The 57,671-nt window shown below is 47.0% G+C and carries 55 protein-coding genes (1 of these 55 only partly in view); 25 read left to right on the top strand and 30 right to left on the bottom strand.

Features of this window, described 5'->3' with window-relative positions; all coding sequences use genetic code 11:
* Positions 1 to 77: 77 nt before the first annotated feature.
* Positions 78 to 539: an Lrp/AsnC family transcriptional regulator gene (locus tag ACO0KY_RS11535; RefSeq protein ID WP_423046181.1), complete on the top strand. Its 462-nt coding sequence runs from the start codon at positions 78 to 80 to the stop codon at positions 537 to 539.
* A 15-nt stretch (positions 540 to 554) separates the two neighbouring features.
* On the opposite strand, the gene ACO0KY_RS11530 is transcribed toward ACO0KY_RS11535, so the two are convergent.
* Both ACO0KY_RS11530 and ACO0KY_RS11525 read right to left on the bottom strand, forming a co-directional pair.
* On the bottom strand, positions 555 to 1,355 hold the full coding sequence (locus ACO0KY_RS11530) for a substrate-binding periplasmic protein (protein WP_423046179.1): 801 nt from the start codon (positions 1,353 to 1,355) through the stop codon (positions 555 to 557).
* 140 nt (positions 1,356 to 1,495) lie between these two features.
* Entirely contained in the window at positions 1,496 to 2,263 is a 768-nt protein-coding gene (locus tag ACO0KY_RS11525; protein WP_423046177.1) for a substrate-binding periplasmic protein, read from the bottom strand.
* A 357-nt stretch (positions 2,264 to 2,620) separates the two neighbouring features.
* Between ACO0KY_RS11525 and ACO0KY_RS11520 the strand changes: the two genes are divergently transcribed.
* The 3 genes from ACO0KY_RS11520 to ACO0KY_RS11510 are packed head-to-tail and all read left to right on the top strand — an operon-like array spanning position 2,621 to position 4,826.
* Entirely contained in the window at positions 2,621 to 3,205 is a 585-nt protein-coding gene (locus ACO0KY_RS11520; RefSeq protein ID WP_186912287.1) for an HD domain-containing protein, read from the top strand.
* Positions 3,206 to 3,255: 50 nt separating this feature from the next.
* Entirely contained in the window at positions 3,256 to 4,011 is a 756-nt protein-coding gene (locus tag ACO0KY_RS11515) for a class II aldolase/adducin family protein (RefSeq protein WP_423046175.1), read from the top strand.
* The gene (locus tag ACO0KY_RS11510; protein WP_423046173.1) at positions 4,008 to 4,826 is read left to right on the top strand and encodes an SDR family oxidoreductase; all 819 of its coding nucleotides are present in this window, start codon (positions 4,008 to 4,010) and stop codon (positions 4,824 to 4,826) included. The genes ACO0KY_RS11515 and ACO0KY_RS11510 overlap by 4 nt, the downstream gene beginning before the upstream one ends.
* Before the next feature lie 25 nt (positions 4,827 to 4,851).
* On the opposite strand, the gene ACO0KY_RS11505 is transcribed toward ACO0KY_RS11510, so the two are convergent.
* Both ACO0KY_RS11505 and ACO0KY_RS11500 read right to left on the bottom strand, forming a co-directional pair.
* Complete coding sequence (locus ACO0KY_RS11505; protein WP_186912290.1) at positions 4,852 to 5,175, bottom strand: AzlD domain-containing protein; 324 nt, start codon at positions 5,173 to 5,175, stop codon at positions 4,852 to 4,854.
* On the bottom strand, positions 5,172 to 5,921 hold the full coding sequence (locus ACO0KY_RS11500; protein WP_422994656.1) for an AzlC family ABC transporter permease: 750 nt from the start codon (positions 5,919 to 5,921) through the stop codon (positions 5,172 to 5,174). The genes ACO0KY_RS11505 and ACO0KY_RS11500 overlap by 4 nt, the downstream gene beginning before the upstream one ends.
* A gap of 177 nt (positions 5,922 to 6,098) precedes the next feature.
* On the opposite strand from ACO0KY_RS11500, the gene ACO0KY_RS11495 reads away from it, so the two are divergent.
* Both ACO0KY_RS11495 and ACO0KY_RS11490 read left to right on the top strand, forming a co-directional pair.
* On the top strand, positions 6,099 to 6,395 hold the full coding sequence (locus ACO0KY_RS11495) for a YciI family protein (protein WP_423046170.1): 297 nt from the start codon (positions 6,099 to 6,101) through the stop codon (positions 6,393 to 6,395).
* A gap of 198 nt (positions 6,396 to 6,593) precedes the next feature.
* Positions 6,594 to 6,935 (top strand): zinc ribbon domain-containing protein YjdM, encoded by a 342-nt coding sequence (locus ACO0KY_RS11490; protein WP_423046168.1) that lies wholly within the window; start codon positions 6,594 to 6,596, stop codon positions 6,933 to 6,935.
* Between the two features lie 71 nt (positions 6,936 to 7,006).
* Here the strand turns inward: ACO0KY_RS11490 and ACO0KY_RS11485 are convergent, their stop codons facing one another.
* Positions 7,007 to 8,407: a tetratricopeptide repeat protein gene (locus tag ACO0KY_RS11485; RefSeq protein WP_423046166.1), complete on the bottom strand. Its 1,401-nt coding sequence runs from the start codon at positions 8,405 to 8,407 to the stop codon at positions 7,007 to 7,009.
* 111 nt (positions 8,408 to 8,518) lie between these two features.
* Here ACO0KY_RS11485 and ACO0KY_RS11480 point away from each other — a divergent pair, with 111 nt between their 5' ends.
* Entirely contained in the window at positions 8,519 to 8,983 is a 465-nt protein-coding gene (locus ACO0KY_RS11480) for a nuclear transport factor 2 family protein (protein WP_423046164.1), read from the top strand.
* Here the strand turns inward: ACO0KY_RS11480 and ACO0KY_RS11475 are convergent.
* Genes ACO0KY_RS11475 through ACO0KY_RS11455 form a run of 5 tightly spaced genes read right to left on the bottom strand, consistent with a single transcriptional unit; the run spans position 8,977 to position 13,540 of the window.
* Positions 8,977 to 10,476 carry a sulfite reductase subunit alpha gene (locus tag ACO0KY_RS11475; protein WP_423046162.1) on the bottom strand — a complete coding sequence of 500 codons (1,500 nt, stop codon included), beginning with the start codon at positions 10,474 to 10,476 and terminating at the stop codon, positions 8,977 to 8,979. The two genes, ACO0KY_RS11480 and ACO0KY_RS11475, sit on opposite strands and share 7 nt — an antisense overlap.
* Positions 10,477 to 10,479: 3 nt before the next feature.
* A complete protein-coding gene (locus ACO0KY_RS11470) occupies positions 10,480 to 11,487 on the bottom strand; it encodes an FAD:protein FMN transferase (RefSeq protein ID WP_423046160.1) in 1,008 nt (335 codons plus the stop codon).
* Positions 11,488 to 11,511: 24 nt separating this feature from the next.
* Entirely contained in the window at positions 11,512 to 12,336 is an 825-nt protein-coding gene (locus ACO0KY_RS11465) for a DUF4198 domain-containing protein (RefSeq protein WP_423046158.1), read from the bottom strand.
* 9 nt (positions 12,337 to 12,345) lie between these two features.
* Positions 12,346 to 12,864: a DUF2271 domain-containing protein gene (locus tag ACO0KY_RS11460; protein WP_423046156.1), complete on the bottom strand. Its 519-nt coding sequence runs from the start codon at positions 12,862 to 12,864 to the stop codon at positions 12,346 to 12,348.
* Between the two features lie 34 nt (positions 12,865 to 12,898).
* Entirely contained in the window at positions 12,899 to 13,540 is a 642-nt protein-coding gene (locus ACO0KY_RS11455; RefSeq protein ID WP_423046154.1) for a PepSY-associated TM helix domain-containing protein, read from the bottom strand.
* A gap of 197 nt (positions 13,541 to 13,737) precedes the next feature.
* Between ACO0KY_RS11455 and glmU the strand changes: the two genes are divergently transcribed.
* Positions 13,738 to 15,096 carry a bifunctional UDP-N-acetylglucosamine diphosphorylase/glucosamine-1-phosphate N-acetyltransferase GlmU gene (gene glmU, locus ACO0KY_RS11450; protein WP_186912300.1) on the top strand — a complete coding sequence of 453 codons (1,359 nt, stop codon included), beginning with the start codon at positions 13,738 to 13,740 and terminating at the stop codon, positions 15,094 to 15,096.
* A gap of 68 nt (positions 15,097 to 15,164) precedes the next feature.
* Here glmU and ACO0KY_RS11445 read toward each other — a convergent pair whose 3' ends face one another.
* The 14 genes from ACO0KY_RS11445 to ACO0KY_RS11380 all read right to left on the bottom strand — a co-directional run bounded on the left by ACO0KY_RS11445 (position 15,165) and on the right by ACO0KY_RS11380 (position 33,930).
* Positions 15,165 to 15,437, bottom strand: coding sequence for a DUF2164 domain-containing protein (locus ACO0KY_RS11445; protein WP_186912301.1), 273 nt, complete (start codon positions 15,435 to 15,437; stop codon positions 15,165 to 15,167).
* Between the two features lie 109 nt (positions 15,438 to 15,546).
* A complete protein-coding gene (locus tag ACO0KY_RS11440; protein ID WP_423046151.1) occupies positions 15,547 to 16,563 on the bottom strand; it encodes a DUF4062 domain-containing protein in 1,017 nt (338 codons plus the stop codon).
* A 239-nt stretch (positions 16,564 to 16,802) separates the two neighbouring features.
* Complete coding sequence (locus ACO0KY_RS11435) at positions 16,803 to 17,435, bottom strand: LysE family translocator (protein WP_423046149.1); 633 nt, start codon at positions 17,433 to 17,435, stop codon at positions 16,803 to 16,805.
* Between the two features lie 116 nt (positions 17,436 to 17,551).
* The gene (locus tag ACO0KY_RS11430; RefSeq protein WP_423046147.1) at positions 17,552 to 17,935 is read right to left on the bottom strand and encodes a VOC family protein; all 384 of its coding nucleotides are present in this window, start codon (positions 17,933 to 17,935) and stop codon (positions 17,552 to 17,554) included.
* A gap of 18 nt (positions 17,936 to 17,953) precedes the next feature.
* The gene (locus tag ACO0KY_RS11425) at positions 17,954 to 18,892 is read right to left on the bottom strand and encodes a carbohydrate kinase family protein (protein ID WP_423046145.1); all 939 of its coding nucleotides are present in this window, start codon (positions 18,890 to 18,892) and stop codon (positions 17,954 to 17,956) included.
* Positions 18,882 to 20,138, bottom strand: a complete 1,257-nt coding sequence (locus tag ACO0KY_RS11420; protein WP_423046143.1) for an AGE family epimerase/isomerase — start codon at positions 20,136 to 20,138, stop codon at positions 18,882 to 18,884. Before ACO0KY_RS11420 ends, ACO0KY_RS11425 begins: the two co-directional genes overlap by 11 nt.
* A gap of 32 nt (positions 20,139 to 20,170) precedes the next feature.
* Complete coding sequence (locus tag ACO0KY_RS11415) at positions 20,171 to 21,163, bottom strand: LacI family DNA-binding transcriptional regulator (protein WP_423046141.1); 993 nt, start codon at positions 21,161 to 21,163, stop codon at positions 20,171 to 20,173.
* Positions 21,164 to 21,485: 322 nt separating this feature from the next.
* The gene (locus ACO0KY_RS11410) at positions 21,486 to 21,932 is read right to left on the bottom strand and encodes a hypothetical protein (protein WP_423046140.1); all 447 of its coding nucleotides are present in this window, start codon (positions 21,930 to 21,932) and stop codon (positions 21,486 to 21,488) included.
* A 180-nt stretch (positions 21,933 to 22,112) separates the two neighbouring features.
* Entirely contained in the window at positions 22,113 to 22,361 is a 249-nt protein-coding gene (locus ACO0KY_RS11405; RefSeq protein ID WP_423046139.1) for an EamA family transporter, read from the bottom strand.
* A 382-nt stretch (positions 22,362 to 22,743) separates the two neighbouring features.
* Positions 22,744 to 26,034, bottom strand: coding sequence for a fused isobutyryl-CoA mutase/GTPase IcmF (gene icmF / locus ACO0KY_RS11400; protein ID WP_423046137.1), 3,291 nt, complete (start codon positions 26,032 to 26,034; stop codon positions 22,744 to 22,746).
* Between the two features lie 302 nt (positions 26,035 to 26,336).
* A complete protein-coding gene (locus tag ACO0KY_RS11395; RefSeq protein ID WP_423046135.1) occupies positions 26,337 to 29,921 on the bottom strand; it encodes an indolepyruvate ferredoxin oxidoreductase family protein in 3,585 nt (1,194 codons plus the stop codon).
* Positions 29,922 to 30,421: 500 nt separating this feature from the next.
* Positions 30,422 to 31,891, bottom strand: a complete 1,470-nt coding sequence (locus ACO0KY_RS11390) for a sensor histidine kinase (RefSeq protein ID WP_423046133.1) — start codon at positions 31,889 to 31,891, stop codon at positions 30,422 to 30,424.
* A complete protein-coding gene (locus ACO0KY_RS11385; RefSeq protein ID WP_186912314.1) occupies positions 31,884 to 32,597 on the bottom strand; it encodes a response regulator in 714 nt (237 codons plus the stop codon). Before ACO0KY_RS11385 ends, ACO0KY_RS11390 begins: the two co-directional genes overlap by 8 nt.
* Positions 32,598 to 32,607: 10 nt before the next feature.
* On the bottom strand, positions 32,608 to 33,930 hold the full coding sequence (locus tag ACO0KY_RS11380) for an ABC transporter substrate-binding protein (protein ID WP_423046131.1): 1,323 nt from the start codon (positions 33,928 to 33,930) through the stop codon (positions 32,608 to 32,610).
* Between the two features lie 425 nt (positions 33,931 to 34,355).
* Here ACO0KY_RS11380 and ACO0KY_RS11375 point away from each other — a divergent pair, with 425 nt between their 5' ends.
* From ACO0KY_RS11375 to ACO0KY_RS11350, 6 genes are all read left to right on the top strand, one after another.
* Positions 34,356 to 35,609 (top strand): maltoporin, encoded by a 1,254-nt coding sequence (locus ACO0KY_RS11375; protein WP_423046129.1) that lies wholly within the window; start codon positions 34,356 to 34,358, stop codon positions 35,607 to 35,609.
* Positions 35,610 to 35,731: 122 nt separating this feature from the next.
* Positions 35,732 to 36,985 carry an ABC transporter substrate-binding protein gene (locus ACO0KY_RS11370; RefSeq protein WP_423046127.1) on the top strand — a complete coding sequence of 418 codons (1,254 nt, stop codon included), beginning with the start codon at positions 35,732 to 35,734 and terminating at the stop codon, positions 36,983 to 36,985.
* Between the two features lie 164 nt (positions 36,986 to 37,149).
* Positions 37,150 to 38,040, top strand: coding sequence for a carbohydrate ABC transporter permease (locus ACO0KY_RS11365; protein ID WP_423046200.1), 891 nt, complete (start codon positions 37,150 to 37,152; stop codon positions 38,038 to 38,040).
* Positions 38,030 to 38,899: a carbohydrate ABC transporter permease gene (locus ACO0KY_RS11360; protein WP_423046125.1), complete on the top strand. Its 870-nt coding sequence runs from the start codon at positions 38,030 to 38,032 to the stop codon at positions 38,897 to 38,899. Before ACO0KY_RS11365 ends, ACO0KY_RS11360 begins: the two co-directional genes overlap by 11 nt.
* Before the next feature lie 110 nt (positions 38,900 to 39,009).
* Entirely contained in the window at positions 39,010 to 40,146 is a 1,137-nt protein-coding gene (locus ACO0KY_RS11355; RefSeq protein ID WP_423046123.1) for an ABC transporter ATP-binding protein, read from the top strand.
* 30 nt (positions 40,147 to 40,176) lie between these two features.
* Positions 40,177 to 41,160: a glucokinase gene (locus ACO0KY_RS11350; RefSeq protein ID WP_423046121.1), complete on the top strand. Its 984-nt coding sequence runs from the start codon at positions 40,177 to 40,179 to the stop codon at positions 41,158 to 41,160.
* A 37-nt stretch (positions 41,161 to 41,197) separates the two neighbouring features.
* Here the strand turns inward: ACO0KY_RS11350 and ACO0KY_RS11345 are convergent, their stop codons facing one another.
* Positions 41,198 to 42,154 carry a LysR substrate-binding domain-containing protein gene (locus ACO0KY_RS11345; RefSeq protein WP_422993090.1) on the bottom strand — a complete coding sequence of 319 codons (957 nt, stop codon included), beginning with the start codon at positions 42,152 to 42,154 and terminating at the stop codon, positions 41,198 to 41,200.
* Between the two features lie 3 nt (positions 42,155 to 42,157).
* Positions 42,158 to 42,604, bottom strand: a complete 447-nt coding sequence (locus tag ACO0KY_RS11340) for an Lrp/AsnC family transcriptional regulator (RefSeq protein ID WP_186912322.1) — start codon at positions 42,602 to 42,604, stop codon at positions 42,158 to 42,160.
* Between the two features lie 126 nt (positions 42,605 to 42,730).
* On the opposite strand from ACO0KY_RS11340, the gene yedA reads away from it, so the two are divergent.
* Complete coding sequence (gene yedA / locus ACO0KY_RS11335; protein WP_423046119.1) at positions 42,731 to 43,603, top strand: drug/metabolite exporter YedA; 873 nt, start codon at positions 42,731 to 42,733, stop codon at positions 43,601 to 43,603.
* Between the two features lie 8 nt (positions 43,604 to 43,611).
* Here yedA and ACO0KY_RS11330 read toward each other — a convergent pair whose 3' ends face one another.
* Positions 43,612 to 44,658 carry a GGDEF domain-containing protein gene (locus ACO0KY_RS11330; protein WP_423046117.1) on the bottom strand — a complete coding sequence of 349 codons (1,047 nt, stop codon included), beginning with the start codon at positions 44,656 to 44,658 and terminating at the stop codon, positions 43,612 to 43,614.
* Between the two features lie 256 nt (positions 44,659 to 44,914).
* Between ACO0KY_RS11330 and ACO0KY_RS11325 the strand changes: the two genes are divergently transcribed.
* The 3 genes from ACO0KY_RS11325 (at position 44,915) to ACO0KY_RS11315 (ending at position 48,010) form a co-directional block, all read left to right on the top strand.
* On the top strand, positions 44,915 to 45,130 hold the full coding sequence (locus tag ACO0KY_RS11325; protein ID WP_423046115.1) for a hypothetical protein: 216 nt from the start codon (positions 44,915 to 44,917) through the stop codon (positions 45,128 to 45,130).
* Positions 45,131 to 45,526 carry a methylamine utilization protein gene (locus ACO0KY_RS11320; RefSeq protein ID WP_423046113.1) on the top strand — a complete coding sequence of 132 codons (396 nt, stop codon included), beginning with the start codon at positions 45,131 to 45,133 and terminating at the stop codon, positions 45,524 to 45,526.
* Positions 45,527 to 45,652: 126 nt separating this feature from the next.
* Positions 45,653 to 48,010 carry an EAL domain-containing protein gene (locus tag ACO0KY_RS11315; RefSeq protein WP_423046111.1) on the top strand — a complete coding sequence of 786 codons (2,358 nt, stop codon included), beginning with the start codon at positions 45,653 to 45,655 and terminating at the stop codon, positions 48,008 to 48,010.
* On the opposite strand, the gene ACO0KY_RS11310 is transcribed toward ACO0KY_RS11315, so the two are convergent.
* Positions 47,998 to 49,710 carry a diguanylate cyclase gene (locus ACO0KY_RS11310; RefSeq protein WP_423046109.1) on the bottom strand — a complete coding sequence of 571 codons (1,713 nt, stop codon included), beginning with the start codon at positions 49,708 to 49,710 and terminating at the stop codon, positions 47,998 to 48,000. The genes ACO0KY_RS11315 and ACO0KY_RS11310 overlap by 13 nt on opposite strands.
* Positions 49,711 to 50,275: 565 nt before the next feature.
* On the opposite strand from ACO0KY_RS11310, the gene ACO0KY_RS11305 reads away from it, so the two are divergent.
* The 4 genes from ACO0KY_RS11305 to ACO0KY_RS11290 all read left to right on the top strand — a co-directional run bounded on the left by ACO0KY_RS11305 (position 50,276) and on the right by ACO0KY_RS11290 (position 53,225).
* Positions 50,276 to 51,178, top strand: a complete 903-nt coding sequence (locus tag ACO0KY_RS11305; RefSeq protein ID WP_423046107.1) for a DUF3034 family protein — start codon at positions 50,276 to 50,278, stop codon at positions 51,176 to 51,178.
* 19 nt (positions 51,179 to 51,197) lie between these two features.
* The gene (locus ACO0KY_RS11300) at positions 51,198 to 51,650 is read left to right on the top strand and encodes a group I truncated hemoglobin (RefSeq protein WP_423046105.1); all 453 of its coding nucleotides are present in this window, start codon (positions 51,198 to 51,200) and stop codon (positions 51,648 to 51,650) included.
* A 116-nt stretch (positions 51,651 to 51,766) separates the two neighbouring features.
* Positions 51,767 to 52,570: a class I SAM-dependent methyltransferase gene (locus tag ACO0KY_RS11295; RefSeq protein WP_423046103.1), complete on the top strand. Its 804-nt coding sequence runs from the start codon at positions 51,767 to 51,769 to the stop codon at positions 52,568 to 52,570.
* Positions 52,571 to 52,646: 76 nt separating this feature from the next.
* Positions 52,647 to 53,225 (top strand): YceI family protein, encoded by a 579-nt coding sequence (locus ACO0KY_RS11290; protein WP_423046101.1) that lies wholly within the window; start codon positions 52,647 to 52,649, stop codon positions 53,223 to 53,225.
* A gap of 134 nt (positions 53,226 to 53,359) precedes the next feature.
* Here the strand turns inward: ACO0KY_RS11290 and ACO0KY_RS11285 are convergent, their stop codons facing one another.
* Both ACO0KY_RS11285 and ACO0KY_RS11280 read right to left on the bottom strand, forming a co-directional pair.
* The gene (locus ACO0KY_RS11285; RefSeq protein WP_423046099.1) at positions 53,360 to 53,869 is read right to left on the bottom strand and encodes a DUF1993 domain-containing protein; all 510 of its coding nucleotides are present in this window, start codon (positions 53,867 to 53,869) and stop codon (positions 53,360 to 53,362) included.
* 202 nt (positions 53,870 to 54,071) lie between these two features.
* Positions 54,072 to 54,689: an OmpW/AlkL family protein gene (locus ACO0KY_RS11280; protein WP_423046097.1), complete on the bottom strand. Its 618-nt coding sequence runs from the start codon at positions 54,687 to 54,689 to the stop codon at positions 54,072 to 54,074.
* Between the two features lie 187 nt (positions 54,690 to 54,876).
* On the opposite strand from ACO0KY_RS11280, the gene ettA reads away from it, so the two are divergent.
* The 3 genes from ettA to ACO0KY_RS11265 all read left to right on the top strand — a co-directional run.
* Complete coding sequence (gene ettA, locus ACO0KY_RS11275; RefSeq protein WP_186912334.1) at positions 54,877 to 56,544, top strand: energy-dependent translational throttle protein EttA; 1,668 nt, start codon at positions 54,877 to 54,879, stop codon at positions 56,542 to 56,544.
* Positions 56,545 to 56,637: 93 nt separating this feature from the next.
* Positions 56,638 to 57,069 (top strand): flagellar basal body-associated FliL family protein, encoded by a 432-nt coding sequence (locus tag ACO0KY_RS11270; RefSeq protein ID WP_186912335.1) that lies wholly within the window; start codon positions 56,638 to 56,640, stop codon positions 57,067 to 57,069.
* 118 nt (positions 57,070 to 57,187) lie between these two features.
* A protein-coding gene (locus ACO0KY_RS11265; protein ID WP_423046094.1) for an IMPACT family protein crosses the window boundary here: on the top strand, positions 57,188 to 57,671 show its 5' portion. Its footprint extends 98 nt past the window's final position; only the first 484 of its 582 coding nucleotides appear in the window; the start codon lies at positions 57,188 to 57,190; its stop codon lies off the right edge, out of view.

Genomic DNA, 57,671 nt, shown 5'->3' with positions numbered 1-57,671 from the left:
TTGAAATAATTCATCGACATAAAAAAATGTGGGTGCTATATTTCATAAATTGTTATTATTTGAAATATTATTCCACTATGATAGCACTCGATGAATTAGATAAACGCATTTTGTTGCAACTACAACAAAATTCAGCATTGACTAATCATGAATTGGCGGCGCGCGTTCATGCTTCGCCGCCAACTTGCTTACGACGCGTGAAGCGCCTGACGGATGAAGGTGTCATCACCCGTCAGGTTGCTCTGTTAGCACCAGAGAAGCTGGGCTCAAGTCTTACTGCAATCGTCGAAATAACACTGGATCACCAGGCGACAGAAAAGCTGCTTGAGTTTGAACGGTTAGTAGCGAACGAAACCGCTGTGCAACAATGCTATCGCGTCTCACCAGGACCAGACTTCGTGTTGATTATTCAGGTCGCTGATATGCCTGCTTACCACTCTCTGGCGCACCGTTTATTTGCAACACAGAGCAATATCCGCAACGTGCGCAGTTTTTTTTCTATCGCCAGAAGTAAATTTGAAACGCGGGTAGAGTTATAGGACTTTTTATGAGAATCAAAGAGGACGTACGCCTTCGCGCAAAACTTCCTCTTTGTAATAGCGTTGGAAGCCTTTCCAAATCAAACCATTTCGTGCCGCGTTCTCAAACATCTCTTGTATAGCCGCGAGATCTTCTGGGTTTAATGATTTTCTGGAAAGGTAAACGCCACTTTCGCCCCAAGGCAACTCAGCCAGGGCCTCATAACGCAATTGATCAACAATATCTGCAACGCGCGAATCAGTCTGTGCAGTCCCAGCCAATATAGAAGGCGCCATCAAGGCATAATCAACTGTTCCCAATTTCAATAAACGAGCAACGGAAAGTGGGTCGACATCTAGTACTAGTCGTCCTTGCTTTTGTAAATCAATCAGTAAAGCCTGGTAACGTTCTCCATAATCGAAACCACGTACCACAGCAACTTTGGCTTTAGATTGATTCAGCAATTCCTGAAAATTTTTGACCGGTTGGCGATTAAATGCAGGCAGTGACATCAGCACGGCACGACTACGAATAAACGGAAAAAAGATGCCATGTTTATCGCGACGCGGAGTACGGGTCGAGGCAACCATAAAGTCAGCCTGACCATTTTCAAACATGAGCTCAAGGCGTGCGCGCGGCACTAAAGACATCACAAACTCACACCCTTCTTTTGCCGACAACGAGCGCAACAATTCAGGATAAATTCCACTGATAATGTCTCCCTGATCGATCACGCTAAACCCCGTCACTGCCATCGGAACATTAATAGGTCGAGAGCAATGGGCAAACGCTGATGAGCACAAACACACTGCCAACATTGCTGTAAGCAATCTCACCAGAAGCTTCGTTGGACAGAGATTTAACATATCAAGGCTCATAAGATACGTAACGCTCATAGTCTACCTGAAACGCCCATTTTTATAGCGAAAAGACTACCAAACTACAAAAAGTGTTGGGGAAAACGCAGAAGTGATGGTTAATAAGGACGAAGCCCAAGATTCAACACTTCAGGATCGTAGTAGTTTTGAAAATATTTCCAGACTAATGCTGAATTAGCGGTATTTTCAAACAATGCTTTCAAGTAATTTCTATCCTCATTATTTAACGACCTATGGGATAAATAGACGCCGCTTTCCATCCACGGAATTTCTGAAATCGTGTCGTAATGCAATTTACTGACCAAATCACTCACCCGGGGATCGTTTTTGATTTCTCCAAACAAAATGCAAGGCAGCATGAGCGCATATTGAGCAGCACCCGATTTCAAAGTGCGTGCTGCGGAAACTGGATCAGCCTCATATACCAGGCGGTTTTGCTTTTTAAGTTCCTGTAAAATTCGCACATACTCATCACCATAGTCGTAGCCACGAACTACCACGACGCGCATGGATTTTGCGTTTAATAGCTCTTGACTGTCTGAAATTGCCGGCCAATCGGAATGAATCGAAATCAAGGTTGCACGGCTATATACCAAGCGTACAAAAATTCCGCTGTCGTCACGTCTTGTTGTTCGGATGGCAGGAATCATCAGGTCAGTCTGACCATTTTTAAACATCAATTCCTGTCTCGCTCTTGGGACAACGGAAAAAACAAATTCACAACCGTCTTTACTCGATATCCGTTTTAACACATCAGGATAGACACCAACGAGAACTTGATCTTTAAGCGCGACTTGAAAACCGGATAAGGAAAAGGCAACGTTAACGGGACGCGAACACCGCGCAACAACATCCTGCGCAAACAAAATATTTAGTCCGAAGAATAAAAAAAAGAAGTGAAATCGGCGAAATAGCATCTTCAAGGCTCGTGGTTGTCAACATAGACACGCTATCAGAATAGACGAGGGATCAAGGTTCTACAAGAACCCCTCATTTGCTGATCGTTCTATGCAAACTACAATAAACCCCCATGGATCACGCCTGAGTAGTAAAAGTATGTGCGCTGACGAGAATCGACTGCTTTACCTCATTAGAAACAGAACTGACATTTTGTTACGATCATTCATACGTAATAAAGTGAAAATCAAATGTAGAATATTTGGCAGTATGCTGTTCTTCGTCGCTATACGCTGGTGTAAGAATATTCAACAGGAGTGAGACCAATGCTACATCGTGCCCATTTCGTCCGCATGGAGGACAGCACCCAGCAAGACTGGCAAATCATCGGTGGTGAATTCATGCAATTTACCAAAAAATTGCCCGACCGTATTATTAAACATTTGCAATTATTAGAAGGTGATTATGGCGGTTTTCCTATCGACCGCTATGCCCACTCTTTACAAACAGCAACTCGTGCATTGCGGGATGGCAAGAGTGAAGAATATGTTTGTTGCGCACTGCTACACGATATTGGCGATACCTTAGGCAGCTTCAATCATCCCGACATTGCCGCAGCGATTCTGAAACCCTTTGTCAGCGAGGAGCACCTGTGGATGGTGCAACATCACGGCATTTTTCAGGGGCATTATTTTTTCCATCACTTAGGAATGGATCGCGACATGCGAGAACAATTCCGCACGCATCCCCATTTTGAAAAAACAGCAGAATTCTGTGCACTCTACGACAACCCTTCCTTTGATCCACACGCAGAAACGTTTCCGATTATTGAATTCGAGCCGATGTTGAGACGCCTGTTTGCACAGCCTAAAAATACTATTTATCAGGCAGCTCTGACTGACAAAAATTAAATATCTCGTGATTTCTTTCAATCTAAAAAGTAAAAACAATTGGAGACAAAATGCTTATCCCTTCACTAAAAAATCAAGTCAGTCCAGAAGAATGGCAATTACGTGTTGATCTGGCCGCTTGCTACCGATTGGTCGCCTTATATGGCTGGAGCGATCTGGTATTCACCCACATCAGCGTGCGTATCCCCGGACCAGACCATCATTTTCTGATCAATCCTTATGGCTTGATGTTCGATGAAATTACTGCGTCATCCCTGATCAAAGTCGATCAGCAATGCAATAAAGTTATTGAGTCAGCATTCCCAGTGAATCCAGCTGGTTTTGTGATTCATAGTGCAGTCCATGCGGCGCGAGAGGACGTGCAATGCGTCATCCACACGCATACCCGCGCAGGTGTTGCTGTCAGTGCACAAAAATGTGGGATCCTGCCGATTTCGCAACAATCAACCTTTGTGCTGGCATCTGTGGCCTATCATGAATATGAGGGTGTCGCATTTCGCGATGATGAGAAACCACGTCTGCAAGCAGATATGGGCAAAGCAAATTTCATGATGCTGCGTAATCATGGTTTATTAACTGCAGGAAAATCTATTGCAGATGCCTTTTTATCGATGTACACCTTTGAATCCGCTTGTCAGATTCAATTATCAGCGCAAGCCGGAGGTGAATTGGTACAAGTACATCCCGAGATCGTCAAAGGCGTCGCCGAAGCTATGCGTGTGCAAACTGGCGGCCTTGGCGGCGCGTTTGTCTGGCCTTCGCTCATTCGGAAACTCAACCGTATCGATGAAAGCTATGCATCATGATAGAACGGCATAAAGTCATTATCATTACCGGCGCATCAGATGGGATAGGCGCGGAGATAGCACGCCAATTAGCACAAAAATATGGTGTCAAACTAGGGCTAGTGTTGGCAGCACGAAATCAGGATGCACTCTTGGAAGTATCTGCAGAATGCAAAGCATTTGGCAGTGCCTGCCTGATCGTCAAAACGGATGTTGGTTCAGAAGCAGAATGTCGTCGGCTAATACGCGCGACGATAGAAAACTTCGGCAGTATAGACGGTTTGATTAACAATGCCGGAAAATCTGCGCAGGCATTGTTTAGCGATGTTGAGAACCTTGGCTGGTATCAGGAACTGATGCGCATTAATTTCTGGGGTAGTGTCTGGTGCACGCACGCAGCACTGCCATTTTTAAAGCAAACGCGCGGCAATATTGTCGCCGTATCTTCACTCGCGGGCTTAGTTGGCGTACCAGGTCGTACCGCTTACAGCGCCAGCAAATTTGCCATGAACGGCTTTTTTGAAAGCCTGCGCAGCGAGATCAGTGAAACCGGCGTACACATTACCCTCGCCTACCCCGGCGTGGTTGCCACCCGCATCCGTTACCACGGTTACAACGCAGCCGGAAATCCTGCCGGTAGCAGTGGCTTAAAAGAAGACAATGCAATGCCCGTCGCCGAATGTGCTCGTTTAATTATTGAAGGCATGGAAAAAAACAAACGGGAAGTCGTCATGACTGGCAAAGGAAAATTAGCGCGCTGGTTAAAACTCATCGTACCTGGTCTGGTTGAAAAACTGGCAATGACTGCATTAAAAAAAGAAGTTCGCCCACATTGATGCCTGACATCGTGAGCGACAATTGTCACGTCGAAAAATACCATTGAAAAAAGAAGAAACTCAGCAAACCCACGGCAATAGTCAACAATTGTCGTCGGCTGATCAGACAAATAAGCACTGCAATTAATGACGCTAACAATTGTGGGTTGCGCAAATTCAGCTCTAAATCTTTCCCGTGCGGTGACAAAATCATTGGTGTAATAATTGCCGTCAACACCGTCACGGGCACAAAACTCAATGCCAGATTCAACCATGCAGGAAATACCAGCCTGTCGCCTAAGATAAAAAAAATCGCTTTGATCAATACGGTGATGATCGCCATGCCCAGTATCAGCAAAGTGAAATTCATGCTGTCTCCTTCCCGATTGCTGAAGAACGCGACAGCGCTACTCCAACCATCACTCCAACAAAAACTGCACTGAGCAAACCCAACTTATACGGCAGATTTTGCAAAAGATATGCAAAGCTACCCGCTGCGATCGCAGCCGCAAAATACGGTAAGCGATTTAACTGCGGTACGATGATCGCAATAAACGTCGCCACCATCGCATAATCGAGCCCCATGTTTTGCAGACCAGGAAACAAGGTACCAAACAACAAGCCGACCAGCGTCCACAACTGCCAATTGCTATACATCGCCAACCCCGAACCGAGAAAATACCAATGTGCGTAACGACGCTCATCGACGGTCAAAGCTTGTTGATGATGTCCGGCAACCACTGCAAAGGTTTCATCAGTCAATAAAAAGCCAAGTAACCAGCGCCAACGTGCTGACAAATGAGCGACGTGCGGCAGCAAAGTTGCCGCGTACAACATATGCCTGAGATTGACGATAAACGTTGTCAGCCAGATTACTAACATACCAGTATGGCTGGCAATGAGTCCGGTGGCAATGAACTGACTCGATCCCGCATACACTGACAAGGACATCAATTGCCCATGCCAAGGCATCATCGGGCTGGCAGAAACCAGGGTGCCAAAAATCATACCGAACGGCGCAGCGCCTACCAGCATGGGGATTGTATCTCGCGCTCCGCGCGCGAGATTGGCTCGTTTAAAATTGCCCGCTGGCAACAGCACTTTATCATTACTCATGTGGTCTCCTTTTGCAAAGAGTATACATGCCGTTGCTGATAGTTTAAGCATACTGAAAGGTGAAATTATTTTACGACGCAAGTAAGCGCGTGCTCTTAAAACGACCTTCAATGTAGTATTTTATAGCTTCATATCGAAGCTCAGATCACCATTAAACAGTCACAGGAAGAAACATCCATGTTATTTGCCGTCCTATTCGCCGACCAACCAGGAAAAGCCAATGTCCGCTTAGAGAATTTGAGTGCGCATATTGAGTGGCTGGAAATAAACAAGCACATCATTCCTATCGGTGGATCATTACGTGAAGAATTAGGGCAAGTGCCGAAAGGTGGACTCTGGATTGCAGAAGCGGATTCAAAAAATCAGATTGAAGAATTATTGAAGACCGATCCTTTTTATATTGCTGGTTTGCGACAAAGTTACGACATCCTGCACTGGTCAAAAGCGAATGAAGATCGCGAGGTATTGTTATAACGTATGCGGAGTGAATGGCAGGTGCAAACCGCCAATGGCAACCGGACTTTCGACTCTTAGCTAATGATGCTCGCGTTTTGAGATAGCTATTGCAACATCAATACATTGAACTAACACAAGCTCCTCGCCAAAAAATGGGAGGCAGATCGCGGGTCGAGTATACTGTCGGGTCCATTATGCAATTTTTAAGAGATCAACATGTCTAGCTTACCTGCGTGCCCACAATGCGGCATGGAAAACACCTACCCTGATGCCGACAATTACGTCTGCGCCGATTGTGGTCATGAATGGCCGCAAGTCGCCGCTGTCAACGCTGATGATAATGACGAACGCATCGTTAAAGATTCAAACGGCAATGTATTAGCTGATGGCGATGCGGTAGTGTTAATTAAGGACCTGAAAGTTAAAGGTTCATCGACGACCTTAAAGATGGGCACCAAAATCAAAAGTATACGCATTGTTGGTGGCGATCACGAGGTGGACTGCAAGATGGATGGCGGTAGTTTTATGCTCAAAGCTTGCTACCTTAAAAAGGTGTAAGAGCGAAGTTTGGTGTTGATCAGACTCTGATCTGATCAAAAAACCGGCGAAGTTATTTGCCTCGCCGGTTTTTATTTATTGAGATTCAAAAGTTGTTCTGCTTTCCAAATTTCTAATGCCAACGCGACTCTATGTGCGACAGCCGACCAGTCTTCATCAGGCATCTGTCGGAATAGGCGCATCACTTCGGGGTACCACGGGCTATCAAGACGATATTTGAGCCAACGCCAATCGGTCCGGTATTGAGGCAACAAAACCCAGCATGGTTTAGCTAAGGCACCAGCCAGGTGGGCAACGGAAGTATCGACACTGATCACCAAATCCAGATGCGCGATTATCGCCGCGGTATCGGAAAAATTTTGAATAAGATCGCCACCTGCTAGTAGCGCAGTACCGGTGTACTCGTGCACCTGCACTTCGCCAGCACCTTTTTGCAGACTGACGAATTGTATGCCTGCCACCTCGAGTATCGGTCTTAAGGTTTCAAGCTGCGCAACAGAACGATCTTCATTATTCTCAAATAAGGTATTTCCTTGCCAGACAATGCCAACTTTAAATTTGTCGTTTGAAAATAAGGTGTTCAATGCTGCCACCTTATCGGGATCAGCACTCAGATATGGTAAGGACGCTGGTATCGTGTAGAGATGGGTACCACAAAAATAGGGCAAGCTGATGATGGGCGTCCAAAAATCCCAGCCTGATTTAGCCACATCCAGTTCGTAAGAATAAACCTCATCAACATCATTTATACGGATAAGTAATTCGGTCAAGGCAGGATGGCAAATGATGCTGACCTTGCTTGCACCTCTCGCTTTCAATTCCGATGCATAGCGACAAAACTGTATCATGTCACCATAACCGCCTTCAAAACAAATCACGATAGACTTGCCTTGTAAAGATTCACCATGCCACCGCGGAAAATGAAAATAGCTCGTAAAAAGATCTTGCCAATCGCGTGACTCAAGACAGAAAAAGCCTTCTTCATACCGACCTTGCCGCAATAAGATATAGCTCAGATTAAATCTTGCTTTGCGATAGGTGCCATCAATTGACAATGCTTTCCTGTAGCATTCTTCCGCTTCTGACTCCCTATGGGTACAAGCCAGTAACACGCCATAGTTTGACCAGGTGGACGGCGTTTCTGGCGCAATTTGCAGGGCTGTCTGATAAATCACCTCTGCGTCGGCAAAGCGCTTTTGCTTGACCAACATGACGCCGTAGTTCAGATAAATCTGAATTGTTTGTGGCAACAGCCTTAGTGCCTGGCGATAAAATTTTTCAGCCTCGATAAAATTGCTACGCTGCTCGTGCAGGTAAGCCAGATTCGCCATCACCTCACCGCATTGCGCGTCAATCGCTAACGCCGCTAAAAAACATTGTTCGGCAGCGTCAAAGTCGCCCGAATTCATGAGTGCATTGCCGTCCAAAAACAGCTTTTCCAGATTGTCAGTCGTCATATTCTGTGTGCTCATTCAATGCGAAAACCAAGATGGATACCAATAAAGAAGCACTAAAGTCGTAGCATGATTGTAAAGCTAATTTGCGGCATAATATTGACTGTCTTTTTTTATGTGGATGCGAGCATGATGCACGATTTTTCTGACATATTCCATATTCAACAGTTATTGGCCAGATTTGCGAATTGCTTTGATCTTAAAGATTGGGCGGGACTTCAGCATTGCCTTTGCGATAGCATTTACACTGACTATTCCGATTTACGTGGTACACCGCCAGAAATAATGAGCGCAGCAAAGTTCGCCGACATGCGTCGCACAGCCTTGCATGAATTGCAAACCCATCATTTAGGTACGAATACGGAAATCGATGTGAACGGTGATGAAGCAAATGCCAAGGTATCGATGGTCATCTATAGAAAGAACGCTTCAGGCGAAACCTTGCATACACATTGTCTGTATCAGTTTGGTCTCAGTCGCCAAAGCGATGGATGGCGCATCAGCCGTATTGTCCAAAAAGTGTTCTGGAGTGATGGAAATAAGACGATACACAGTGGTATCACGCATCCAGAATCAAAGCCTGCCGTTCAATAAACGTCACGTCGGTAACGATGACTTGCGATGAGTTGATCCAACTTTTCAGTACCAAGTATCTCTAGCAAGCTACTGTGAACCTCTTCTGCCATACCTTTTAAGCTACCGCAGACCAATATCACAGCATCTTGTTCTACCCAATTCCATACGTTGGCAGCGCATTCTTTCAGTGCATGTTGCACATAGTAGCGATCAGCCTGATCACGTGAAAAACACAGATTGAGTTCAGTAAGAAAACCGCCGTTTTTCCAGTCCAGAATTTCTTCACTAAAAAAGAAATCACGATCTTGTTGACGTTCGCAAAAAAATAGCCAGTTGGTGCCTATACCTCTCGCCGCACGTGCTTTTAAATGCGCTCGCAAACCGGCGATACCAGTTCCGTTGCCGATCAAAATCAATGGGCAATCATCTGCCGGTGCCTGGAAGTGCGGATTGCTCCTGATACGTACTGCAATCGCCTGCCCTATCTGAGCATGGGCAGTCAGCCAACCCGATCCCAATCCCAGAGTACCATCTGGCCTGCGCATCTGGCGCACCAGCAAATCAAGTTGCCCGTCCTTCGGGATAGACGCAATCGAATATTCGCGGTGCGGCAAATGCACTTGCTGCTTGCCTGATACCTCTGCTTCAAAAACGTATTCGGGACCAATCTCAGCGATGTCCCCTGCTTGCCAATCTTGCGCGGACAAATCCGGTGGTGTTAAGCGAAGATGAAATGCAGGTGCACCGAGACTGTCTGGATTGAGCAGATGCCGTTCGCTGAGCGTCCATGCTGTATAAATGGGCGGATTCCAGTCGGCGATTTCTGTATGACCACTGAGTACACCGAGATGATGCTGCCAATGGCGTAATGCGGCTTCATCGCCATTATCGACGTCGACCAGATCAAATAATGCTTTAGCTTGATGGTGCTGCAGCCAATGTTCAAGCCGCAAACCAAATGCACAATAGTGCTGATAATGACGATCACCAAGAGCCAATATTGCATAATGCAAATACGGCAAATTGACTGCCCCTGAGAGAATTTTTCTGGTGAACAAGTCGGCATTATCAGGTGCATCGCCCTCGCCCGTGGTGCTGACGATAAACAGTATGTTTTTTTGTGCTGTTAATTTGACGAGTGACAGTTGATTGAGCGTAAGCACCTCAACTGACATCCCGGCCTGTTGTAGATATTGCGCAGTTTTTTCAGCAAGTTGTGCCGCATAGCCAGTCTGACTCGCGTAGGCGATGCAATAATGTTTTTCCGGTTCGCTCTGATTGCTTTGCGAAGCAAATTGGCTACTTTGATGTTGTCTGACCTGGTGCTGCAAGAAACAGTAAGCACAAAAACATGCATAGGTCGCTGTAATGAATATCTGAGCTAGGCCTTCATGCTGAAGAAAAGCATACTTCAGACCGGATAAACTCATCATACTGAGGAGCAGTAAGACAACGCATGCAGTCAAAAAAATTCTTGGCAAAGGCGTCGCACTTCGAAAAAATACACGCATATTTTATTCATCCCGCATGCTAGCCATGACGGCACTCAATTTTTCAGAAATGGTATCGCCTTCCTGTTCAAAAAATATTGCTGCAATCTGATGCTGATTCGCATACACCAGTGCTGCTTCAGACCCCATTACAGTAAAGGCGGTTGCCAACGCATCAGCAACCATACATTCACTGTGGAGTACCGACACAGAGAGCAGATGATTATCGACCGGATAGCCAGTACGTGAATCGATCGTATGCGAATGGCGTTTTCCTTCATATTCAAAAAACTGCCGGTAATTACCTGATGTTGCGATCGATAGGTCATGTAATGCCACCATATGTTCAGGTCGCTCGTTCAGCGATGCACTGTCAGGCCGTTCTATGCTAACCCACCACGGTGAGTGATCAGGTTTGATGCCTGCACCACGTAGCTCTCCACCGACTTCGATCAAATAACCAGATACATTTTGCGCGTCCAAAAATCGTGCCAGCTGATCAACGGCATAGCCTTTGGCGATAGAAGAAAGATCCAGACTGATGCCGCCTGCTTGTAACAAGCGGCCTGTGATGGCTTCAAACTTTACATCACGCCAACCGCACCCCGACATTGCTTTGCTGATGCTATCGGCATCTGGAAAGTCTTTACCTCGCGCTCGCGGTCCAAAGCCCCATAGGTCGACCAACTTACCTGCCGCAGGATCGTAAGCGCCAGTGGTTTGGCGCGCGAGATAAATGGCATAGTCGAGTACCTGACAAAATTCTGATGGCAGTTGATGCCAGGTTCCTGCAGCAGCATGATTAAATCTGCACAGATCAGAATTGACATCCCAAGTACTCATTTGTGAATCGATCTGATCTAATTTTTCTTGCAAACCTTGTTGCAGGAAAAGAGCTGACAGACTCGCATCACCTATGAGTTGCACGCTCCACGTCGTTCCCATGCTATCGCCATGCAAGTGCAGTGTTTGCAAATGTGTTGGCAAGTCGCGTGGCGTTATCGGCTCGATGGGAATGTAAATGTGGCGCATGCTTGATAGTTAAGGTGAACAGTCTTATTGCGGTAAAACTTCCAGCGTGATGACGAAGCTGGCGATGCGTGAAGTGGCTGGCGGCGCTGCATTGCTGTTATCTTTGACCTCCGCTTGCAGCCAATACAGGCCAGCGTTTTTCCAATTGACATTCACATTACCGTCCTTATCGGTGACGAGGCTCTGATTCTCTAATTGTTGACGATAACGCTTTCCGCCAGGAATAATCTCCACTGGCACGTTCGCTGCTGGCTTGCCATCTAACAGCAATCGGAAATGGGCTGTTTCGCCTTCGACCAAATCATTCGGGTGTGAAATGAAGGCGAGCTCTAATCCCTTGCCGTTGGCGTCCATCGCTTTGCCGCCGGGTTTGCCGTTGGTGACGATGGTTTCAATGCGGCTAATGCGCTCATTGATTTGCAGTTCAGTGGCAGTTGCCGGAATTTCTTTACTGATTGCTGAGGCTGCGCCACGCCAACGTTTTATTTCGCCCTGATCTTTATAGGTAGCAAAGAAACCTTGATTGAGGATGTCGACTTTATAGCTACCCACTTGTTTGAGTTGCAACTCAAAACTATTGCGAAAACGAGTGCGGGTGATATTCTCAGGCGCTATCTCGCGACCATCAGGACCAATAATGCCCAGGTTATCGAACTGCAAAGCTGCGTGGTCAAATTCAAACACATTGCTGGCAGCTCCAGCATCTACCAATACCCACGGCGCATCGCCCGAAACCACCGTCGATGAAGGAACCAGAAATGGATGATGTGCATGTGCAGACAGGCTGATACACGTCAGCGCAGAAATAGCGATTGTCTTGCGCATGAAGGAAGAAGAAACGAATGACATAGCGGTGCCTTACTTGATATTGAGTGAAATCATGCCAAGCTCAGTCTTGCCCTGTGCCTGCAAGGTTTGCTCTTGTTTCACTTGCCAGCGGAAAGGAATTTTGACAACTTCGCGCCCACCGTCTTCACGCGCTGCTTCTATCATCAATTGATAATCGCCTGCAGGCAAATTAGCCAGGGCACCTTTGTCACCAGCAAAGCTGAGGCTATGTTCGCCTGTCGTACGGGTCGCACCACTGATACCGTCTACTGGCATCGTCAATTCGCGACCACTACGGCGCCACCATTGGCGCAAGTCTTTCAGATATTTGGTACCTTCGTTATTGCGCTTTTTGAGGTCATACCAAACCGCCAGATTGCCGGCAAAAGTCTGATCTGGCTTTTCTAACCAGATAGCAACGTAAGGTTTATGGTATTCAGCGACATTCAGACGCGGCACTTCGATTTTCAAGCTCATGTCTGCTGCAACAGCGTGAAATACAGGTGTTGCCAGCAAACTGCCGATGGCGAACGGGAGGATTTTTTGCATGAAAAGCCCTTCAATACGATAAAAATTAACGAAATTAGTGAATAAAAGTTAGTGCCATCAACAAAGGCAGCACCACACCGAAGACCACGACAGGCCAGGTCGAAGGGCGATTCTTTGCGTGCATCTTCAATAAAAAGAAACCCGTCATACAAAATATCAGACACAACACAGCAAAGGCATCGATCAGGTAATTCCACACCACACCAGTATTGCGGCCTTTGTGTAGATCATTGATGTACGCGATCCAACCGCGGTCTGTCAGTTCATATTCGAGCGCGCCGTCGTCAAGCCCTACGCGTAACCAGGCATCACCACCGGGGCGTGGCAGTGCGACATACAGTTCTTCCGGTGTCCATTCTGGCACTTGCTGCTCGACGCGTATCGCAAGTTGAGATTTGAGCCAGTCACGTACGTTTTCAGGCAGCGTCTGACTATCGTCTCTCTGTGCTTGCTTTAATTGCTGCAAAACCGGAGCGGGTAGATGCACCGCTTTTTTTAAAATTCTCGGATGCGCTTGGATTTGTGCTGAATGATTCAGCGTGATGCCGCTCACCGCAAACAGCAGCATGGCCGTGAGACATAAAGCAGAACTGATCCAATGCCATTGATGTAAATGGCGTAACCAAAAAGCACGTCGCTGCTGATCAGAATGAGAAGGGGAAACTGGGAACGCCATTTTCTTTTAAATATTTTATGCAATTGAGAATAATAATGATTCTCAATTATAACCTGCGAAAGTCGCGACTTTTAAATAATTTTCGCTTACAGGTCTTTTTAGAATGACCGAGCCCCTATACAAAGTAGGGGTATGACCGGGTGGCATGTTAAAATCTTAAGCTTCACTATTGAGCGATTCTTCCCGCAAACACCACTATGAACGTCGTGATCCTCGCTGCCGGTATGGGCAAACGTATGCAATCTTCTCTGCCAAAAGTTTTACACCCTTTGGCAGGTAAAGCCTTACTCTTACATGTGATTGATACTGCCCGCAGCCTGAAGGTGGCGTCAATTTGCGTGATCTATGGCCATGGCGGTGAGCAAGTACTCAGTAGCGTTGCAGCGGATGATTTACGTTTTGCCAAACAAGAACCACAGTTGGGAACCGGACACGCTGTTGCACAAGCAATTCCTGTGCTGGATGAAAGCATGCCGACGTTAGTATTGTACGGTGACGTGCCGTTGACCACTGCCGCCAGTTTGCAGCGCCTGATAGATGTCGCCGGGAACGACCGTTTAGCGATCCTGACCGCAGATATGGCAGATCCGACGGGCTTAGGTCGTATCGTGCGTGAAAACGGTGAAATAAAACGCATCGTTGAACAAAAAGATGCCAACGAAGCAGAACGCCGGATCACTGAAATCAATACCGGCATCATGATCGCACCAACCAAGCAACTAAAGCAATGGTTGAGCACACTGTCGAACAATAATGCGCAAGGCGAGTACTACCTGACTGACATCGTTGCCCGCGCAGTTGCTGATGGAGTCAAGGTCGTTTCTGCCCAGCCAGATGCCATCTGGGAAACGCTCGGCGTCAATAGCAAAGTGCAATTGGCAGAATTGGAAAGAATTCATCAACTCAATATCGCCCGTAAATTGCTGGAGCAAGGCGTGCACTTGCTTGATCCGGCACGCATTGATGTGCGCGGCACTCTGGTTTGTGGTCGCGACGTGAGCATCGACGTAGGTTGCGTGTTTGAAGGCAATGTCACGCTGGAAGACGGCGTAACGATAGGCGCTAACTGCGTGATCAAAGACGCGCATATCGCTGCGGGCGCAAACATTAAAGCCTTCTGTCACATCGAAGAAGCCAAGGTCGGCGCACAATCGCAAATCGGTCCTTACGCACGTTTGCGTCCGGGTACTGAATTAGCAGACGACGTCCACATCGGTAATTTCGTTGAAATTAAAAACAGTCAGATCGCAGCGCACAGCAAAGCCAATCACCTGGCCTACGTTGGCGATGCCACGGTTGGTAGTCGCGTGAATATCGGCGCAGGTACGATTACCTGCAATTATGATGGCGCGAACAAATTCCGCACTATCATTGAAGACGATGCATTTATCGGCAGCGATAGTCAATTAGTCGCCCCGGTGCGTGTAGGCAAAGGCGCGACCTTAGGTGCTGGCACAACCTTGACCAAAGATGCACCAGACGGAAAATTAACCGTATCCCGCGCCCGACAGTTGACGATAGAAAACTGGGTACGTCCGGTAAAGATTAAAAAATAAACCTGAGACGACTACTTGCACGTAGGGCGGGTACATCCGCCCTACGCAGTTTCAATGACACAAAGACTTTATTTTCTTTGTCGCTTCGCATCCTGCCTGCGCCAATACTGAAACTCGTTCTCATGTACCTCGATATCTACTTCCATGATACGTGCTTGTAAGCGCTCTTGCACGTCAGCAACAGCTCTGTTGTAAACCAAAGGGCCTATTTCCTCCAGAAAGAAACTCAGCAAACTATCTGCTTCCAGGCTGCCTATGGGTTCAGGAAAATTTTCACGTGCGTAACGTTCAATCGAAGCAATCGCTTCTTTGCGTGATTCTTTGGCAATCTGAATAGTCATGGAAAATAAAAACGTGGGTAAAAGAGTGGGTATCTAAAAAAAAACGGACGGACAGTGGTTCAACACTATCCGTCCGCTTGCTTCATTTTAAAACAATTATTTTCGACAATTACTTATGATCGTTATTTTGGGCCGCGTGACGTTGTACGGTATCGAGAATAATCAATTCGGTTTTACGAATTTCTTCAATCGAATCTTCTAAAGACAGACTCGTACCACGCGCCAGCGTTGACGAAGCAGACATAGTGTTGCCCGCCAACACATATTCCAGCACGTCTTTTAATACAGTGTCAGACATGTAAGGTCCAAACAGATGTTTGACCTTTTCTTTGAAAAATTCAAACTTTGGTTGGGATAAAACATAGCGTTTAGAAGCAAGGCTAGAGACAGGCACCGCTGGTGCAGGGGCTGCCTGAGCCGGTTTTACAGGAGCGGATGTTGCAGCAACAGGTGCTAATGGCGCGCCCCCGGCGGGAGTAGCGACGGGCGTACCTGCGGTGGACGCTGGCGCGGCCGTTTTTGCCGCTACAGGTTCGGGCGCGGCTGGTTTTGCTGCCGGTGCGGCTGGTTCTGCTTTTTTCTTTTCTGATACTGGCTTAGTTGCCACCGTGACTGGCGCTGCAGGGGCAGACTTTGCTGACGCTGCTGGAATAGAACCAACCGCACCTAAAACCCGGAACAAGTCATTGTGGACTTTGGCAACCAGATCATCGGCTGAATCAAAAAAACGCACATCCTGAAATTGACTCAGCAAACCTTTCAACTGGCTCAAATGTTGCGCTGATTCACCCGTATCCACATGCTTAGGCAGCACCCAATGTTCATCTTCATCGATGATATAAATCAACATCGGAATTTTTTGCGCCAATGCTTCCTCAAGCTCAAGCTGAACCAGAGATTTTTTAGTGACAGGATCGACATCACCAAACATCATCCCGAAAATCCCAATATACGCCTTAGCTGCCCGAACAAGGTGAAGCCGGTTTTCTACAGAAGTCTCGGGCAAAGTAGCGACAACCGTCACATCTGGTCTGGCACTACCTGGCTGACCGCAGCTATCGATAATCTTTTTTCTATGTAAAGCCAGATCAAATGGTGTTGAACTGACAAAGATCGTCGCTGTCATAAAATTTCTCGCCTAAAAGGTGAAAGCTACACGAAAGTTTGTAATGCCAGATACGGAAAAGCTACGCAGACTTCGGCTGGTAAAACTGCACTGCCGCCGATCATAATATTGTCTGCTTATACTAGCATGGCGACGGATTTTTTTTGCAAACTTCACAGAGAAAGAATGTCGCCAGACAACATCAATATAAGCTTTATGGCAATACCACCTTCAAAACGATCTAATGAGCTTTACCTTATTCAAGACTTCATGCCTGCCATTAATGCAGCAAAGCCAATAAATGCGCCGCCCGTAACACGATTGAAGGTTTTCAATACGCTGGCTTTTTTAAGATACATTGATAATTTAAAACCACCAAGGGCATAAATCAGATACCAGCTCATCTCTATCACGGTAAAACTACCCAATAAGATGCCAAACTGCGGCAATTGTGGCAAACCCGGCTGAATAAATTGCGGCAAAAAAGCAGCTGCAAACAATAAAGCTTTCGGGTTGCTGGCGGCAGTCACAAAACCAACACGATACAATTCCCACCCACTCGCTTTAACAATTGCCGAATTTGCTGACTCATCAACAGTGGCTTCGCTGACAGGCGCAGTCCAGACCTTATATCCAAGATACGCAAGATATAAAGCTCCAGCCCAACGTAACGCGTCAAATAAAGCCGGGGCATTGCGCAACAGCACACCCAATCCTGCTGCAGAGGCTGACATCATCAGAAACAATGCTGTCAGGCAACCCATGGCTCCGCACATGGCCGAGCGAAAATTAAAACGCACACTCTGGCTCATAATTAGCAACATATTGGGGCCGGGAGCCGCAGAAATAAAAAATGTCGCCGTGACAAATAACCACCAGGTATGCAAGTTCATAGAATGCCATCAAAGAAGTGAGTACGAAGCCTCATCTTAAAACAATTTGACGTGCATCGTAAAAATTTACAAAATGTGATTGCGATGACTGCCTGTGCAGTCAAGTCAGACAGATCTTAAGCCTCGTACAATTCCAAAGGCAGACCGTCTGGATCAGCAAAAAAAACAAACCGGCGTTGCGTATATTCATCTATCCGGATATCTTCCATCGCGATGTCTTTCGCTTCCAACAATTGCTTGGCTTTTGCCACATCATCTACCACAAAAGCCAGATGACGTAAGCCAAGCGCTTCCGGATACGATGGCCGTTCAGGAGCATCAGCAACCGAAAACAATTCTATCTGACCGCCATCAGGCAAAGCCAGATCCAACTTGTATGATTGACGCGCAGCACGAAAATTTTCTGCTAGCACTTTCAGACCTAATAGCTCTACATAGAAATGTTTCGACACAGCATAATCAGAACAAATAATCGCAGCGTGGTGAATACGTTTTAACATAAGAAAATCTTAAAAAAATCAAATTACATTTGTCGTTTGCAGCTCAGAAAAAAGCATAGCGACCCGTTCTGGCGCCAACATTTGCGCACCCGCAGCTGTGCAAGCGGCAGCGCCACTGGCAACCGCATAATGCAAATGAGCTTGCCAATTTCTATCGGCATGCTGATACAAACTGTACAACAAGCCCGCCATACTTGCATCGCCTGCACCGACAGTATCAACCACATCGATGCGCGGTGTTGCTGCGTGCCAGATATCATCACCAACATACAAAGACGCTCCGTCTGCACCGCGGGTGTACAAACAGACGGCTTTCGGATTCATTGCCCGCAAACTTTGAAGTGCATCATCAGCGTTTGTGGTTCTGAATAAGCCACATAAATCTTCATCTGAGACCTTGATGATATCGGCCAGCCCGATCATCGTTTGCAGAACGGCGTCATAACGCGCGTCCATCACATTTCTGAAGTTAGGGTCATAGCTGATTTTAATGCCTCGTGATTTGATCTGCGTTGCCAGTGCGATCAAGGTCGAAGCCAAAGGCTCGCGGGCGAGGCTGATGCCACCGAAATGTGCCCACACCAGTTCATCACTCCACCCCCCGGGTAACAAGCTGAGATCGAAATGCAAATCAGCGCTATTTTCACCAATAAAAAAATAATTGGGCGGTGAGCTTTGTGCGACGATCGCTAATAAAGGCGCATGAGAATTTCTTTGCAACAAACGCAAATCCAGACCAGCTTGGGCGCTGGCGGCATACAATTGATTGCCAAAGACATCGTTGCTGATGGCCCCGGCAAAGCCAGTGCGAATCCCGGCGTTGGCAAGGCTGCGTGCGACATTCCAGGGGGCACCACCGGCCAGACTACGCCAGGTATTGATGGCGTCTCCACTGATGGCAATCATATCCGTCAACGCTTCGCCAGCACATAAAATGGCGGGAAATTTATGTGGCATGACTGGCTCCGGAAAACATATCCGCAGACATGCCAGGCAGACATTTTAAAACGTCGTAGCAAGCACCCATAGTGTGATAATCAGTCTTACCGGCCGGGCTTTTTTCATCACTGTATTTCTGATTATCATGTGACAGTATCCGGTACCACGCACCATAACGATGATCAATCATGTGTTGCCAACTGTACTCCCAAATCTTCACATACCAGTTCCGGTATTGTTCCTTACCAGTGCGGCGGGCGAGCAAAGCGGCGGCAGCAAATGATTCTGCCTGTACCCAGAAATATTTATCACCATCACAAATACTTAAGTCGGGCGCAAAACCGTAGCAAATGCCGCCATGCTGATCATCCCAGGCATGGCGTAAAGCAGTATTAAATAAATGTTCGGCGGTTGGTATCATCCAGCTGCTGTCAATCGCTAAGTGATCTCGCTCTGCTTCTAGCAGAACTAAGAGTTTTGCCCACTCGGTGAAATGCCCGGGCTGATATCCCCATGGTCGGAACAAATTGGCTTTGTCGTGCAGGTTGTAATTCCAGTCAATCTTCCAGTTGGCATCATAGTGTTCCCAGATCATGCCTTGCGCTAAACCTGCCTGACGTTGCGTGATGTGCCGTGCGAGCATCTCGGCTCTGTGTAAATACGCTAATGTGCCAGTCGCATGAAAGGCAGCCAGTAGCGCTTCACACGCATGCATATTGGCATTTTGTCCGCGATAGCGATCGACGGTTTGCCAATCAGCGCTGGCTTGATCAGCGTAAAGACCATGACTGACACTCCAGAATTTTTCATCCATGAGTTGTACCGTTTCATCCAGATACGCACGCGCTTCACTCACACCTGCCATCAGCGCATGTGCGTACGCGAGAACGACAAAGGCCAAGCCATAGCAATGGTTATCAGCATCGTTCACTTGCTTCACACCGTCGCGCCATGCGAGTTGCCAGGCATAACCGCGAGTGCGGTCGTCACGATGAACTTCACGTAAAAACTTCACGCCATGTCTGACCTGTTCCAAATATTCAGGTTTTGAAACATGGCGGTATGCCATCGCATAATTAAACACAAAGCGCGTACTGCTGACCAAATGCCGGTGATGTACGTCGTAGACAGTGCCATCATCTTTAAAGTAATGATAAAAGCCACCGCTAGGATCAATGCAACGCGGATGGTAAAAGTCCATGATCTTGGCGATGTGGCTGCGGATAATATCTGCGGAAAAGAAGTCGACTGAAGTAGATTCCATAGCCTTAGATTGAAATTGAAAAATGAAATAAATTAGTCATCGCAGCTGCTCTCGCGCACAACCAGAGTGACTGTTTGAATCGATTCCGTCAACGACGTATCAGGCGCAGGAGTTTGTTTGAGAAGTAACGCAATACCAACGGAACCCAAAGCTTGCTTATCGACGCGAATGCTACTCAACGGTGGCATTGCCTGCGCCGCTGACGCAATATCATCAAAGCCGATCACCGCCATCTCATACGGGACTTTGATACCGTGTCGTTCACAATATTTGAGTACTTCTATCGCCGTACTATCGTTATAACAAAATACCGCATCAGCAGGCTGTGGCAAGCTGCGCAAAAGTTCCATCGCCGCAGCGACACTTTGTTCTAACGCATGTACATCATTGAGACATACTTCAAGCGCAGGATCGGCCAGCATTTTATTTTCAAACAAGGCTTGCCGGAACCCACGTGCGCGTTCTGCAATGCTGAAATGCGCAAGCGAACCACTGATCATGGCGATTCGCTTACGGCCACTTTGTATTAAATGTCGTGTCGCCAATAAACCACCCAAACGATGATCAGGACATACTGAACTAAAACCAGGCTGTCTCGCATCGATCAAAACCATCGGCTTATTCGTGTGGCGTAAGGCAGTGAGAATTTCTGGCTCAACATAGCCAGCGCAGATGATGGCATCGGCCTGATGCAGACGGATGTGTTCGAGTAGTGGCTCAGTTGGGCCACTAGTCATCAAGGACAGTGCGATGCCAGCCTGACGACATGCGGATTCAGCACCTTGCAGAACCGGTGAAAAAAATTGACTCGCAGATTCGCCTTCATGCTGTCTATGCAAGACAAACACCACACGCCTTATCTTGCCTTGCTTTAAGCGAGAAAAATCGTAGCCCAGCGCATGTGCAGCCTCACTCACCCGTATTCTGGTTTCCTCAGTCAAGCCTTCCTGATTCTTGAGCGCACGCGACACTGTGCCGACCGACAGCCCAGTTTGAGAGGCAATATCTCTGATGCTGACCGCCATGCAATACTCCCCCGATTGACTGTACTAAACGATTTCTTCAAGCACCAGTTATCATCGATTGGCGCCGCTCTTTAGCGACATTTATACAGCGGGAGAAATTTGAGGTCAATCAAGAACAGGAAAATAGGACAAGTTTAGTTTGTTTACTAAACAAAATGCAAAGAAGGATAATTGAGCCGATACAGCCGGAGCATCCAGGCCACACCACTGAAATTTGCGGTTAAAGCCCAACACTATTATTTTATCGCCCAATCAAAAAACCCGGAGCAAATCCGGATTTTTTGATTAACTTCGTTCGTTTACTGTGCGATCCAAATAGGCGTTATTTAGAACCGAAAACACTATTCAATTTTTTCTGATCAAGAAATTTGGTGTAATCTGAAATTGATTTTATTACTTCTTTATTTCCCATGATTTCAGCCATCGCTAATTCTCCCAGCATTTTAAATGCTGCGACAAATCCTTCTTTACCATCGGACTTAATCACGGCCTTGGTCTGCGCGACACACTGTTCAGAAATCAGCCGGGTCACCAATGCCGCCATTTCTTGATTCGCTTCAACACGATCAGCGTCCTTCACCGCGGAAACACTTTGCAATTCAGGATGAGAAGTCATCGCGATAAAAACCCAGCGTGCCAGTTCCTTACGTTCTTTACCATTCGTGAAATCGCCAAGGCATTTTCCTAATGCTTCCGATTCACTCGAAGCGAATACCGGTTGATGGAAAAATGAGATCAAAACCAAAATAACAATAGAAAGTAAGCGCATAAAATAACCAAACGTTGGGTAATGGAAAAATAAAAAGTAAAGAAGTAAAGAAGTAAAGAAGTAAAGAAGTAAAAACTAACAGACAAATTCTATGACAACGACTATAAGTAAACTCTCAATCAAAAACAATATGAGTTGTTGTTTCTTGCTGTTTTTATTTCAATTGGCGGATTTATTTTACTAAGAAGTTCGACGCGTATCCGAATTAAAAACCATACTCATCACCCCACCCACGATGATTAAAACGATTCCCAACACGCTACTCAATGCAGGCGTATCATTTAATAGCAACCACGACAGCAAAGCAGAAAAAATCACTGTCGTGTACGACAAAGCACTGGTCGTCAGTGCTTTTCCTAAACCGTAGGCGCGGGTCATACACAACTGCCCTAGCGACCCAAGGACACCAAAGCCAATGATGTAAGGCACGACATGTTTTCCTTAAAACAAAACGCCGCAGAATTGCGGCGTTTTAATCATCATATATTAAGACTTCGTGAAGGATAGATAAGTAGAGCCATATACCATTCCTATGACTTTCACTTTCACTTTCACTTTTACTTTTACTTTTACTTTTACTTTATAAAACGATCGCACTTCATGGAACCAAACTGAGCCCCCGACCAGGCAGCCGCTCACTTCTCTTGTCGCCCCTCGCCACGAAAAGTAAGCCAAGGAAGGCAACAAATGACATCCCGAAAAATTGAATTCGCGTGATGCAGAGCAAGGCAAAAATCGCAGCAATACGTCGGTACGGCGAGTATTGGCAATACGGCGATGCGCCCGCGAATTCAATGTAATGGCAGGTCATTTACATGTTACGACGATACTGTCCACCCACTTCAAACAACGCTGTCGTGATCTGACCCAATGAACACACGCGGGCGGCGTCCATCAGTTTGGCGAACACGTTTTCATTGTTGATCGCAGCTTGCTGCAATGCTGCCAATGCTTGCGGTGCCACGTCGGCGTGGCGTTGATGGAAGTCAGCCAGGCGCGTTAATTGCGACTGTTTTTCTTCCTCGGTAGAACGTGCCAATTCTATCTTCTGTGGTGTATCGCCCGCCTTGGGATTACGGAACGTATTGACGCCGATGATAGGCAACGTGCCGTCGTGTTTCAGGTGTTCGTAGTGCATGGATTCTTCTTGAATCTTGCCGCGTTGGTAGCCGGTTTCCATCGCACCTAACACGCCACCACGTTCGGCGATGCGTTCAAATTCTTGCATCACGGCTTCTTCAACCAGATCAGTCAATTCTTCGATGATGAAGCTACCTTGAATTGGATTTTCGTTTTTCGCCAGACCCCATTCGCGGTTGATGATCAACTGAATCGCCAATGCACGACGCACAGATTCGTCGGTTGGTGTAGTGATCGCTTCATCGTAGGCATTGGTATGCAGGCTGTTGCAATTGTCGTAAATCGCGATCAATGCTTGCAACGTGGTACGAATATCATTGAAATCGATTTCTTGCGCATGCAAAGAACGGCCAGAAGTTTGGATATGGTATTTCAACTTCTGACTACGATCATTAGCACCGTATTTATCGCGCATCGCAATCGCCCAGATACGACGGGCAACACGACCCAGTACTGTGTATTCTGGATCCATCCCGTTACTGAAGAAGAACGATAAGTTAGCGGCGAAATCATCGATATGCATACCGCGTGCGAGGTACGCTTCCACAAACGTAAAGCCGTTCGACAAAGTGAATGCCAATTGCGAAATCGGGTTCGCTCCGGCTTCGGCAATGTGGTAACCAGAGATTGATACCGAGTAGAAGTTACGTACTTGATGATGCACGAAATATTCTTGAATATCACCCATCACCTTGAGTGAGAATTCGGTCGAGAAAATACAGGTATTCTGACCTTGGTCTTCTTTCAGAATATCGGCCTGCACAGTACCACGTACATTCATCAACACCCATGCACGGATTTTTGCAGCTTCATCAGCGGTTGGTTCACGTTTGTTATCAACGCGGAATTTTTCCATTTGCTGATCAATTGCGGTGTTCATGAAGAACGCCAGAATGGTTGGTGCCGGGCCATTGATGGTCATGGAAACGGACGTCGCCGGATCGCACAAATCAAAACCGTCGTACAAGACTTTCATGTCTTCTAGCGTTGCTACGGAGACGCCAGAGTTACCGACTTTACCATAGATATCTGGACGGATCGCTGGGTCAGCACCGTACAGAGTCACGGAGTCAAACGCAGTCGACAGGCGTTTTGCATCCATGCCTTGCGATACTAATTTGAAGCGACGATTCGTACGGAACGGATCACCTTCACCGGCAAACATACGAGTTGGGTCTTCGCCTTCGCGTTTAAACGCAAATACACCCGCAGTGAATGGGAACGAGCCAGGAACGTTTTCCAGCAACAACCAGCGCAGGATTTCACCGTGATCGACAAAACGTGGCAATGCAACTTTACGAATCGTTGTGCCGGATAACGTTTGCTGCGTTAAACGAGTGCGGATTTCTTTGTCGCGAATTTTGACGACATATTCATCACCAGCGTACGCGGCTTGCATGTCAGGCCACATGTTGATGAGTTGTTTGGATTCGGCGTTCAGGTGATTGTCACGCTCGGTAATCAATTCATCGATGGAACCGAATGCATCTTGGGCTTTGCCGGATTTGCTCAGCATGCGCTTGGTTTCTTGCAATTGCTGACGTTCGCGCGCGAGGTTAACTTGTTTGCCAGTTTGCTTGTGATAATGGCGTACCGTATCGGCAATCTCAGCCAGATAACGGCTGCGTGCTGGCGGTACGATCACATTTTTTGCACTGGAGAATTTAACATCTACTGGCGCCAATTTACTGGTGGTGGTTTTCAATCCGCGTGCTGCCAGCGCAGGCAACAAGCCCTGGTACAACGCAGTGACGCCATCATCATTGAAACGGGAAGCTTGCGTGCCGTAGACTGGCATGTCGTCTGGCTTTTTAGTCCACAATTCGCGGTTGCGTTGATATTGTTTCGCCACGTCGCGCAAGGCATCCTGGGCGCCTTTACGATCGAATTTATTGATCGCAACGAAATCAGCAAAATCGAGCATGTCGATTTTTTCTAATTGGGATGCAGCACCAAATTCGGGTGTCATCACATACATCGATACATCAACGTGCGGCACAATTGCGGCGTCGCCTTGACCAATACCAGAGGTTTCAACAATGACCAGATCAAAACCAGCGACTTTGCAGGCAGCAATCACGTCTGGTAAGGCTTGAGAAATCTCAGAACCCGCTTCGCGGGTTGCCAGCGAGCGCATGAAAACTTTGACATTGCCTTTCCATGGGTTGATCGCATTCATACGAATGCGATCCCCCAGCAAAGCGCCACCAGATTTACGACGTGAAGGATCAATCGAAATCAATGCGATGTTCAAGTTGTCGTCTTGATCCAGACGGATACGACGAATCAGTTCATCGGTCAACGAGGATTTGCCAGCGCCGCCCGTGCCAGTAATACCGAATGCCGGAATTTTAATTTGTTCCGCGGCTTTGATAATCTCAGCACGCAAAGCGGGAGCGACTTTGTCGTTTTCCAGAGCTGTAATCAGTTGGGCTAATGGGCGGTGTTTTGCAGCGATATCGCCATCTTGCAACACGCTCAGACTGGTTGGTGCATAGGAAGACAGATCAATGTCGCACGCTTGTATCATCGATAAAATCATGCCGACCAGACCCATGCGCTGACCATCTTCCGGGCTAAAAATACGGGTCACGCCATAGGCATGCAGATCGGCAATTTCCTCTGGCACGATCACACCACCACCGCCGCCAAAAACTTTGATATGTGCACCACCGCGTTGCTTCAACAGATCGATCATGTATTTGAAGTACTCGACGTGGCCGCCCTGGTAACTGGAAATGGCGATACCTTGCGCGTCTTCTTGCAACGCTGCGGTAACGATTTCTTCGACGGAACGGTTGTGGCCGAGATGGATAACTTCTGCACCATTGGCCATCAAAATACGGCGCATGATGTTAATCGAGGCGTCATGGCCATCGAACAGAGAAGCGGCGGTGACGAAACGCACCTTATTCGCTGGTTTGTATTCGGTCAGATTTTGGGCTACGGACAGGTCGGTCATGTCTTCCTCAACAGTCTATTTTCGGTAAAGCATACGCTTACATATGCTTCATCGGGTGGTTATTGCTAGCGAATTGATCAGCTAACTTATATGACGTTAACGTAAACGTCAATACGAATATTTAAATATGCTTCCCCTAATACCAGCAATGTTCTCAGAGTAAAAATGTCTGGAAAGCCGCATAGATAATAGGTTTAACGATTTGTAGTTTTAACGCTTATTTTGTAATCCCGTGGTTTTATTGGTGCTTGCCGCCCTCTCCCATCATAGGAGAGGGGCAGCAAAAACCCAACAGCGAAACCTTAAGCCGCAGCGCGTTTGGCTGGTTTATTTAACAACGTTGCTTTTTCAACCTGATACGCTTGCATGGCTTTTTCTTTCACATGGCCAAAACCGCGTACTTTTTCTGGCAAATTGGCGACCGCGATGGCAGTTTCCAGCGTATCGGCGTTCAGGTTCGTCAGCAGTTGCTCTATGGTTGCACGATATTCAACAATCATCGCACGCTCGGTTTTGCGCTCTTCTGTATAGCCAAAAATGTCCAGCTTAGAACCACGCAGGCCCTTTAACTTGGCGAGAATGCCAAATGCATGCCAAACCCAGGAACCATATTGCGCTTTGATCAAGTGCCCTTGGGCATCTTTTTTCGAGAACAAAGGTGGCGCGATATTGAATTTCAAACTGAAATCACCTTCAAACTGCTGTTTCAGTTTTTCAGTGAATTGGCCATCCGTGTACAAACGTGCCACTTCGTATTCGTCCTTGTAGGCCATGAGTTTGAAGTAATACTTCGCCACTGCCGTGGTCAACTTGTTGCCCGCGCCCAATGTGGCTTCCGCAGCACGCACGCGATTGACCAAGGCCGTGTATTGCTCTGCATATGCCGCGTTTTGATACGCGGTCAGATAATCCACACGGCGTTTGATGACGCTGTCGAGGCTCTGTGGCATCTGGACAACCATTGTCTGACCAGGAATCGCAATTTTTTCTACACGTGCCAGATCAAACGCAGCACGACGGCCCCACAAGAAGGCTTTTTTGTTTGATTCGATCGCTACGCCATTGAGTTCAATCGCGCGTAACAACGCGGCTTCTGAGACTGGAATCGCACCTTTTTGATACGCAAAACCGAGCATGAACAAATTGGTTGCGATTGAATCACCCATCAACGCGGTCGCAATTTTGGTCGCATTGATAAAATCGACGTTGCCGCCGACCGATTCAGAAATTAAATGTTCGGTCGATTCCAATGGGAACTGCCAATCTGGATTTTTAGCGAACGGGCCAGTTGGTTGCTCGTTGGTGTTGATCACCGCACGGGTACGACCAGCGCGCATCTTGGAGATCGCATCATGCGCACCGGCAGTCAATATATCGCAACCTAAAATCAGATCCGCTTCACCGGTCGCAATGCGCTGCGCACGTAATTTATTGCCGTTATTGACGATACGGATATGCGAAGTGACCGAGCCATTTTTTTGCGACATCCCAGTCATATCAAGCACGGATGCGCCCTTGCCTTCCAGATGTGCCGCCATACCCAACAGAGCACCGACCGTAATCACCCCGGTACCACCGATACCATTGAGCAGAATATTGTAAGACGTCGCGCAAGCTGGCAAGACTGGCTCTGGCAAGGCGCCGAAATCATCAGTTTTGGCGGTGCCAGTTTTGGATTTGCGTAATTTGCCCCCTTCTACCGTGACAAAACTTGGGCAGAAACCTTTAACGCAAGAATAGTCTTTGTTGCAGGAGGACTGATCAATGCTGCGTTTACGACCAAATTCCGTTTCCACAGGCATGATGGACGTACAGTTGGACTGCACACCGCAATCGCCACAACCTTCGCATACTGCTTCATTGATGAACATGCGCTGATTTGGGTCGGGAAATTCACCTTTTTTGCGACGACGACGTTTTTCTGCGGCGCAAGTCTGGTCGTAAATCAAGACGCTACAGCCTGGCAATTCACGCAATTCGCGCTGTACCGCATCCATGTCTTTACGATCATGCAAAGTCAAAAATTCTGGCAAATTAGAACGATCGGAATAGCGAGACAAATCTTCCGTCACCAGCGCAATGCGCTTCACACCTTCGGCGGCCATTTGTTGCGCCATCATCGGCACGCTGATGATCCCGTCCACTGGTTGACCACCAGTCATCGCGACAGCATCGTTGTACAAAATCTTGTAGGTGATATTGACCTTAGCAGCAACTGCCGCGCGGATCGCCAGATAACCAGAATGAAAATATGTACCATCGCCCAGATTTTGGAATACATGTGGCAGCGTCGAGAATGCCGCCTGACCAATCCACGGTGCACCTTCGCCGCCCATATGGGTAGTGAGCTTATTAAATTCAGGATAGATCGCTGTAGCCATGACGTGACAACCAATACCCGCCAACGCCAGACTACCTTCAGGCACTTTGGTTGAGGTATTGTGTGGGCAACCTGAGCAGTAATAAGCGGGACGTGCCGGTGTATTGACTTGTTTGGTCAGCACCACATCTTTGGCTTCCAAAAATGCCAGACGTGCTTTGATCAGATCGCTGGTATGGAAGCGGGCAATACGTGAAGAAATCACGCGAGCAATTTGTGCGACCGAGAAATCGGCTTTAGATGTCAGCAACCATTCACCGCGTGGATGTACCCATTCGCCTTTTTCATCAAACTTGCCAATCACGCGTGGACGTACGTCATCGCGCCAGTTGTACAATTGTTCTTTGAGCTGGTATTCAACCATCTGACGTTTCTCTTCCACCACCAGAATTTCATCCAGCCCCTGCGCAAATTCACGCACGCCATCCGGCTCTAAAGGCCATGGCATCGACACTTTGTACAAACGGATACCGATGTCGGCGGCAAATTTTTCGTCGATACCGAGTTCTTCTAATGCTTCCAACACATCTAAGTAAGACTTACCCGAAGCAACGATACCGAGCTTAGCATTCGGGCTATCAATCGTGACGTGATTGAGTTTGTTCGCACGCGCATAAGCTAGTGCTGCATAGATTTTATAATCCTGCATCAGTGCTTCTTGCTTACGTGCCTGAATACCGAGCGTGTCGAGTGACAAACGGGTATTCAAACCGCCTTCAGGCATGACAAAATCTTCTGGAATCGTAATCTTCAGACGGAAAGGATCTGCGTCGACAGAAGAAGTGGACTCAACAGTATCAGCCAGTGCTTTAAAGCCCACCGCGCAGCCGGAGAAGCGGGACATCGCCCATGCATGCAAACCGAGATCAAGGTATTCCTGCACGTTGGCCGGATACAGCATCGGGATCATGCACGCAGAAAAAATATGGTCGGACTGATGCGGTAATGTCGAAGAGTACGCACCGTGATCATCACCGGCGACTAACAAAATGCCGCCATGTTTGGCCGTACCCGCGTGATTCATGTGCTTGAACACGTCCGCGCTACGATCGACGCCTGGGCCTTTGCCGTACCACATCGCAAACACGCCGTCGTATTTGGCGGGACCAATCAGATCAACGGTTTGGGTACCCCAGACCGAGGTGGCGGCTAAATCTTCATTGACACCAGGAACAAATTGCACATGGCTTTGTTCGAGTAATTTTTTGGTTTTCCACAATGTTTCATCCAGACCACCCAAGGGCGAACCGCGATAGCCAGAAATAAACCCAGCTGTATTCAAACCCGCAGCAAGATCACGTTGTCTTTGTATCATCGGCAAGCGCACTAATGCCTGAATGCCGGATAAAAAAATCGTACCGCTATTGGACGTATATTTATCGTCGAGTTTGACGTCGTGTAACTGTAGAGGGGTATTTTGCTGCGCACTAACTTGTGATGGATTGATTTGCGCAGAGGAAGATGTGGACGTGAGTCCAGCAGACTCCAGATTGGTGTCGGATGACATGTGTGGCTCCAAAATTTGTAATTTAGATCGCAAAGAACATGCGTTGCATCCGGTAAGACACAAGTTTGCTCGTAACCTATAGCGAGGTATCGGGTATAGGCTCTCGTTGCGTTGGCTGAGATAGCAGCCATTTTATTCGAATTCGGCACAAATTTCGATAGCAAGAAGCTACCTTATTGCATCCCCGCCGCATTGGTAGCGCGTTTACCCAAATAAACGCGTCCAGATTGCCTGCCGTAATGCGATAGGTTCGTTGATATCGATGTTGGCCGAATCAAAGAGACATCAAAAGAAGCTTTCGAAATTTCGCTGCAGTGCTTCTTCGACTTCCTTTGAAATCTGCTGTGAATACAGTGTAGAGCGGGAAAGGGTTTTAGGAAAATACGGAATAAAAATAGGGGTATCATAAAAAATGATAGGGCATGAAATTTTATTTTTATGATCATAGGAACGGGTTGCCCCCGCCCTGGTAGCAGCTGACAATTGGTCTTTTAAAACAATCAGCCGTGCTTAGGCAATTGTATGCGAGCCAACAATCCACCACCCATTGCATTGCTCAACAATAACTTACCACCATGCGCCTGCACAATGTCACGCGCAATACTTAAGCCCAGGCCAAGGCCCGTTTGATTTTGCTGACGGCCATGATCGAGTCTGACGTAAGGATCAAACAATCGATCCAGCGCTTCTTCCGGAACACCAGGGCCGTGATCACGGATCTGAATTTCTATCGACTCCTCTGTTTCGATTGCCGAAATCTCCACCTGTTTTCCATAATGAATCGCATTATTTAGCAAGTTACCTATCGCCCGTTTTAGCGCCAAAGGTTTAGCCGAAACACTCAGCCCGGATTCTTGAAACGATATTTGATGCCCGGCCAAACCAACCCCACGCACCATACGACCGATCAGCGGGTCTAAGCGTATCTCGGTCGGGTTCTCGTAAATGTCGCTATCCTTCACGCATTGCAAAGCGCCTTTGACCATCATATCGAGTTCATCCAGATCGTCATGAAACTCGCTACGAATGTCGTCATCATCCAATAATTCAGCACGTAATTTCAAGCGCATAATCGGGGTGCGCAAATCATGCGAAATCGAGACAAATAAACGTTCACGGTCTTCAATGTAGCGGGCGATGCGTTCGCGCATGGCACTGAAGGCGCGTGCGGTGTTCACAAATTCACGGCTACCGGTTTCTGGCAATTCTGGTGCGGACTCACCATTGCCAAATGCTGAGGCAGCTTCTGATAAAGCGGCCAAAGGGCGGGTAATCCAGCTCACGACCAAAATCGATAATAGCAACACCGCAGCTAAGGATAAGGCTTGTAAAACGACGCGATCACCAGACAAAGGATCATTGCTATCCAAAAAATATGGGTTCGGCATCAAGGTCGCCAGATATAACCAATGTCCAGGTTCCATTTCGACTTGCAACACCAATATCGGTGCCGGATTTGGCTTGGTGACCAGAATATGCTGCACCCAACGGTCAGGTACATCACCAATCCCTGCACCGTCTTCTGACAAGACCAGATCATCAGGCCAGGTAAAGTTCAGCTGGGTTTTTGAAATATTCGGCAGGACTTTTTTGAGCGCCGCTGAAAATTTTTCTTTGGCGAGTGCTGTCAACGCTTGCTCAGGAATATCCTTGATGGTAATCGGTGCGCTATTTAAATTGACGTAAAAACGGGTGCCACCCATTTCACGAAATTGTTGAATAATCAGCGACCGGAAATTTGGCGGCGGGCTCATGAAAAAGCGAATCGTGCTCGCAGCACTTTGCGCTAAATGCTGCGATGACTCCGTCACTTCTATCTGCGACTCTTTGCGCATTTGTGCTGCCCAGAAAGCATTACCGACAAATTGCGTCAGCATCACCCCGGCGACCATGACGACGGACAAACGCCCAAGCAGAGAAGAGGGCAAAATGCGCTGCATCCATGAACGCTGGCGGATTTGATCAGACATTGGACACACTGACATCAGCAGAAAAAACGTAACCGGCACCGCGCACCGTTTTGATAATGAATGGCTGCTTACCATCATCATTTAAACGCAAACGTAAGCGGCTGATCTGCACGTCTAATGACCGATCCAGCGGACCTGAATCACGTCCACGGGTTTCTTCGCACAAAATCCCGCGATCGAGGATATCGCCCGGGTGCTCTACAAAATATTTCAGCAACTGAAAGTCCAGTCCGGTCAATGGAACAATTTCAGATTCAGCATTGACCACCGTGCGCTCGACGGCATCCAGCGTAAACCCATTAAAGCGGTAGAAGCGCGGTGGTGCATTGCTTTCGGTACCCATGCGCCGGTGGATAGCCTTGATACGGGCTAACAATTCACGCGGACTATATGGCTTGCCGATGTAATCATCAGCCCCTAACTCCAAACCAACCACGCGATCTGTTTCGTCGGAACTGGCGGTCAGCATAATGATGGGAATATTTGAACGTTGACGCACGATTTTGCATAAAGCAAAGCCATCAGTATCAGGCAACATCACGTCAAGTATCACCATTGATAATTCATCGACATAACGCTGAAATTCCGCCAGAAACGATTCCCCGTTATGTGCAAGTCTGACCTCGTATTGATTTTTTTCGAGGTAAGCTTTCAGTAGAGTACGGGTTTTTTGGTCGTCATCGACAATAAGTATCTTGCGTGTCATATCCAGATTTTCATTTTGGTAGAGTACGGGAAATCGCTGCCAGCCGTTTTTGTGTATCACTGACAGACAAGCTGTCGTTCGAGAAGAAACGCATGATTTCCGCGATGATGGCATCTTTTGATATTTCGTCGGTCGCCATGCGGTGTGCCAGACTAGGTACTTGCACTGCGCTACCGCGCGAAAATATCTTCCATGAAGTTTGCGAGCAGCTATCCATTTTGTTCAGTTCGGGATTGCGTAATACGGGAATAGAACCCTTGATCTGATTGTATTCAGTTTGCACTGCTGGCGACACAGCAATCTGGGCGATTTTTTCCTGAGCACTGCGAGCTGTTGCACCCTTATCTAACATGACCAGCGTATCAATGTCGTATAAGTGGTAATTTGCTGTATTGGGCACGACGGCGCATGAAAACCCAATGTCGGTCACGATACCCCAGGAATTCAGTTCACCTTTCGCCCAATCGCCCATCACCAGCATCGCCGCATCGCCATCGGCCAACATACGAATGGTAGCAATCCAGGTGCGTTCAGTTAAGGGGGCAGGCATATATTTTTTCAGACTTCGCAAACGACTCAAAGCACGACCAAAGCGCGGATCTACAAAGGCTTGCGAGTTTTTCTTCACAAAGGCGTCGCGATAAAAGTTAGCGTCAGATTCTGACAAAACCAGGGTTTCAAATAAAGTAGCGAGCTGCCACGGCTCAGAACTTTGCGCCAGCGGCGTAATACCCGCTTGTTGCAGCTTCTTGGCAAGCGCATCAAATTCATCCCAGTTCGACGGCGGACTGAGATCGAATTTGGCGAAAATTTTACGGTTGTAAAACAAGGTATTAATGCGATGAATTCCTAGCGGTACCGCAACCGGGTGGCCTTTAGGCTGTATCAGACGCCACACTGTTGGAAACAGTGACTTTTCCCATTTTCCACTGCTGGCGACAGGATCTAATTCCTGCAATAAACCAAGATCCGCCCATTCAGAAATGATTACGCCATTGAGTTGTGCCACTTCCGGCGCGTCACCGGCCAGCATACGGCTTTTCAAAACGATGCCAGCACCTATCCCTGATCCACTGGGAATCACAGCATTTTTCCAAACGATATTTTCTTGTGCCATACGCCCGGACAAACTTGCAATCGCTTTTTCTTCACTGGTGGATGTCCACCAATGCAGCACCTGCACGGTCTGAGCTTGCGCATTTGCCATCAATAGAAGAGTAGCGAGCAAAAATAGTCCCGTATAAACGAAATAGACGAGATATTTTTGTGTGTCTGGCTGAGCTTCATCGGCAAATTCCGCATAGGGCAAGAATATTTTTTTTTCTTTTTGCACCTGAGGGGTCCTTCCTTGTCTCGGCGAACACTATAGCCCAACTGAAGACCAAAGTGGCATTACCACCGTAATGAACGCTAGCTATTTGTAAAGAAACGTAAGTTTTTATGAGTTTTTATGATTCTATTCACAATAACCTGATTTCACTTGCACCTCTGTGAAAGTCCATTTGATTTAAAAATTTTCGCAGGACTTATGTAAGGAAACGTAAGTCCTGCGAAAAATAAAAAAACACAAAATCGTTATAAATCAATACCTTAACATTCAAGCCTCATCATCAGCCCTTGATGTTGGAATCACATTCATAGCGGTGTTACTGTCCGATCGCTGTCAAACGACATGCAATAAAAAAACAAGCTCAAAGCAAGAAATAAAAAAGCACAGACTTTGTTGAGCATTGTTCACTCAACTATCACGGAGACAAAATGACTCGTACTACACTCAAAGCACTGCCTTTGGCGCTGGCACTCGCGCTCACTTCCGGACTGACTTACGCTGATGCTGGCCATGATGAAGATGGCTTCCACGGCTATTTGCGTGACGGCGCAGGCACTCGTTCTTCCGGTGGTCCACAAAGCTGTTTTGGTCTTGGCGGCAATACTATGAAATACCGTCTTGGTAACGAATGTGATGCGTATTTCGAAGGCGGATACACTTCCACGCTGGCAAAAGCAGTTGATGGCGTCACGTTTACCGGCACCTTATGGGCCAATGCCTGGAGCCCAAGTTCTGACTTTGGTAATGCTTCGCTGAAAATCGCTAAAGCTTACGTTGAAGCTAAAAACGTTGATTTCTTAAATGGCGGTGTGGCGTGGATAGGTAAGCGTTACTACTACCGTCCCGATATTCATATGCTGGATTTGCAATTCGTGAATCTGAATGGTACCGGCGGTGGTTTAGACGGCATCCAGGCTGGTCCGGGTAAATTCAGCTACGCCATCTTCAAAGACAACGATACCAACAATATTGACCCAACCACAGGTTTGGTCACCAACACCTCAGCGGCGATCCGTCAAAACTTTATCTACGAAGGTCTGCCAGTCAATGAAGGCGGTAAAGTCGATGCAGTATTGACCGCGATTAAATCCCAGGGAACCAATACCCATAGCGGCTGGCAGTTAAGTGTGATGCATAAACAAGATGTCTGGGGTGGTGGTAATACGTTGGGCATCCAATACGGCGTAGGCCCTGGCACAGGCATTGGTGTCGGCAATGACCGTATGGGTTCCTCAGGCAGTACATTACTGGGTTCAGACGTTACCCGTACCCGTATTTTTGATGATCTGGTGGTGCAACCAACTAAACAATTCAGCACTGAATTTGTGGCTTTGATGCAAAGAGATAAGTCTAATGCTGGCTCCACCACATGGACCAGTCTGGGTGTACGCCCTGTCTACGCAATCATGCCGCATCTGAAATTGCAATTGGAACTGGGTACTGACCGTGTGACATCCGCAACTGGTGGTCCTGATGCTCGTCTGACCAAACTGACTTTTGCACCAGCAATTTCTATGGGTGAAAGCTACTGGTCACGTCCTGAACTGCGCTTCTTTGTCAGTTACGGTAAATGGAATAACGCGGCAACTGCAGCTGTCAACGCCAGCAATAACTCCGGCCCGGTTTACAACAACGGTACCAGCGGTACTTCTGCTGGCGTCCAAGTCGAGGCATGGTGGTAATACACCTGAAAAATTCTGCGAGCACACTGGTTAAGTTGCCAGGTGCTCGATTCAGGTAGTTATTCGATGACGTAGTCAATAATCGCTCAATATTCAGTCAATAAAACAAGACGGAGACTCAAATGAAACTCAAAAAACTGACACTCGCAGTTCTGGCAGGCACCACATTACTCGCAGGTGCAAGTATTGCCCAAGCAGCAGAAGTTGAAGTATTGCATTACTGGACATCCGGTGGCGAAGCCAAATCGGTCGCAGAATTGAAAAAAATGATGGAAGCCAAGGGCGTGGCTTGGAAAGATTTCGCAGTAGCCGGTGGTGCTGGTGAAAACGCCATGACGGCATTGAAAGCCCGTGTTATTGCTGGTAGTGCACCAACCGCAGCATTGATCAAAGGTCCATCGATTCAGGAATGGGGCAATGAAGGTGTATTGGCAAACATTGATGCGGCAGCAGCTGAAGGTAAATGGGATGCATCCCTGCCACCAATGCTGACCAATATCATGAAATACAAAGGCCACTATGTCGCAGCACCGGTCAATGTGCATCGCGTTAACTGGTTGTGGGTCAACCCAGAAGTATTGAAAAAATCTGGCGCTAAAGTACCAACGAATTTTGCTGAATTCTTTGACGCCGCAGACAAAATCAAAAAAGCCGGTTACGTCGCAATTGCCCACGGTGGCCAACCCTGGCAAGACGCAACGGTATTTGAATCTGTCGCCTTGGGTGTAGGCGGTGCCGATTTCTACAAAAAAGCAATTGTACAATTGGATCAGGCAAGTCTGACTGGTCCGACGATGATCAAAACCTTTGATACCCTGGCAAAAATCAAAACGTACATCGACAAAGACTCTGCAGGTCGTGATTGGAACCTGGCAACCGCCATGGTCATTAATGGCAAAGCCGGTATGCAATTCATGGGTGACTGGGCAAAAGGTGAATTTACCGCTGCTGGTAAAATGCCTGGAAAAGATTTCTTGTGTGTTGCAGCACCTGGCACAGAAAAATCTTTCACGTTTAACGTTGACTCTCTGACGATGTTTGCCGTCAAAGGTGCCGATGCGCAAAAAGCCCAACTGACTTTGGCTGGCGCGGTGATGAGTCCGGAATTTCAGGAAGTATTTAACTTGAACAAAGGTTCTATCCCAGCTCGTGCAGGTGTTTCTCGTGCGAAGTTCGATAGCTGCGCTTTGAAATCCATGGACGATATGGATGCAAGCAGCAAAGCAGGCAGTTTTGTACCTAGTTTTGCGCACGGTATGGCAATTGACTCCGCTAAAGCTGGTGCAATTCAAGACGTGATTGCGAAATTCATGAATTCCAACATGACATCGCAAGCAGCGGTGCAAGCATTGGCGAAAGCCGCAAAAACGAAGTAAAGATTCCTTAAGTTTCACCCGAGTACCAGCTTAGTCAATGACCTCGCTGGTGAGCTGATGCAGAACCTCCCCCCTGCATCAGCTCAGCTCACCCCCCGGAGACAAGCATGTCGGTTACATCCCCGTCAGAAATAAAAATTCCCTATTCACCCAAAAAAGCTTCGATGCCAAATCGTCTGCAAGCTTTCGCAGATGTCTGGTTGCCGCGTCTGGTGTTATCGCCAACGGTATTTGCATCGCTGCTGTTTGTGTATGGTTTTATCGCATTCACCGCCTATCTTTCTTTCACTGATTCACGTCTGATGCCAAATTACGAGCTGACCGGATTTGGTCAGTATCAAGCCCTGTTTGAATTGGATCGCTGGTGGGTATCAGCGGCCAATCTGGGTATTTTTGGTGGTTTGTTTATTCTGTTTTGCCTGGTCGTTGGGCTGCTGATGGCAGTTTTTCTGGATCAAAAAATTCGTATGGAAGGCGCCCTACGCGCCATCTATCTGTACCCGATGGCACTATCCTTCATCGTTACCGGTGTCGCATGGAAGTGGATCTTAAATCCTGGTCTGGGTTTAGAAAAAATGGTGCGTGAATGGGGCTTTCCTGACTTCTCTATGGATTGGCTGGTCAATTCTGATATGGCGATTTATACCGTTGTCATTGCGGGCGTCTGGCAGTCTTCTGGTTTTGTGATGGCGCTGTTCCTCGCAGGCTTACGCGGTGTCGACGATAGCATCATCAAAGCCGCGATGGTCGATGGGGCGAGTTTGCCGACTATTTATCGCCGCATTGTGATTCCTGCCTTGCGCCCTGTGTTTTTTAGCGTGTTGTTAGTGCTATCGCATATCGCGATTAAGAGCTTCGATCTAGTGATGGCATTGACGGCGGGTGGACCAGGTACTTCATCCGACGTACCAGCGATTTTTATGTATCAATTTTCATTCACCCGCGGTCAGCTTGGTTTGGGCGCTGCTTCCGCCATGATGATGTTGATGACCGTGTTGGCAGTCTTGGTGCCATTGATTTATCTGGAAAGTAAGGAGGCCAAACATGGGCACTGATTCCAAATTCATTTTCAGTCCGGGACGTATTTTCATTTATGCCTTGCTGATATTTTGCGCGCTGTACTATCTGGCACCTTTGTATGTAATGCTGACAACCTCGGTTAAATCGCTGGATGAAATTCGCAGCGGCAATTTGCTCGATTTTCCACGACACCCGACGTTTGATGCATGGCAAAAAGCCTGGGGCGGTGCATGTACTGGTGTGCGTTGCGATGGTTTGTCACCTTACTTCTGGAACTCGGTCAAGATGGCGGTACCTGCGGTATTGATTTCTACCCTGATCGGTTCGATCAACGGTTATGTACTCGCGCACTGGAAATTCAAACGTTCAGAAATTATTTTCACGGCATTAATGGTAGGTTGCTTTATCCCTTTCCAGGTTGTGATTTTGCCGATGGCGCGCTTGTTGGGTTTAGCCGAACTCGCCAATACCACGATGGGCCTGGTGTTTGTCCACGTGGTGTATGGCGTTGCTTTTACTACTTTGTTTTTCCGCAATTACTACATCAGCGTTCCGGATGAATTAGTGAAAGCAGCACGTATCGACGGTGCGGGATTTTTCCGGATTTATCGTAGCGTCATACTGCCATTGTCCTTACCGATTTTTATGGTGTGTTTTATCTGGCAATTCACACAAATCTGGAATGACTTTTTATTTGGTGTCGTGTTTGGTGGCACCGATGCACAACCAGTGACAGTTGCCTTGAATAATCTGGTCAATACCTCCACTGGCGTCACTGAATACAACGTCAATATGGCAGCCGCAATTATCGCTGCGCTGCCAACATTGGGACTGTATTTATTGGCTGGAAAATATTTTGTGCGCGGCTTAACTGCCGGTGCAGTCAAAGGCTAAATTTTGTAGTGCTGAGTGTATACAGCTTAACACCTACCAAAACAAAGATAGATCGCAGCACGGTCCAACTATGACGACGTGCAGCAATAAGAAATCAGGAGATATAAAACATGGCTAGCTTATCCATCCGCGGTGTACGTAAGGTATATCCGAACGGTGCAGAAATTTTAAAAGGCATCAATTTAGAAATTAAGGACGGCGAATTTCTGATCTTGGTTGGCGGCTCTGGCTGCGGCAAATCTACGTTGTTAAACATGATTGCTGGCTTGGAACCTATCTCTGAAGGTGACATTTACATTGGCGACAAATGCGTCAACGACGTACCACCCAAGTCACGCGATATTGCAATGGTGTTCCAGTCTTATGCGCTGTATCCGACCATGACAGTACGTGAGAATATTTCTTTCGGCTTAGGCATCCGCAAAGTGCCCGCAGCAGAACAAAAGAAAATTGTTGATCGCGTTGCCGAGACGTTGCAAATGACGCATTTACTCGATCGCAAACCAGCGCACTTATCTGGAGGACAGCGCCAGCGCGTTGCGATGGGGCGAGCGATTGCACGCAACCCTTCACTGTTTTTATTCGATGAGCCTTTATCAAATCTGGATGCAAAACTGCGCGTAGAAATGCGTGCAGAAATAAAACTCATGCATCAACGTCTGAAAACCACTACTGTGTATGTGACACACGATCAGGTTGAAGCGATGACCTTGGGCGACAAGATCGCAGTGATGAAGGACGGCGTGGTTCAGCAATTCGGCAGCCCGCAAGAAATCTACGACAGACCAGCAAATATGTTCGTCGCAGGATTTATCGGTTCACCGTCGATGAATTTTTTACGTGGCAAATTACAAGCCCATCAAGATGGTCTGGGTTTTGCAGTGGAACACGCGGGTAAGCAAACGGTATTACCCATTCCTGCGTCTCATCTGCAAGCGGTCAAAGGCTTACGCAACAAAGACGGCGACATCATTTTAGGTATCCGCCCTGAACACGTCACCGATGCTGAAAGCGCGCGCCGCTCTGAATCAGCCAATGGCTATCACCCCACTGAAGTCGATTGCGTCATTGATCTGACGGAACCAACCGGCCCCGACACCTTGGTGTTCTCCCGCTTTAATGGCGAACGCATTACTTGCCGCACCCATCCACGCGCGGCGGCGATGCCTGGTCAGGCGATGCGACTGGCTTTTGATTTATCGAAGGCTGTCTTTTTTGATCCGGAAACTGAGCAAAGCCTGCTTTGAGCAGTAATAAACGGTGTTAAGGAGCTAAACATGCGCTTTCCTAAATTATTTGCTGACGTTGGCGGCACCAATGCCCGCTTTGCCTTAGAGACTTCACCTGGTGTTTTAGCGGCGGTGAAGGTGCTTGCTTGCGCAGACTATCCGCAACTTACCGACGCGATGCACCACTATTTACAGACGAGCGAAGCAAGAGCAGCAGGTGCTGATCAGGTAAAAAATGCCGGGATTGCGATTGCCAATCCTATCCACGGGGATTGGGTACAAATGACCAATCATCATTGGAGTTTTTCTATCGAAGCGACGCGCCAGTTATTTCAATTAGAGACTCTGGATGTTGTGAATGATTTCACCGCCTTAGCGATGTCTCTGCCTCTTCTTGGTATGCAACAATTGACGCAGGTGGGTGGTCATACAGCGATTCCAGATAGCGCGATTGGTTTATTGGGTGCAGGTACCGGACTAGGTGTGTCTGGCTTGATTCCTTCTGCCGATGGCTGGAAACCTTTGCACAGTGAAGGCGGTCACGTCAGTTTCACACCAGCAAACCGACGGGAAATTGATATTCTGGAATTTGCATGGCAAGAATTTGATCATGTGTCTGCCGAACGATTGTTGTCTGGACCTGGTTTGAAATTGATTTATCGCGCGCTCGCTGCCAGTCGACAACAAATTGCCGAAGACATCGAAGCACCAGACATTGTGCAACGTGGACTGAACCAACAATGCCAGATTTGCAGTGACGTATTGGCCAGCTTCTGTGACATGTTAGGAACGATGGCAGGCAATCTGGCGGTCACACTCGGTGCACGCGGCGGCATCTATATTGGTGGCGGGATCGTGCCCAGACTGGGTGACTATATATTGCGTTCAGGCTTCCGTCAGCGATTTGAACAAAAAGGACGTTTCACGCAATATTTGTCCGAGATACCGGTGTTTGTGATTACCGAGCCATATCCGGCGTTTATTGGTTTGTCAGCCCTACTCCAACAAGCCCCCTCTGCGCTGGCAGCTTGAGAAAAACGCGGCATCGTCCAGCTCAGCGCGGGCAAATTTATTTTGCTCGCACTGATACGTCTGCCATCAAACTTTTAGTTCCCAGCCATTTTTTGCTCTGACATAAATCCCGCGTCACTTCGAGAACCAATTTTTCCACTGCCATCGCGGCATTGGTCAGCGGGATATTCTTCGAAGCACATAAACTGACAGTGCGTGATAACTGCACGTCGCTGATTGCGGTCGCTATCATTTCACCACGCTCGATTTCTGCCAGCAATGGCGATACCGGTAAAATCGTCGCCCCCATATCTGCCATGAGTGCCGATTTCAAAATCGCTATTGAGGTAATATCGATCACGTTTTCGATACGCAAGCCTTGCTGCCTGACGACCTGTTCTATGCGCGGCCTTACGCCATGCTGAATGCTAGGTAAAATCAAAGGCACTTGCAACGCTTTATCCAGACTGATCGATTTGCGCTTACAAGCGAATTGTGATCCGGCACGCGTGATGAACATCATCTCTTCTTCGACCAACGCGGTGGTGGCAAAATTACTGAGCTGCCCATCATCAAATAAAATCGCCAGATTCAAGCGCCCCGAGCGCAGCTGCTCGGTCAGATTACCGGTCAATTCTTCCGTCAATTGAAAGACGATATCCGGATAGGCCGCGCGTACCGCTGTCAATAGAGGAAATGCCAACGCACCGGAGGCACTTTGCGGGATGCCCAGGGCAACAGTTCCGCTGGGCTTATCCGTCGATTGCGCGACTGCAGATTTGGCGTCACTGACTTGTTTTAAGATCGCAAGTGCATGTTCATAAAACACTTTGCCAGCATCGGTTGCTTGCATACCTTGTGCTGAACGATGCAATAGAGTCGCGCCGAGTTCTTCTTCCAATTGCTGCAATTGTTGCGTCAGGGCAGGCTGCACGATATGCAAGACCTTGGCAGCACGCGACAATGATCCGTGATCAACGATAGCAACAAAATAGCGTAGCTGGCGTAATTCCATACCCTACTCCACCGGTTTGATCGCCCGTCGTTCTATCGACGACGATAAGATCAATGAAGTCGACGTGACGCCACAACGCGCGAGGCTGGTGATGACGCGCTCCAATTCTTTGACCGATGGTGCAACAACTTTAACGATCACGCAGTCTTCGCCCGTAATTGCGTGGCACTCGATCACTTCTGGTACTTGTTCCGCGATTTTGACAACTGGCATATCGCTGGAACGGCTGGCTATCCGCACAAAAGCGGTAATGCCATAGCCAAGCGCTTCCGGATTGACATGCGCGTGATAGCCAGTAATCACATTCGCTGCCTCCATCCGTTTGATACGTTCCGCAACCGCTGGCTGACTTAAATGAATACGGCGACCGATTTCGGCCAGCGTGACTCTGGCATCTGCCTGCAAAATATCGAGGATTTTTGCGTCCATCAGGTCAAATTCTATCTTCATGGTAAAACCTTGATTTTTCAGTCGATTTAAAAGAAATGTACCTGATTTACCTTGCTTTATCCATTTAAAATCGCTCCTGACTCACATACACTGTTGTATCCCTAGTTTCATTCCAGCACCAATACTATGCGCCATTTGCCTCGTTCTGTTTTAATTGCCTTACTCACCGTCTATATCGTCTGGGGGTCGACTTATTTTGCGATTCAGGTCGCACTTGAGTCATTTCCACCACTAATGATGATAGGCACGCGCTTCGTTGCTGCTGGATCCATACTTTTTGCGTGGCAACTGTGGCGTGGTGCGCGTATTCCGACTCTGCGGGAATGGCGCGATGGCGGAATTGTTGGCATCTTAATGCTAGGCGGTGGAACGGGCTTAACCGCCTGCGCCGAACAATATGTGTCGTCCGGATTAACGGCGGTATTTATCGCATGCTCACCGATGATTTTGTCTGGTCTTTCTGGTCTGTTTGGTGACTGGCCCAAACGTCGTGAATGGCTGGGTATTGTGTGCGGTTTTGCCGGTGCGGTATTGCTTGCTTCTGATGGTGATTTTGCGGCGAAACCGATCGGTATTATTTTGTTGCTGGCAGCAATTTTGAGCTGGGACGTAGGTTCAATTTTGTCGCAGAAAAAATTAAAAATGGCGGCTGGCGGCATGGGTTTTGCCAGTGAAATGTTGGTAGGCGGTATTTTTCTGGTGCTGTGTAGCGCTATCATTGGTGAACACGTGGCAGGCCCCGTCACTTTCAAAGCGGTCGCCGCCTGGTTTTACCTGGTGACTGCAGGTTCTTTGCTCGCCTTTACTGCGTATATGTATTTGCTGTCAAAAGTACATACTGGACTGGCGGGCAGTTATGCTTATGTGAACCCAGTGATTGCAGTTGCACTGGGAGCAAGCTTCGGTGGTGAACACATATCAGGCAAAGCGATGTTTGCGATGGCAATCATTCTTGGCAGCGTGATTATGTTAACGACCTCACGCAAGCTCGCCAAATGAACATCAGTTTAGAAAAATTCGGCAATATCGTTAGAATATTCCTGATGTAAATCGCCATTCGCCACCAGCATGTCGTAGTGACAGGTTTGATTACGACCATGCGTTTTTGCGTAATACAAAGCCTGATCGGCGCGACCAACAGTCGCGACGGCTGGCTCAAACGTATCAATCCGCGCGAACCCTATGCTGACTGTAACCTGTCCGACTTGCGGAAAATGATATTGCTCCACATTGGTACGGAATTGATCCAGAACTCGGTGTGCTTCACCAAGACTACTTGAATGCACCAAAATCAAAAACTCTTCGCCACCAAAGCGGAATAAATGATCGTTGGGCTGGAATGAATTTCGCATGATATTGGCAATTAAAATTAATACTTCGTCACCATACAAGTGCCCGAACTGGTCGTTCACTCGTTTGAAATAGTCAATGTCAACCACGGCCAGCCAATGGTAATGATCCACTTTATTTTCGGTTTCCGGCTGATCAGCGCCCACTTCAGCCTCCGTCAGAGGATGGTGACCGACGTTCATGCGCAACATCCGGGTGTAGCTGTCGTCAAAGGTTTTTCGGTTCAGCAAACCTGTCAACGAATCGCGTTCGTTGTAGTCTAGCAATGCCAGGAAATTTTTATAAACGATCAGCATCCCACGCAATACTTCCATGGTGTTGAGATTACGGTTGCCTGGACCAATCAGCTCTATCAATGCTTCCAACTGCTCTGCATTCCAGAGCAACAAGCATATACGCGGCTCATTATCAGTGACACATTCAATCACCGGTTGACGCCCGGCAATGGCCGTTTTCAGTTCCGGAATTTCGCTCAATTTATCCGACAATGGTATAAGCTCGGGCTGATCGATCACATCGACGCCAGTCGCCGTAATATCCACTTTGGAAGTAAGAAAAGAGTTTGTACCGTCATAACTGAGTTCAGAAATACGTGCCGACCGGGCGGCGAAGATTTCGCGTAACGATGACGCTATCGAGATATTGAGCAAATCATGGTCGCGATAGCCGGTAATTTCTACCAAATGCTTGATAATGGATTCCATGTTCGAGATCCCTGCAATGTACTCGAAAGACAGCCAAAAAAAGAGGGTGAAAATTCCACCGGGCAACATTTAAAAATCGGATTACTATCTCATCATCCGGATAATAAAGGAATTTATCTGATGTGCTGATTCAGTGTAGCAAATAATGATAGGCTTATAAGGTATTCACAAGTTTTTACAAAAAATTTGATGCAAGTCCAGGAAAGAAGAAGCTATTTTGCACCTTCTGCCTTTGCCGTCCATGAGAGATACGCCAATGTCAGCTAAATTCTTAGGTTTCTTTGCACTCACTGTACTACTATGCGCCGGAGCAAACAATAGTGCACGTGCTAATACCATTGTTACGGTGACTGATAATAGCGGGCAAACGGTAGAAGATGCTATTGTTTACGCCGAACCAACGTTTACAATCAACAACAGTAAACCTGCGCCAGCCGTCATCGAACAAAAAAATAAGAAATTCATCCCCTGAGTGACGGTGGTACAAACCGGGACTTTGATTTCTTTTCCGAATAACGATACGGTCAAACATCAGGCGTATTCATTTTCACCGGCCAAAACTTTTGAATTAAAACTGTATTCAGGCAAGCCGTCAGAACCGCTGTTATTTGATAAAGCCGGAACGGTCACGGTGGGATGCAACATTCATGATCAAATGTTGGCCTATATACACGTCGTCAATACGCCTTTTTTTGCCAAAACAGATGCCCACGGTAACGCTACCCTATCAGGATTGCCACAAGGAAAATATATACTGAAGGTCTGGCACTACCAGCAAGCCACTGGCAGTGAACCACAGGCAGAAGAAATGAAAATCGGTACGGAATCAACTCCCATTGCAGTACACCTGAAGTTTAAGCTGCGCTAAATTACGCTTTAGGATGAAGCAACCTCAAGCACTATCATTGATTGCCTTCGTAAAAGTACAAGCCCAAGGATAACATTGCGTCAATTATCAAGTACCAAATTAATCTAGCCTGAAGAAAGAGAAAAAATGCGCTTGCGTAGTCTGGAAAGCCGGGTAGTAACCTTATTCATCAGTTTATTACTGAGTTTGCAGTTGGCCGGATATTTCTTTATCGACAGGTCGATTGATGACAATGCTCGCGCACAGATTGAAAGCAGTCTCGCTTTTAACGAGAAAATTTTTCTGCATTTATTGGAACAGAATGCACAACATCTCATAGAAGGTGCCACGTTATTATCGAAAGATTATGCATTTCGCCAGGCAATCGGTACCAATGATACACAGACTATGGTGTCCGCATTACTCAATCATGGTGAGCGCATCAAAGCCGACCTGACGATGGTAGTTGGGTTAGATGGCAAAATCATCGTTGCCAGCAGCGATACTCTGGCGCATGGTTTTCAAAAAAGCGTCTACGACCTGATCAAAAGCGCGACAGAAAAAGGCAGTGCATCCAGCACCGACATCGTCGATGGCAAACCATATCAAATGGTCATGGTACCGGTCAACGCGCCGGTCACCATTAGTTGGGTCGCCATGGCGATTCCCATAGACCGCAGATTAGTCAACGACATGCGGGAATTATCGGCGATGCAAATTAGTATATTTACGTCCAAAAATAATGGTCCGTGGATGCCTAATGTCTCAACATTAGACGAACAAGAAGAATACAAGTTAGCGGCCTTGTTACCCTCAGCAATCACCAAATCGACTTTTATTCGCGACTTGAATCTCAACGATGATCACTATAGTGAGCGCATCTTACCGCTGGCCAAAAATGAAAAAAGTGCGACCGTCGCCGTATTGCAATTGTCGATCAATCAGGCCGTTGCACCGTATAAAAAATTACAAAGAAACTTGCTTTTCTTAACCATTTTAGGCGGCATTATTGCCAGCATATTCAGCGCAATTACCGCTCGTCGCATTACCAATCCAGTCAGACAATTGGCAGAAACGGCGCGTCGTCTTGGAACTGGCGATTACAAAACCACGATAGACATCAAACAAAATGATGAAATCGGCGATCTTGCCAATAGTTTTTCGCATATGCGTGATGCCATTGCACTACGCGAGAAAGAAATCAGCCGACTGGCTTACTGGGATAATCTGACGACCTTACCGAACCGCGCCTTATTTACTGATATGGTCGATGAAGCGATCAGTGTCGCCAAATCACGCGGCAATTCTTGTTTTGTACTGATGATGGATCTGGACCGTTTCAAACACGTCAATGATGTCATGGGACATCGCTTTGGTGATGTATTACTCCAACAGGTTGCGCTCAGACTCAGTGCTGAACTGGGAGCAGGCAATAGCCGACCGGCACGTCTGGGAGGGGATGAATTTGCGATTCTCTTACCAGCTACCAATGTTGATCAGGCACAGCAACTGGCAAATAGAATTTTGTTGACACTGGAACAACCAATTTCTATTGAAGACCAGACCGTCGACATCAGCGCCGGTATTGGGATTGCGGGTTATCCTGATCATGCGAATGATACGGCAACTTTATTGAGTCATGCAGAAGTGGCGATGTACGCAGCAAAACTCGCCAAAAACGGCGCCGTGCTGTATTCACAAACCATAGACAAATCCAGCCAGCAAAGTTTGTCCTTGCTCACAGAAATGCGTACGGCATTGGAACAAAATCATTTTCAGCTTTATGTACAACCGAAAGTTTCGGTCATTAGTAATGAAGTTGTGGCAGTCGAGGCACTGGTTCGTTGGTTCCATCCTGAAAAAGGCATGATTTTTCCAGATCAGTTCATCCCGTTTGCAGAACAAACCGGTTTTATCCGTCAACTCACACGTTGGGTAATGAATGCGGCGGCAGCGTGCTGTCAGCAATGGCAGAACGCTGGCATCAATATAAAGATTTCGGTCAATATTTCTACCCGTGATTTGCTGGATCAGGAATTGCCTGAGAAATTTGCTGAAATTCTACAAAAAAACCAGGTGGACCCTCAGTGTTTTTGTTTGGAAATCACTGAAAGCGCGATCATGGATGACCCGGTGCGTGCCCATCTGACCCTCGATAAACTACATGCCATGGGAATGGAATTGTCGATCGATGATTTTGGCACTGGTTATTCTTCACTCGCTTATCTGAAGCGCCTGCCGGTGGATGAATTAAAAATCGATAAGTCCTTTGTCCTGAAAATGGAACAGGACATTGACGATACTAAGATCGTTAAGTCGACGATCGATCTTGGGCACAATATGGGATTGCGGGTTGTTGCCGAGGGAATAGAGAATGCAGAAGTGTTAGCGCTGTTGAAAGAGCTTGGCTGCGATCAGGCTCAAGGCTACTTCATTAGTAAACCTATGCCAGCGGAAAATATACCGGCGTGGCTTGAAAGATGGAAATCAAATCAAACGGCGTGAACGATGGATGCCGTTTTCCGGTCACGTTTGCGGTTGTACATGCGGCTGTCAGCTATTTTGATGAGCCGCACGTAATCATCACCATCTTCCGGGAAACTGGCCCAGCCTATTGATGCGCCGATGCCCACCATCGCATTTTCAAGCGCAATGGGTTCTTCGACTAACACCGATATTTTTTCCACCATGTTGTGAATGTCTATTGTGGTTTTCGTATTTTTCAATAACAAAACAAATTCATCGCCGCCATAACGTGCGACCTCATCCGTATCACGAATCGCTGAACGCAAACGTGCTGCAGTAATCACCAACACTTTGTCCCCAGCATCATGCCCATGATTATCGTTCACATTTTTAAACCGGTCTAAGTCCACGAACAGCAACGTAAATCCGCTAAAGTTTTCTGGCTGCTCCTTCGCCATGATTTGTAAGTGATTGATCTGGGCAAATAAGGATTCACGGTTGGCCACTTGCGTCAATTTATCAAAGCGCAGTTTATTTTCCATTTCAGTGAAAGTCTGCGCGAGAATACCAATCTCGTCTGTACGACGAATATCTAACTTAGGCATGGCTTCGCCATTACCAAATTTTTCTGCAGCTGCGGTCAACTTCCGTATGTCACGTATCACGCGCTCAACGATGGTCAATCCTATGGTCAGTGCGAATAGAATACAAGCAATGGCGATCGCCACGCTTTGTAAGAAACCCTCATTAATACTACTCATAAAATCGGAGCGCGGCACAGCCACAATGGTTTGCCAGTGCAAGCCTTGCTTATTTCCTAAAGGAGAGATCGCCATGTCCACCAACCCCATAGGCAAATCAAATTCCCGGGTTTCTGGTGTTTTCACATTTAACTGGCTCAGTTTGGCGTAAGTACTGCTAATGAGAACCGTTTTCATATCAACTGCGCGCATACGTTCGGGCATACCATTGACGGTACGCTCAGGAATCTCTTTCCCGGATGTCGCCACAATGTAACCATCCTCATCGACAATGTAGGCAACGCTATTTTTGCTGATGTCTAGCTTACTCAAGAAGTTAGACAATTCTTTGAGCGTCACATCGGTGGCAACCACACCTGCAAATTCGTGATTTTTTTCAAAAACTGCTTTGGCCAGGGTAATCGTTGGGTAATGAAAAGAAAAATTATTATAAATACCCGACCACACCGGGGCTTCTGAATTACGAGCGGCCTGGTACCAGGGGCGCTTGCGTGGATCAAATTCGTCAGTACGAATTAAATGAGATCGATCACCAACTCCGCTCACCTGATAGACACTTCTGCGTTGATCATTAGCACTACGCAAAAATAATTGCACATCGCTCTGCGAGATACGATAAACGCCAAGAAAACTACCGTCCTTTCCACCAAAATAGACGTAGTTATTCATATCCATGAATAATCCACTTGCAGTCCAGAATTTATCTTCCAGTACTTGTAGGTCAGGGTTGAAATGGTGTTCTTTTGGCATATGCGCTGAACTAGGCGCAATGGACTCAAGTGCAGTTAATGCACCATCCAGATGCTTCTCTGTGGCAACATTAATCCGACTAACCATGTCGACCAAGACACGCTGGGTCAATGAAAAAACAGCGTCACTTCCTGCCTTCATCGACACCCAGCCGATCGCAACGGCAACACCAATCACCACAGCAGTAATTGGGACAACCAGCTCGCGACGTAAAGAAGAACGACTCATAAAGTGACTAAAAAACTCACAACGAAAAAGAAATAAATAAATAAATATATAAATAAATTTTGTTCGATTAGAACCAGTCGTGTAGCAATGTACTGATTGGGAACTGTGCCAGTTTCACAAAGAAAAATTGAAATTTCATGCAATTTAATGCAACTAATAGAGAATTATACGAAGATACGCGAAATCAGTTCTCCTAAGCAAGGCAAATATTCGTCGTTAACTTCAAGATGTATTCAAGCCTCAGAATCGCGATTCGATGTTAATTCATTTGTTATTAAGTGTGATTAGGATGTTGTTGTGAGAATACGGTCATCAATAAAAAACGATAATAAATGCGTCAAAAATACAGGCAAAACCATAGCCGGAAAAAATTTACCTTAGAATAAAGTATCAGACGTTGTTTATGACACAGTCACGCTAGCAAAACGACGATTGCGGATGCCAAAGACTGATACATTTCTATTTTTTAAATACTACCTGCACACGATTACCCGCTTATGACCCGATAAAAAATTGACTGACTTGCGATAGCATTGCGGTCACACCACGACATTACTGCCATCCCATGCGCCTACGTCACCTACCATTTTGCTTAGCTATATGGCTAATCGGATTCAATACAGAAGCGATCCGGGCACAAAGCCTGCCTGTGCCAGACCAAGGTAAATTACTTGCCACTGCTGGCGTAATTCAAGTCGAAGGAGCCGCCGGCGCTGGTCTGGTGCCGTGGGCGGTCATTACTGGCTACGGCACGGAAGATAGCTACGGCTTCAATGCCCATGTGACGCAGCTCAATACCCAGGATTATCAGTTGAGCACTTACGGCGTTGCCCTAGGAATCTGTGACAAACTAGAACTGTCACTATCAAAACAAGAATTTAGTGGCAGTCTGACACCATTAGACAAATTAAAACTGAGTCAGGATGTTGTTGGCGTCAAATTAAAGCTGGCGGGTGACCTGATTGCCGATCAGGATAACTGGCGGCCACAAATTGCGATCGGTGCCATGTATAAACGTGATCAAAACGTTACCGGACTCGATGCACTGGGGGTGACACAGGTTACTCAGCTAGGCGCAAAAAGTAACCAGGGTACGGATTACTATCTGTCCGCGACCAAGCTATTTCTGGCACAAAGTTTGCTGCTCAATGGCACACTCAGGATGACCAAAGCAAATCAAATGGGCTTACTCGGTTTTGGTGGTGATCTGCACAATCGTTATCAAGTCATGCCAGAGGTGTCGGCAGCTTATCTGCTGAATCGCAAGCTGGCGCTCGGCGCAGAATACCGGCAAAAACCTAACAATCTCAGCATCGACCATGAAAAAGCCTATTACGATGGCTTCCTGGCCTGGTTTCCCAATAAAAATGTGTCCGTGACTTTGGCTTACGTTGATATCGGTGACATTACGGCATTTAACACTAAAGATCAGCACGGCTGGTATTTGTCTGTGCAAATCGGTCATTGATAGAGAAGGATAAGTCTAGATGAACATCTTTCCCCAAACACTAGTTCGCATTTTTCTGTGCTTATTTCTGTGCTTATTTATCAGTGCAATCGGGATATCCACCCAGGCGCAAGCCAGCACGTTGTATGAAGATCTCGGTCAAGATGCGGGCATCAGCTGTATCGTCGATGAAACAGCACAACAAATCCTCAACGACAGTCGCATCAAAGATGGCTTCAAAGAGACCAACATGAAGCGCTTGGCTTCACTGCTCAAGGAGCAATTTTGCGTGCTTGCAGACGGCCCATGCAAGTACAGCGGTGACGACATGAAAATCGTTCATGAAAAATTAGGGATCACCAGCGCTCAATTTAATGCTCTGGCAGAAGACTTACAGATCGCAATGGAAAAATGCGAAATCCCGTTTTCCGTTCAAAATAAATTAATCGCCCGACTGGCACCAATGAAAAGAGATATAGTCACAGTCAGATAATGTTAGCGGCGCGGTCTAGTTCTTTCAGGGCTTATGCTAAAAGCATGAAAATGTCGGCGAATGAAACTTCTATTCGCTTTTGTCGTCTGATCTGCTTTCTTCCCGGAGTCTCACGTATGAAACGTCTTTTGCTTGCCTCTGCTCTTGTTCTTGCTTGCTGTAGTTCAGTTTATGCTGATGATGGTTTGAAAGCTGCCGTCAACGGTGCACAACGTACGCCTGACAACGTCGTGCGCGACGTTTATCGTCATCCCTATGAAACTTTGAGCTTTTTTGGCATTCGCCCGGATATGAAAGTGGTGGAAATTGCCCCAGGCGCTGGTTGGTACACGGAAATTCTCGCCCCCTACTTACGGGCTGACGGTTTGATGATTGCCACCGCCAACGACCCGAACAATGCGAATGAAAACGTCAGAAAAGGCTACCAACGCTTCAAACAAAGGTTGGATGCTAAACCAGCGGTCTTTGATAAAGTGGTACTCGGCGTATTCGAACCACCGTCAAATATTCATTATGCTGACAAGCATAGCGTCGATATGGTACTGACGTTCCGCAACGTCCACAATTGGATTGCAAATGAAAATGGCAGCGTCAAAGCGGCATTTCAATCTGCGTTTGATTCCCTAAAAACGGGCGGCGTGTTTGGCGTGGTCGAGCACCGTTTACCAGAAAATATGCCACAAGATGATAAAGCCAGCAGTGGTTACGTCCATGAAAGCTACGTGATTCAGATGGCACAGAGCGTCGGTTTCAAACTTGCCGGTAAATCAGAAATCAATGCCAACCCTAAAGATCACGCAGACCATGAAGGCGGCGTCTGGGCATTGCCTCCTACTTTTGCCAATAAAGATAGCAACAAAGCCAGCTATGAGGCGATAGGTGAAAGTGATAGGATGACTTTGAAGTTCGTCAAACCCTGAAGATCAATCTCAGGTTGAAACCTCAGGCAATGGTATGACATCAGCACACCTGATGTCATACAAATCAGGAGCTGTGATGCCTATTCGACTACTCTTTAAGCATAGTGTGTTGCTACTATCCGGCCTCATAAGCAGCGCCGTTTTCGCAGAAAACACCTACAAAATCGATCCCGAACACACCTTTAGTAGTTTTGAATATCAGCATTGGGGTTTATCGACGCAACGTGGTCGCTTCGATAAAAATACTGGCAGCATCACCATGGATACGGAAAACAAGAGTGGTTCCATTAATCTGGAAATCGATGCCAACTCCGTCAACACTGGATCAGACATATTTAACCGTGCCATGCGCTCATCGAATTTTTTCGACACGGATAAATTCCCAAAAATCAGCTTCAGCTCAGATAAGATGATCTTCAATGAGGATAAGCTGACACAAGTCACAGGCAAACTGACGATTAAAAACACCACGCTGCCCGTCACGATAGAAGTGACCCAATTCAATTGCCGTTTTATGATTTTGTATCTCAGAGAAGCGTGCGGTGCGAATGGTTACACCAAGATTTTACGTAGCGATTTCAAGGTCGGGCGCTACGTTCCGTTTGTTAGCGATGAAGTAACTTTGTACTTCAATGTGGAAGCGATCAAGGAATGAACGCTGTATTAGCGCAACAATAAGTACGTTAAAACTGAAAAGCCGCATTTTCTAAAAAGTGAAAATGCGGCTTTTTGATGGCATCAACTGAATTTAAACTGAATTTAAACTAAATCTAAACTAAATCTAATTCCTCAGTAGGAACCCATGTAGTCTTTTTTACCGAGTTCTACACCGTTATGGCGCAAAATCGCATACGTCGTCGTCACGTGGAAAAAGAACTGCGGAAAACCATAGTTCAACAAGTAAGCATGACCGCTCAATTTTTTCTCTTTAGGCGTGCCTGGACGTAAAACGATGTCACGGTTTTCGCTACCCTCGAACTTAGCCGCATCCAAAGATAAAATAAATGCTTTCGTTTTGGCGATGCGTGCCAGCAAATCGGCAAAACTTTGCTCGTTGTCTTCGTAAGCAGGCAATTCTGCCTCTGCCAGGCGACCAGCAATGCCCTTGGCAAAATCCGCAGCAATCTGCACTTGACGTACTAAAGCAAACATATCAGGGAACAAACGGGATTGTAAAAAAACTTCCGGTGCAATGTTTTTTGCAGTTGCGTGCGCTTCAGCTTTACCCAAAACATCGCTTAAACTATCCAACATTTGTGTCAAAACTGGGACTGAGGCAGTGTACATAGAAATCGCCATCGTGATTCTCCATTAGGTGGAACAAGAAACCGGGCTCGATTATAGGGCTAGTTGATGATCCACGTATGACAGGCAAAAAACCACATAAGTCTTCGATACAAAAGATCAGATTTCCATTGCTGCAAAGCATTAAAAAAGCCAGTCACAAAGACTGGCTTTCTCTGGCTGTCAGATTCGGGCTGTAAGTAATTCAGCAAGGAATTCAGAAGCGATAGCCTACGCCTACGCCAACTAACAATGGGTCAACTTTAACGTTGGAAATTTTTGCACCATTCAAAGTCACGTCGCTGCGAATTTGTACTTTTTTGATATCCAGATTCACAGACCAATTTTTGTCGATTTTAAAATCAACACCAGCTTGCAATGCCAGGCCAAAGCTATTGTTGTCGAGGTTAGCAGCGCCATTCAACAAATTAACGTCAGAAATACGGGTATAGTTAACGCCAGCACCGAGGTAAGGGTTAATCTTTCCTTCTGGAATAAAATGGTATTGCGCAGTCAAAGTTGGTGGTAAATGTTTGAAGCTACCAATGTTTGCACCATCGAGCATAACATCGTGTTTTTGTGGATAAGTGAGAATCAATTCAGCAGACCAATTTGGTGTCACGAAGTAAGTGAAATCGATTTCAGGAATCGTTTTTGAGCTCACAGTAATACGATCTGCGGCGCCAACACCACCTACAGGGTCGGAGCTATTTGCCGGGCTGATATTTACAGCGCGTACACGAACCATCCATGGGCTTTGCGCTTCATCAGCCATTGCTTGTGTTGCTGTAAAACCAATTGCTGCCAAAGAGAGGGCGAGGATTACTTTTTTCATTTTAATTTCCTTTTGGGTTTCGAATTAAGATGAGCAAAGTGTAGTTCCGTGCTTCAAGCCTCATTTTGCGCTACATCAAATTTGATGCATGGCACAATTCTTTCAAAAAATGTGTAAAAAGCGCCGTTGCCTGCCCGCTTGAGGTATCCTTGCGTTCATTGTCTTTACCTCTCAAAACATCAAAAAAATGGCTAATTACGTCTATACCATGAACCGCGTCGGCAAAATTGTTCCGCCGAAACGTCAAATTCTGAAAGATATCTCTCTGTCCTTCTTCCCCGGCGCCAAAATTGGCGTATTGGGTTTGAACGGCTCAGGTAAATCTTCCCTTCTCAAAATCATGGCAGGCATCGATAAAGATATTCAGGGCGAAGCAGTACCGATGCCGAATCTGAACATTGGCTATCTGCCGCAAGAGCCACAACTTGATCCGGAACAAACCGTGCGCCAGGCGGTTGAATCTGCGCTGGGCGAAGTGTTTGAAGCCAAAGCCAAACTCGAAGAAGTATATGCAGCATATGCTGATGAAAATGCCGATTTCGATGCATTAGCTAATGAGCAAGCACGCCTGGAAGCGATCATTTCTACCTCGTCCGGTGACAACGTTGAATTGCAATTGGAAATGGCCGCGGATGCGCTGCGTTTGCCACCATGGGATGCCAAAATCGGTGTCTTGTCCGGTGGTGAAAAACGTCGTGTCGCGTTGTGCCGTTTGTTGTTGTCTAAACCAGACATGTTGCTGCTCGATGAACCAACCAACCATCTGGATGCAGAATCGGTTGACTGGCTGGAACAGTTTTTATTGCGCTTCCCTGGCACTGTGGTAGCGATTACGCATGATCGTTACTTCCTTGATAATGCTGCTGAATGGATTCTTGAGCTGGATCGTGGACATGGTATTCCATGGAAAGGTAACTACTCTTCCTGGCTGGACCAAAAGCAAGCTCGTTTGAAGCAAGAAGAAGCGACCGAATCTGCGCGTCAAAAAGCGCTGCAAAAAGAATTAGAATGGTCACGTCAGAATCCAAAAGCCCGTCAGGCAAAGAGCAAAGCGCGTCTGGCGCGATTCAATGAGATGAGTGAACATGAATACCAGAAGCGTAACGAAACACAGGAGATTTTCATCCCTGTTGCAGAACGTCTTGGTAATGAAGTTATCGAATTTAAAAACGTTTCTAAAGCCTTTGGCGATCGTTTATTGATCGACAACCTGAGCTTTAAGATCCCACCTGGCGCGATTGTCGGTATTATCGGTCCTAACGGCGCAGGTAAATCAACTTTGTTCAAAATGATCAAAGGTCTGGAACAACCAGACAGCGGCGAAGTCGTACTGGGACAAACTGCAAAAATCTCGCTGGTCGATCAGTCGCGCGAAGATTTGGGCAATACCAAAACCGTATTTGAAGATGTTGCCAATGGCGCTGACATTCTGACGGTAGGTCGCTTTGAAATGCCATCCCGCGCTTATCTGGGACGCTTCAACTTCAAAGGTGGCGATCAGCAAAAAATCGTCGGCAATTTGTCCGGTGGTGAGCGCGGCCGTTTGCATCTGGCAAAAACACTGCTGCAAGGCGGTAACGTGTTGCTGCTGGATGAACCATCAAATGATCTGGACGTTGAAACCCTGCGTGCTTTGGAAGATGCGCTGCTCGAATTTGCTGGTAGCGTGATGGTCATTTCACATGATCGCTGGTTCCTTGATCGTATTGCAACGCATATTTTGGCGTTTGAAGGTAATTCCCAAGTCAGTTTCTTTGACGGTAACTATCAGGAATACGAAGCAGATAAGAAAAAACGGTTGGGTGAAGAAGGTGCTAAACCTAAACGGATACGCTATAAGCCTTTAACGGTATAAACCATTGCCCCTGAGATGAGCATGAATTATTTTTGCTGTTCTTGATGTTCTTGCTCTTCTCAGCTTATCAGTAACCCTTGTGAGAGAAATGTCATGAGAAAAACTGCGTACAAGAAAACTGCGTACAAGCATCTCCTTTTGATCAGTCTTTTTTACGCGCTGACCCTGATTTCAAGCCCGGTGTCAGCCAACGAGAAAAAAGAGGGTGGTGGAGAAGGCGCTTCGTCTGTTGCGGCGTTAGAGCCTTTCACTGTCAACTTATCAAGCTTTGATCGCTATCTGCAAATCAGTATTACTTTGCAGCTCGGCAATCCAGAAATGGCAGAGAAAATCAAAGCTAAAATGCCACTGGTGCGACATTCGATGATCATGCTGTTGAGTGGAAAAGAGTCAGCAGACATTCAAAATGCGTCTGGAAAACATGAATTGATCAACGAGATTAAAGAAAAAATTAATCACGTGTTAGAGGTCAAGGAACATGACGGCGTCACCGACGTTTACTTAGTCAATTTTGTCATTCAATAAGTAAAAATTAAATTGGTACGACCAACAATGCATGTGCAGTGTATTTACTGGTACGCCAGTTTTTTCTATCAACGCAGCAACATTGCTGCCTAACACGATATAGAGCTGATATTTTTTCATGCATCAACTGGCAGCTCCCGCCTTCGCGGAAATTGAGATCAAAAAAAGTCGTTTTCTGGGGCAACTTTATCCCCTGCACAGCCGTGCTGAAGCACGCGAACAACTGGTGCTGATACGCGCTGCTCATCCAAACGCAGTCCACGTTTGCTGGGCGCTGGTATGTACCGGGGAATCTGGATTAGATGACGATGGCGAACCTTCCGGCACTGCTGCCAAACCTATGTATAACGTCTTAGTGCATAAAGATGTGACCAATGTGCTGGCGGTAGTCGTGCGCTATTGGGGTGGCGTCAAACTTGGTGCAGGCGGCTTAACGCGAGCCTACGGTCAGGCGATTTCTGAGGCATTTAAGAAAGCAGAATTAATCGCTGTAGAAAGCATGACTCAACTTACCATCCAGGTGGCGTTTTCAAATGAATCACAAGTCCGACGGATACTTGAAAAATATCTGGCACTTGTGAACGAAGTCAGCTATGCGGATA

Source organism: Undibacterium sp. Dicai25W (genome assembly GCF_049340505.1).
Classification (GTDB): Bacteria; Pseudomonadota; Gammaproteobacteria; order Burkholderiales; family Burkholderiaceae_D; genus Undibacterium; species Undibacterium jejuense.
This window is presented reverse-complemented; position numbering and strand designations above follow the sequence as displayed.

Bases quoted from the DNA above. Each gene is read 5' to 3' on its own strand.
- ACO0KY_RS11535 (WP_423046181.1), top strand. From the start codon at position 78: ATGATAGCACTCGATGAATTAGATAAACGCATTTTGTTGCAACTACAA.
- ACO0KY_RS11520 (WP_186912287.1), top strand. From the start codon at position 2,621: ATGCTACATCGTGCCCATTTCGTCCGCATGGAGGACAGCACCCAGCAA.
- ACO0KY_RS11515 (WP_423046175.1), top strand. From the start codon at position 3,256: ATGCTTATCCCTTCACTAAAAAATCAAGTCAGTCCAGAAGAATGGCAA.
- ACO0KY_RS11510 (WP_423046173.1), top strand. From the start codon at position 4,008: ATGATAGAACGGCATAAAGTCATTATCATTACCGGCGCATCAGATGGG.
- ACO0KY_RS11505 (WP_186912290.1), bottom strand. From the start codon at position 5,175: ATGAATTTCACTTTGCTGATACTGGGCATGGCGATCATCACCGTATTG.
- ACO0KY_RS11500 (WP_422994656.1), bottom strand. From the start codon at position 5,921: ATGAGTAATGATAAAGTGCTGTTGCCAGCGGGCAATTTTAAACGAGCC.
- ACO0KY_RS11495 (WP_423046170.1), top strand. From the start codon at position 6,099: ATGTTATTTGCCGTCCTATTCGCCGACCAACCAGGAAAAGCCAATGTC.
- ACO0KY_RS11490 (WP_423046168.1), top strand. From the start codon at position 6,594: ATGTCTAGCTTACCTGCGTGCCCACAATGCGGCATGGAAAACACCTAC.
- ACO0KY_RS11485 (WP_423046166.1), bottom strand. From the start codon at position 8,407: ATGAGCACACAGAATATGACGACTGACAATCTGGAAAAGCTGTTTTTG.
- ACO0KY_RS11480 (WP_423046164.1), top strand. From the start codon at position 8,519: ATGATGCACGATTTTTCTGACATATTCCATATTCAACAGTTATTGGCC.
- ACO0KY_RS11475 (WP_423046162.1), bottom strand. From the start codon at position 10,476: ATGCGTGTATTTTTTCGAAGTGCGACGCCTTTGCCAAGAATTTTTTTG.
- ACO0KY_RS11470 (WP_423046160.1), bottom strand. From the start codon at position 11,487: ATGCGCCACATTTACATTCCCATCGAGCCGATAACGCCACGCGACTTG.
- ACO0KY_RS11465 (WP_423046158.1), bottom strand. From the start codon at position 12,336: ATGTCATTCGTTTCTTCTTCCTTCATGCGCAAGACAATCGCTATTTCT.
- ACO0KY_RS11460 (WP_423046156.1), bottom strand. From the start codon at position 12,864: ATGCAAAAAATCCTCCCGTTCGCCATCGGCAGTTTGCTGGCAACACCT.
- ACO0KY_RS11455 (WP_423046154.1), bottom strand. From the start codon at position 13,540: ATGGCGTTCCCAGTTTCCCCTTCTCATTCTGATCAGCAGCGACGTGCT.
- glmU (WP_186912300.1), top strand. From the start codon at position 13,738: ATGAACGTCGTGATCCTCGCTGCCGGTATGGGCAAACGTATGCAATCT.
- ACO0KY_RS11445 (WP_186912301.1), bottom strand. From the start codon at position 15,437: ATGACTATTCAGATTGCCAAAGAATCACGCAAAGAAGCGATTGCTTCG.
- ACO0KY_RS11440 (WP_423046151.1), bottom strand. From the start codon at position 16,563: ATGACAGCGACGATCTTTGTCAGTTCAACACCATTTGATCTGGCTTTA.
- ACO0KY_RS11435 (WP_423046149.1), bottom strand. From the start codon at position 17,435: ATGAACTTGCATACCTGGTGGTTATTTGTCACGGCGACATTTTTTATT.
- ACO0KY_RS11430 (WP_423046147.1), bottom strand. From the start codon at position 17,935: ATGTTAAAACGTATTCACCACGCTGCGATTATTTGTTCTGATTATGCT.
- ACO0KY_RS11425 (WP_423046145.1), bottom strand. From the start codon at position 18,892: ATGCCACATAAATTTCCCGCCATTTTATGTGCTGGCGAAGCGTTGACG.
- ACO0KY_RS11420 (WP_423046143.1), bottom strand. From the start codon at position 20,138: ATGGAATCTACTTCAGTCGACTTCTTTTCCGCAGATATTATCCGCAGC.
- ACO0KY_RS11415 (WP_423046141.1), bottom strand. From the start codon at position 21,163: ATGGCGGTCAGCATCAGAGATATTGCCTCTCAAACTGGGCTGTCGGTC.
- ACO0KY_RS11410 (WP_423046140.1), bottom strand. From the start codon at position 21,932: ATGCGCTTACTTTCTATTGTTATTTTGGTTTTGATCTCATTTTTCCAT.
- icmF (WP_423046137.1), bottom strand. From the start codon at position 26,034: ATGACCGACCTGTCCGTAGCCCAAAATCTGACCGAATACAAACCAGCG.
- ACO0KY_RS11395 (WP_423046135.1), bottom strand. From the start codon at position 29,921: ATGTCATCCGACACCAATCTGGAGTCTGCTGGACTCACGTCCACATCT.
- ACO0KY_RS11390 (WP_423046133.1), bottom strand. From the start codon at position 31,891: ATGTCTGATCAAATCCGCCAGCGTTCATGGATGCAGCGCATTTTGCCC.
- ACO0KY_RS11385 (WP_186912314.1), bottom strand. From the start codon at position 32,597: ATGACACGCAAGATACTTATTGTCGATGACGACCAAAAAACCCGTACT.
- ACO0KY_RS11375 (WP_423046129.1), top strand. From the start codon at position 34,356: ATGACTCGTACTACACTCAAAGCACTGCCTTTGGCGCTGGCACTCGCG.
- ACO0KY_RS11370 (WP_423046127.1), top strand. From the start codon at position 35,732: ATGAAACTCAAAAAACTGACACTCGCAGTTCTGGCAGGCACCACATTA.
- ACO0KY_RS11365 (WP_423046200.1), top strand. From the start codon at position 37,150: ATGCCAAATCGTCTGCAAGCTTTCGCAGATGTCTGGTTGCCGCGTCTG.
- ACO0KY_RS11360 (WP_423046125.1), top strand. From the start codon at position 38,030: ATGGGCACTGATTCCAAATTCATTTTCAGTCCGGGACGTATTTTCATT.
- ACO0KY_RS11355 (WP_423046123.1), top strand. From the start codon at position 39,010: ATGGCTAGCTTATCCATCCGCGGTGTACGTAAGGTATATCCGAACGGT.
- ACO0KY_RS11350 (WP_423046121.1), top strand. From the start codon at position 40,177: ATGCGCTTTCCTAAATTATTTGCTGACGTTGGCGGCACCAATGCCCGC.
- ACO0KY_RS11345 (WP_422993090.1), bottom strand. From the start codon at position 42,154: ATGGAATTACGCCAGCTACGCTATTTTGTTGCTATCGTTGATCACGGA.
- ACO0KY_RS11340 (WP_186912322.1), bottom strand. From the start codon at position 42,604: ATGAAGATAGAATTTGACCTGATGGACGCAAAAATCCTCGATATTTTG.
- yedA (WP_423046119.1), top strand. From the start codon at position 42,731: ATGCGCCATTTGCCTCGTTCTGTTTTAATTGCCTTACTCACCGTCTAT.
- ACO0KY_RS11330 (WP_423046117.1), bottom strand. From the start codon at position 44,658: ATGGAATCCATTATCAAGCATTTGGTAGAAATTACCGGCTATCGCGAC.
- ACO0KY_RS11325 (WP_423046115.1), top strand. From the start codon at position 44,915: ATGTCAGCTAAATTCTTAGGTTTCTTTGCACTCACTGTACTACTATGC.
- ACO0KY_RS11315 (WP_423046111.1), top strand. From the start codon at position 45,653: ATGCGCTTGCGTAGTCTGGAAAGCCGGGTAGTAACCTTATTCATCAGT.
- ACO0KY_RS11310 (WP_423046109.1), bottom strand. From the start codon at position 49,710: ATGAGTCGTTCTTCTTTACGTCGCGAGCTGGTTGTCCCAATTACTGCT.
- ACO0KY_RS11305 (WP_423046107.1), top strand. From the start codon at position 50,276: ATGCGCCTACGTCACCTACCATTTTGCTTAGCTATATGGCTAATCGGA.
- ACO0KY_RS11300 (WP_423046105.1), top strand. From the start codon at position 51,198: ATGAACATCTTTCCCCAAACACTAGTTCGCATTTTTCTGTGCTTATTT.
- ACO0KY_RS11295 (WP_423046103.1), top strand. From the start codon at position 51,767: ATGAAACGTCTTTTGCTTGCCTCTGCTCTTGTTCTTGCTTGCTGTAGT.
- ACO0KY_RS11290 (WP_423046101.1), top strand. From the start codon at position 52,647: ATGCCTATTCGACTACTCTTTAAGCATAGTGTGTTGCTACTATCCGGC.
- ACO0KY_RS11285 (WP_423046099.1), bottom strand. From the start codon at position 53,869: ATGGCGATTTCTATGTACACTGCCTCAGTCCCAGTTTTGACACAAATG.
- ACO0KY_RS11280 (WP_423046097.1), bottom strand. From the start codon at position 54,689: ATGAAAAAAGTAATCCTCGCCCTCTCTTTGGCAGCAATTGGTTTTACA.
- ettA (WP_186912334.1), top strand. From the start codon at position 54,877: ATGGCTAATTACGTCTATACCATGAACCGCGTCGGCAAAATTGTTCCG.
- ACO0KY_RS11270 (WP_186912335.1), top strand. From the start codon at position 56,638: ATGAGAAAAACTGCGTACAAGAAAACTGCGTACAAGCATCTCCTTTTG.